Source organism: Nocardia terpenica, assembly GCF_013186535.1.
Classification (GTDB): domain Bacteria; phylum Actinomycetota; class Actinomycetes; order Mycobacteriales; family Mycobacteriaceae; genus Nocardia; species Nocardia terpenica.
Genome location: NZ_JABMCZ010000002.1, coordinates 1,648,801 through 1,705,649, shown reverse-complemented (window position 1 = coordinate 1,705,649; position 56,849 = coordinate 1,648,801). Strand labels below are relative to the sequence as shown.

49 protein-coding genes, 1 pseudogene and 1 riboswitch (2 of these 51 only partly in view) are annotated in these 56,849 nt (G+C 69.3%); of the genes and pseudogenes, 29 read left to right on the top strand and 21 right to left on the bottom strand.

What is annotated here, in order from left to right; genetic code table 11:
- Both HPY32_RS19690 and HPY32_RS19685 read right to left on the bottom strand, forming a co-directional pair.
- Positions 1–1,353, bottom strand: partial view of an alpha/beta fold hydrolase gene (locus HPY32_RS19690; RefSeq protein ID WP_067579166.1) — the 5' portion only. 120 nt of this gene lie to the left of the window's left edge; 1,353 of the gene's 1,473 nt are visible here — the first part of the coding sequence; its start codon is at positions 1,351–1,353; its stop codon lies off the left edge, out of view.
- 64 nt (positions 1,354–1,417) lie between these two features.
- Positions 1,418–1,951: an NUDIX domain-containing protein gene (locus HPY32_RS19685; RefSeq protein ID WP_067579168.1), complete on the bottom strand. Its 534-nt coding sequence runs from the start codon at positions 1,949–1,951 to the stop codon at positions 1,418–1,420.
- A gap of 62 nt (positions 1,952–2,013) precedes the next feature.
- Here HPY32_RS19685 and HPY32_RS19680 point away from each other — a divergent pair, with 62 nt between their 5' ends.
- Together HPY32_RS19680 and HPY32_RS19675 are read left to right on the top strand one after the other, a co-directional pair.
- The gene (locus tag HPY32_RS19680; RefSeq protein WP_067579170.1) at positions 2,014–2,658 is read left to right on the top strand and encodes a class I SAM-dependent methyltransferase; all 645 of its coding nucleotides are present in this window, start codon (positions 2,014–2,016) and stop codon (positions 2,656–2,658) included.
- Positions 2,659–2,694: 36 nt separating this feature from the next.
- Positions 2,695–4,224 carry a phytoene desaturase family protein gene (locus tag HPY32_RS19675; RefSeq protein ID WP_067579172.1) on the top strand — a complete coding sequence of 510 codons (1,530 nt, stop codon included), beginning with the start codon at positions 2,695–2,697 and terminating at the stop codon, positions 4,222–4,224.
- A 12-nt stretch (positions 4,225–4,236) separates the two neighbouring features.
- Here the strand turns inward: HPY32_RS19675 and HPY32_RS19670 are convergent, their stop codons facing one another.
- The 4 genes from HPY32_RS19670 to HPY32_RS19655 are packed head-to-tail and all read right to left on the bottom strand — an operon-like array spanning position 4,237 to position 6,746.
- Complete coding sequence (locus tag HPY32_RS19670; RefSeq protein ID WP_067579174.1) at positions 4,237–5,016, bottom strand: class I SAM-dependent methyltransferase; 780 nt, start codon at positions 5,014–5,016, stop codon at positions 4,237–4,239.
- Between the two features lie 9 nt (positions 5,017–5,025).
- A complete protein-coding gene (locus tag HPY32_RS19665) occupies positions 5,026–5,943 on the bottom strand; it encodes a LysR family transcriptional regulator (protein ID WP_067579176.1) in 918 nt (305 codons plus the stop codon).
- Between the two features lie 18 nt (positions 5,944–5,961).
- On the bottom strand, positions 5,962–6,588 hold the full coding sequence (locus HPY32_RS19660; RefSeq protein ID WP_067584694.1) for a GDSL-type esterase/lipase family protein: 627 nt from the start codon (positions 6,586–6,588) through the stop codon (positions 5,962–5,964).
- Positions 6,588–6,746 carry a hypothetical protein gene (locus HPY32_RS19655; RefSeq protein WP_156673942.1) on the bottom strand — a complete coding sequence of 53 codons (159 nt, stop codon included), beginning with the start codon at positions 6,744–6,746 and terminating at the stop codon, positions 6,588–6,590. Before HPY32_RS19655 ends, HPY32_RS19660 begins: the two co-directional genes overlap by 1 nt.
- Positions 6,747–6,809: 63 nt before the next feature.
- On the opposite strand from HPY32_RS19655, the gene HPY32_RS19650 reads away from it, so the two are divergent.
- The gene (locus tag HPY32_RS19650) at positions 6,810–9,185 is read left to right on the top strand and encodes a lysylphosphatidylglycerol synthase transmembrane domain-containing protein (protein WP_067579178.1); all 2,376 of its coding nucleotides are present in this window, start codon (positions 6,810–6,812) and stop codon (positions 9,183–9,185) included.
- A gap of 6 nt (positions 9,186–9,191) precedes the next feature.
- On the opposite strand, the gene HPY32_RS19645 is transcribed toward HPY32_RS19650, so the two are convergent.
- Both HPY32_RS19645 and fadD5 read right to left on the bottom strand, forming a co-directional pair.
- Positions 9,192–9,809: a cysteine hydrolase family protein gene (locus HPY32_RS19645; protein ID WP_067584696.1), complete on the bottom strand. Its 618-nt coding sequence runs from the start codon at positions 9,807–9,809 to the stop codon at positions 9,192–9,194.
- Positions 9,810–9,929: 120 nt separating this feature from the next.
- The gene (gene fadD5, locus HPY32_RS19640) at positions 9,930–11,501 is read right to left on the bottom strand and encodes a fatty-acid--CoA ligase FadD5 (protein ID WP_067579180.1); all 1,572 of its coding nucleotides are present in this window, start codon (positions 11,499–11,501) and stop codon (positions 9,930–9,932) included.
- A gap of 303 nt (positions 11,502–11,804) precedes the next feature.
- Between fadD5 and HPY32_RS19635 the strand changes: the two genes are divergently transcribed.
- Complete coding sequence (locus tag HPY32_RS19635) at positions 11,805–12,776, top strand: NAD(P)H-dependent flavin oxidoreductase (RefSeq protein WP_067579182.1); 972 nt, start codon at positions 11,805–11,807, stop codon at positions 12,774–12,776.
- A gap of 95 nt (positions 12,777–12,871) precedes the next feature.
- Here the strand turns inward: HPY32_RS19635 and HPY32_RS19630 are convergent, their stop codons facing one another.
- Positions 12,872–13,714, bottom strand: coding sequence for an EamA family transporter (locus HPY32_RS19630; RefSeq protein WP_067579184.1), 843 nt, complete (start codon positions 13,712–13,714; stop codon positions 12,872–12,874).
- Positions 13,715–14,100: 386 nt separating this feature from the next.
- Between HPY32_RS19630 and HPY32_RS43935 the strand changes: the two genes are divergently transcribed.
- The 4 genes and pseudogenes from HPY32_RS43935 (at position 14,101) to HPY32_RS19595 (ending at position 22,821) form a co-directional block, all read left to right on the top strand.
- Positions 14,101–19,473 carry a type I polyketide synthase gene (locus HPY32_RS43935; protein ID WP_216676151.1) on the top strand — a complete coding sequence of 1,791 codons (5,373 nt, stop codon included), beginning with the start codon at positions 14,101–14,103 and terminating at the stop codon, positions 19,471–19,473.
- Complete coding sequence (locus HPY32_RS19605) at positions 19,470–21,143, top strand: fatty acyl-AMP ligase (RefSeq protein WP_067579192.1); 1,674 nt, start codon at positions 19,470–19,472, stop codon at positions 21,141–21,143. Before HPY32_RS43935 ends, HPY32_RS19605 begins: the two co-directional genes overlap by 4 nt.
- A gap of 54 nt (positions 21,144–21,197) precedes the next feature.
- Positions 21,198–21,584, top strand: a pseudogene (locus HPY32_RS19600) (hypothetical protein); the annotation flags it as partial.
- Between the two features lie 70 nt (positions 21,585–21,654).
- Positions 21,655–22,821, top strand: coding sequence for a cation:proton antiporter (locus HPY32_RS19595; protein ID WP_067579196.1), 1,167 nt, complete (start codon positions 21,655–21,657; stop codon positions 22,819–22,821).
- Here the strand turns inward: HPY32_RS19595 and HPY32_RS19590 are convergent.
- The 3 genes from HPY32_RS19590 to HPY32_RS19580 form a co-directional block, all read right to left on the bottom strand.
- Complete coding sequence (locus HPY32_RS19590) at positions 22,798–23,178, bottom strand: RNA-binding S4 domain-containing protein (protein WP_067579198.1); 381 nt, start codon at positions 23,176–23,178, stop codon at positions 22,798–22,800. The two genes, HPY32_RS19595 and HPY32_RS19590, sit on opposite strands and share 24 nt — an antisense overlap.
- A 166-nt stretch (positions 23,179–23,344) precedes the next feature.
- Positions 23,345–24,034: a C40 family peptidase gene (locus HPY32_RS19585; protein ID WP_067579200.1), complete on the bottom strand. Its 690-nt coding sequence runs from the start codon at positions 24,032–24,034 to the stop codon at positions 23,345–23,347.
- A gap of 18 nt (positions 24,035–24,052) precedes the next feature.
- Positions 24,053–24,216, bottom strand: a riboswitch (cyclic di-AMP (ydaO/yuaA leader).
- Between the two features lie 224 nt (positions 24,217–24,440).
- Positions 24,441–24,704, bottom strand: a complete 264-nt coding sequence (locus HPY32_RS19580; protein WP_067579202.1) for a hypothetical protein — start codon at positions 24,702–24,704, stop codon at positions 24,441–24,443.
- A gap of 215 nt (positions 24,705–24,919) precedes the next feature.
- Between HPY32_RS19580 and HPY32_RS19575 the strand changes: the two genes are divergently transcribed.
- Both HPY32_RS19575 and HPY32_RS19570 read left to right on the top strand, forming a co-directional pair.
- On the top strand, positions 24,920–26,104 hold the full coding sequence (locus HPY32_RS19575; RefSeq protein WP_067579204.1) for an ATP-binding protein: 1,185 nt from the start codon (positions 24,920–24,922) through the stop codon (positions 26,102–26,104).
- A 211-nt stretch (positions 26,105–26,315) separates the two neighbouring features.
- On the top strand, positions 26,316–28,271 hold the full coding sequence (locus HPY32_RS19570; RefSeq protein ID WP_067584699.1) for an acyl-CoA dehydrogenase family protein: 1,956 nt from the start codon (positions 26,316–26,318) through the stop codon (positions 28,269–28,271).
- Positions 28,272–28,312: 41 nt separating this feature from the next.
- Here HPY32_RS19570 and HPY32_RS19565 read toward each other — a convergent pair whose 3' ends face one another.
- Positions 28,313–29,443 (bottom strand): epoxide hydrolase family protein, encoded by a 1,131-nt coding sequence (locus tag HPY32_RS19565; protein ID WP_067579206.1) that lies wholly within the window; start codon positions 29,441–29,443, stop codon positions 28,313–28,315.
- Positions 29,444–30,109: 666 nt separating this feature from the next.
- Here HPY32_RS19565 and HPY32_RS19560 point away from each other — a divergent pair.
- The 5 genes from HPY32_RS19560 to HPY32_RS19540 all read left to right on the top strand — a co-directional run bounded on the left by HPY32_RS19560 (position 30,110) and on the right by HPY32_RS19540 (position 35,880).
- Positions 30,110–31,060, top strand: a complete 951-nt coding sequence (locus HPY32_RS19560) for an alpha/beta fold hydrolase (protein ID WP_082870672.1) — start codon at positions 30,110–30,112, stop codon at positions 31,058–31,060.
- A 133-nt stretch (positions 31,061–31,193) separates the two neighbouring features.
- On the top strand, positions 31,194–31,484 hold the full coding sequence (locus HPY32_RS19555) for an Rv0250c family protein (RefSeq protein WP_098698160.1): 291 nt from the start codon (positions 31,194–31,196) through the stop codon (positions 31,482–31,484).
- Between the two features lie 827 nt (positions 31,485–32,311).
- Positions 32,312–33,142: a succinate dehydrogenase subunit SdhC gene (gene sdhC, locus HPY32_RS19550; RefSeq protein ID WP_067579208.1), complete on the top strand. Its 831-nt coding sequence runs from the start codon at positions 32,312–32,314 to the stop codon at positions 33,140–33,142.
- A 48-nt stretch (positions 33,143–33,190) separates the two neighbouring features.
- Entirely contained in the window at positions 33,191–35,131 is a 1,941-nt protein-coding gene (locus HPY32_RS19545; protein WP_067579210.1) for a fumarate reductase/succinate dehydrogenase flavoprotein subunit, read from the top strand.
- A 2-nt stretch (positions 35,132–35,133) separates the two neighbouring features.
- Positions 35,134–35,880 carry a succinate dehydrogenase/fumarate reductase iron-sulfur subunit gene (locus HPY32_RS19540; protein WP_067579212.1) on the top strand — a complete coding sequence of 249 codons (747 nt, stop codon included), beginning with the start codon at positions 35,134–35,136 and terminating at the stop codon, positions 35,878–35,880.
- 30 nt (positions 35,881–35,910) lie between these two features.
- On the opposite strand, the gene HPY32_RS19535 is transcribed toward HPY32_RS19540, so the two are convergent.
- Positions 35,911–36,108 carry a hypothetical protein gene (locus tag HPY32_RS19535; protein ID WP_067584704.1) on the bottom strand — a complete coding sequence of 66 codons (198 nt, stop codon included), beginning with the start codon at positions 36,106–36,108 and terminating at the stop codon, positions 35,911–35,913.
- A gap of 461 nt (positions 36,109–36,569) precedes the next feature.
- On the opposite strand from HPY32_RS19535, the gene HPY32_RS19530 reads away from it, so the two are divergent.
- The 5 genes from HPY32_RS19530 to fabG all read left to right on the top strand — a co-directional run bounded on the left by HPY32_RS19530 (position 36,570) and on the right by fabG (position 40,242).
- Positions 36,570–37,346 (top strand): DUF4190 domain-containing protein, encoded by a 777-nt coding sequence (locus HPY32_RS19530; protein ID WP_171982935.1) that lies wholly within the window; start codon positions 36,570–36,572, stop codon positions 37,344–37,346.
- Between the two features lie 418 nt (positions 37,347–37,764).
- Entirely contained in the window at positions 37,765–38,046 is a 282-nt protein-coding gene (locus HPY32_RS19525) for a hypothetical protein (protein ID WP_156673946.1), read from the top strand.
- 35 nt (positions 38,047–38,081) lie between these two features.
- Positions 38,082–38,594 carry a DUF6879 family protein gene (locus tag HPY32_RS19520; RefSeq protein WP_253949736.1) on the top strand — a complete coding sequence of 171 codons (513 nt, stop codon included), beginning with the start codon at positions 38,082–38,084 and terminating at the stop codon, positions 38,592–38,594.
- A gap of 65 nt (positions 38,595–38,659) precedes the next feature.
- Positions 38,660–39,430: a DUF5753 domain-containing protein gene (locus HPY32_RS19515; RefSeq protein WP_082871084.1), complete on the top strand. Its 771-nt coding sequence runs from the start codon at positions 38,660–38,662 to the stop codon at positions 39,428–39,430.
- Positions 39,431–39,489: 59 nt separating this feature from the next.
- Positions 39,490–40,242, top strand: a complete 753-nt coding sequence (gene fabG, locus HPY32_RS19510; protein WP_171982934.1) for a 3-oxoacyl-ACP reductase FabG — start codon at positions 39,490–39,492, stop codon at positions 40,240–40,242.
- A gap of 358 nt (positions 40,243–40,600) precedes the next feature.
- Here fabG and HPY32_RS19505 read toward each other — a convergent pair whose 3' ends face one another.
- Positions 40,601–40,768 carry a hypothetical protein gene (locus tag HPY32_RS19505; RefSeq protein WP_156673947.1) on the bottom strand — a complete coding sequence of 56 codons (168 nt, stop codon included), beginning with the start codon at positions 40,766–40,768 and terminating at the stop codon, positions 40,601–40,603.
- A 179-nt stretch (positions 40,769–40,947) separates the two neighbouring features.
- On the opposite strand from HPY32_RS19505, the gene HPY32_RS19500 reads away from it, so the two are divergent.
- The 5 genes from HPY32_RS19500 to HPY32_RS19480 all read left to right on the top strand — a co-directional run bounded on the left by HPY32_RS19500 (position 40,948) and on the right by HPY32_RS19480 (position 44,622).
- Entirely contained in the window at positions 40,948–41,160 is a 213-nt protein-coding gene (locus tag HPY32_RS19500) for a cold-shock protein (RefSeq protein WP_067579224.1), read from the top strand.
- A gap of 95 nt (positions 41,161–41,255) precedes the next feature.
- Positions 41,256–41,660 carry a DUF4440 domain-containing protein gene (locus HPY32_RS19495; protein ID WP_067584707.1) on the top strand — a complete coding sequence of 135 codons (405 nt, stop codon included), beginning with the start codon at positions 41,256–41,258 and terminating at the stop codon, positions 41,658–41,660.
- A 10-nt stretch (positions 41,661–41,670) separates the two neighbouring features.
- Positions 41,671–42,534, top strand: a complete 864-nt coding sequence (locus HPY32_RS19490) for a carbohydrate ABC transporter permease (RefSeq protein ID WP_067579226.1) — start codon at positions 41,671–41,673, stop codon at positions 42,532–42,534.
- Positions 42,524–43,354, top strand: a complete 831-nt coding sequence (locus tag HPY32_RS19485; protein WP_067579228.1) for a carbohydrate ABC transporter permease — start codon at positions 42,524–42,526, stop codon at positions 43,352–43,354. The genes HPY32_RS19490 and HPY32_RS19485 overlap by 11 nt, the downstream gene beginning before the upstream one ends.
- Positions 43,351–44,622, top strand: coding sequence for an ABC transporter substrate-binding protein (locus HPY32_RS19480; protein WP_067579230.1), 1,272 nt, complete (start codon positions 43,351–43,353; stop codon positions 44,620–44,622). The genes HPY32_RS19485 and HPY32_RS19480 overlap by 4 nt, the downstream gene beginning before the upstream one ends.
- 425 nt (positions 44,623–45,047) lie before the next feature.
- Here the strand turns inward: HPY32_RS19480 and HPY32_RS19475 are convergent, their stop codons facing one another.
- The gene (locus tag HPY32_RS19475) at positions 45,048–46,196 is read right to left on the bottom strand and encodes a helix-turn-helix domain-containing protein (protein WP_507236497.1); all 1,149 of its coding nucleotides are present in this window, start codon (positions 46,194–46,196) and stop codon (positions 45,048–45,050) included.
- A 418-nt stretch (positions 46,197–46,614) separates the two neighbouring features.
- On the opposite strand from HPY32_RS19475, the gene HPY32_RS19470 reads away from it, so the two are divergent.
- Entirely contained in the window at positions 46,615–46,827 is a 213-nt protein-coding gene (locus HPY32_RS19470; protein WP_156673949.1) for a hypothetical protein, read from the top strand.
- Positions 46,828–47,156: 329 nt separating this feature from the next.
- On the opposite strand, the gene HPY32_RS19465 is transcribed toward HPY32_RS19470, so the two are convergent.
- Both HPY32_RS19465 and HPY32_RS19460 read right to left on the bottom strand, forming a co-directional pair.
- On the bottom strand, positions 47,157–48,086 hold the full coding sequence (locus HPY32_RS19465) for a DNA-3-methyladenine glycosylase family protein (protein ID WP_067579235.1): 930 nt from the start codon (positions 48,084–48,086) through the stop codon (positions 47,157–47,159).
- A gap of 477 nt (positions 48,087–48,563) precedes the next feature.
- Entirely contained in the window at positions 48,564–51,347 is a 2,784-nt protein-coding gene (locus HPY32_RS19460; RefSeq protein WP_067579237.1) for an FAD-binding and (Fe-S)-binding domain-containing protein, read from the bottom strand.
- A 73-nt stretch (positions 51,348–51,420) separates the two neighbouring features.
- Here HPY32_RS19460 and HPY32_RS19455 point away from each other — a divergent pair, with 73 nt between their 5' ends.
- Positions 51,421–52,047, top strand: a complete 627-nt coding sequence (locus HPY32_RS19455; protein ID WP_067579239.1) for a class I SAM-dependent methyltransferase — start codon at positions 51,421–51,423, stop codon at positions 52,045–52,047.
- 100 nt (positions 52,048–52,147) lie between these two features.
- Here the strand turns inward: HPY32_RS19455 and HPY32_RS19450 are convergent, their stop codons facing one another.
- Entirely contained in the window at positions 52,148–53,047 is a 900-nt protein-coding gene (locus HPY32_RS19450; protein ID WP_171982933.1) for an NADP-dependent oxidoreductase, read from the bottom strand.
- A gap of 101 nt (positions 53,048–53,148) precedes the next feature.
- Between HPY32_RS19450 and HPY32_RS19445 the strand changes: the two genes are divergently transcribed.
- A complete protein-coding gene (locus HPY32_RS19445; protein WP_067579243.1) occupies positions 53,149–55,029 on the top strand; it encodes an ABC transporter ATP-binding protein in 1,881 nt (626 codons plus the stop codon).
- A 4-nt stretch (positions 55,030–55,033) separates the two neighbouring features.
- Here the strand turns inward: HPY32_RS19445 and HPY32_RS19440 are convergent, their stop codons facing one another.
- Positions 55,034–55,822 (bottom strand): AraC family transcriptional regulator, encoded by a 789-nt coding sequence (locus tag HPY32_RS19440; protein WP_067579245.1) that lies wholly within the window; start codon positions 55,820–55,822, stop codon positions 55,034–55,036.
- A 37-nt stretch (positions 55,823–55,859) separates the two neighbouring features.
- Here HPY32_RS19440 and HPY32_RS19435 point away from each other — a divergent pair, with 37 nt between their 5' ends.
- Positions 55,860–56,225, top strand: a complete 366-nt coding sequence (locus HPY32_RS19435; protein WP_231951358.1) for a DUF4345 family protein — start codon at positions 55,860–55,862, stop codon at positions 56,223–56,225.
- A gap of 77 nt (positions 56,226–56,302) precedes the next feature.
- Here HPY32_RS19435 and HPY32_RS19430 read toward each other — a convergent pair whose 3' ends face one another.
- Positions 56,303–56,849 carry the 3' portion of a cutinase family protein gene (locus tag HPY32_RS19430; RefSeq protein WP_171982932.1) on the bottom strand. It continues 1,121 nt past the right edge of the window, so 547 of the gene's 1,668 nt are visible here — the last part of the coding sequence; its start codon lies beyond the right edge, outside the window — the gene reads right to left on this strand; the stop codon is at positions 56,303–56,305.

Here is a 56,849-nt window from a genome sequence, read left to right as displayed (position 1 = left end):
GCCGGGGGTGTGGCCGGTGTTGGGGACGGTGACGAAGGTGGCGTGCGGGAAGCGGGCGGCGGCCAGCCTGCCGTTGGCCTCGGGGGTGACGGCGTCCAGGTCGCCGGTCAGGGCCAGCACGGGGACGTCGGGCAGGGCGTCGCCGGTGGCCTGGACGTGCGTCGCGGCGGGCCAGCGGATGCAGGCGTCGCCGCCGTCGCGCTGACCGGCGTCGAAACCCTCGGCGCTGAACGGGCCCAGATCGATTCCCGCCACCGCCCGGGCGTACTGCTGTTCCCGTTGCGGCACAGTGGCATTCGGTTGCCACAGCGTCGGATAGTCGTTGCACACCACCGCGATGTACAGGTCGATGTTCTCGTCGTCGGGCTCGGACAGTCCGGTCTCGGCGAAGGCCCGCAGCGGGCCGTCGTCGCCGCGCACCGACTCGTGCAGCGCCGCCGGGAGCGTGCCCAGCGGGACGAGCGCGTTCGGGTCGGCGCTCACATCGCTGGTGGCGGTCTCGAAGACCAGGTTGGCGAGTTCACCCTCGGTGAGCAGCACCGGTCGCGGATGCGCCACGGGGATCGGCCGGGTGCGCAGCCGGGTGGCCACCGCGTGCAGGTCGGCCACCGCGGTGTTGCCGTCACAGGCGTGGCTGCGATCGCAGATCCGTTGCAGGGCAAGCGATACCGCCTCGGCATTGGGCCGCTGCAGCAGGTCGAAGTCGAGCGGGTAGGCGCCCGCCAGCACGATCGACCGCACCCGGTCCGGATGGCGCCGGGCGAAGACGGGCATCAGGTAGGTGCCGTAGGAGCTGCCGTACAGCACCAGCTTGTCCACCCCGAGCCGGGCGCGGATCGCGTCGAAATCGTCGGCGGTCGCGGCCGAGGTGTATCCCGCCGCCCGCGGGCCCAGCTTGTCGGCGCAGGTCCCGACCATCTCGCGCTGCTCCTCGCGGGAGCCGAGGTTGTAGTCGACGGTGGACACGCCGCAGTTCACCGCGTCGGACACGCCGGTGCCGCGCGGGTCGATCAGCACCAGGTCGTACTCGTCGAGCAGACCCGCCACCCGCTGCACCGCGTCGTCGGAATTGGCGATGACCGGCACGCCCGGCCCGCCCGGATTGGGCACGATGGTGCCCGCGGCGGCTCCGGGGCGACCGTGCCGCACCACCGCGTAACCCACGTCGGTCGTGCCCAGATCGGGCCGGTTCGCGACCAGGGGCCGCGTCACGATGCCGCATTCCACCCGATGTCCCGGCACCGCCGGGCACCAGGCCCGGGCCGGAGACCGGTTCGCGCATCCCGTGATCCAGCCGACCAGCACCGTTGCCGCCAGGATGAGCACCGAGGATCGTATCCTGCTGCTGCGCATGCGGATTCCTTCCGGAAATCTCTCCAGTGGAAGTATCCGGACAACGACCCGCCCGCCGGTACCCCTATGCGGCGCGTTCGTGCAGGAGCAGCAGGGTGTAGGAGCCGACGGTCTCGGCGCAGGTGATCGCGCCGCCGCGGATCATGTCCTCCACCTCGGCACGGTCGAACCAGGCCGAATGCATGTCCTGCTCTTCGGGTTCGCGCTCGGGTTCGCCCTGGGTGAGGCCGGTGGCGAGGTAGACGCTGCCGCGCTGGTCGATGGTGCCGGGCGCGGGGGCGAGCACGCCGAGACGGGTCAATGTGGTGGCGCGCAGGCCGGTTTCCTCGCGCAGCTCGCGGTGGGCCAGGTCGACCGGATCGCCGTTCACCAGGCCGGGCAGGGTGCCCGCCGGGAACTCCCAGCCGCGCTCGCCCAGCGGATAGCGGAACTGCTCGACCAGGTGCAGCCGGTCACCGTCCATCGGAACGACCATGACGAAGTCCGGGCGGCGCACCACGCTGTAGATGCCGGTCGACCCGTCCATGCGGCGAATGGTGTCCTCGCGCAGTTCCATCCACCGATTGCTGTACACCGAGCGCGACCCGAGCGTCTCCATACCCGCCGATTCTGCCCCATGATCGCGAGGGAATGTCGGGGCCGATCCCTAGACTTCGGGCCGTGACGGAACCGGAAGACCTGCGGCACACGCGGGATGCCTACGACGGCGTGGCCGAGCTGTATGCCGCGATGTTCGAGAACGCGCTCGACGACAATCCGTACGACCGAGCCATGCTGGCGGTGTTCGCCGAGCGGGTGCGCGACGCGGGCAACGGGCTGGTCGGCGACCTCGGATGCGGCCCCGGCCGGATCACGCCGCACCTGGCCGCCCTGGGGCTCGACGCCTTCGGCATGGACCTGTCGCCGGAGATGATCCGCCTGGCCCGCGCCGCGCATCCGGCGCTGCGCTTCGAGGAGGGCTCGATGGAGCGGCTGCCGCTCGCCGACGGCGAGCTGGGCGGAATCCTGGCCTGGTACAGCCTCATTCACACCCCGCCGGAGCGGGTGCCGGGCATTCTGGGCGAATTCGGCCGGGTGCTCGCCGACGGCGGACCGCTGCTGCTCGGATTCCAGGCGGCCGACGAATCCCACGACATCCAGCCCTACGACCACAAGGTGGCCACGGCCTACCGCTGGTCGCTGCGCGGCATGGAGGAATTGCTGGACGCCGCCGGGTTCCGCACTCATGCGCGCATGCTGCGCGAACCGGACGAGACCGAGCGCACGCAGCACGGCTGTCTGCTGGCGACCAGATCGGCGGCATAGCCCCACGCCGCCCGGATTTTCTGATATCCAGGGCGGATGCGTTCCTCCTATGACGTGGTCGTCGTCGGTGGCGGCCACAACGGACTGGTGGCCGCCGCCTATCTGGCGCGGGCCGGGCGTTCGGTGCTGGTGCTGGAGCGGCTGCCGCACGTCGGCGGCGCGGCGGTGTCGGAGCGGGTGTTCGCGGGGCTGGATGCGCGGCTGTCGCGGTACTCGTATCTGGTGAGCCTGCTGCCGCGGCGGCTGGTGCGCGATCTGGGCCTGCGCTTCGAGACCCGGCGGCGGCGCATCTCGTCGTATACCCCGGTCGGGGATCACGGGCTGCTGGTGGACACCGGCGACACCGGGCGCACCCGGGCGAGCTTCGCCCGACTCACCGGCGGCGACTCGGATTTCCTTGCCTGGCAACGGTTCTACGATATGACCGGGCGCCTGGCGCGGCGCGTCTTCCCGACCCTCACCGAACCGCTGCCGACGCGCGCCGAACTCGAGCGCCTGGTCGACGACTCCGCCGCCTGGGAGGCGATCTTCGAACGGCCGCTGGGCGAGACGATCGAGGCCACCTTCGCCGACGACACGGTGCGCGGCGTGGTCCTCACCGACGCGCTGATCGGCACCTTCACCCACGCCCACGATCCGGCGCTGCGCCAGAACCGCTGCTTCCTCTATCACGTCGTCGGCGGCGGCACCGGCGACTGGGACGTGCCGATCGGCGGCATGGGCGCGCTCACCGACGCGCTGGCGGACGCGGCCCGCGCGGCCGGGGCGGAACTGATGACCGGCCGCGCGGTCACCGGCATCGACACCGACGGCGCCACCGCCGAGGTCCGCTTCGACGGGGGCGCGGTCGGCGCCCGGCACGTGCTGGTCAATGCCGCGCCCGACCAGCTCGCCCGCCTGCTCGGCACGCCCGCCGACCCGAAACCCGAAGGCGCGCAACTGAAGCTGAACATGCTGCTGCATCGGCTGCCGCGGCTGCGCGACCCGGTCGACCCGCGCGACGCCTTCGCCGGTACCTTCCACATCGCCGAGGGCTACGCCCAGCTCGAGCACGCCTACCGCGAGGCCGCCGCCGGACGCCTGCCGACCCGGCCGCCCGCCGAGATCTACTGCCACACCCTCACCGATCCGTCCATCCTCGGCCCGGACCTCGCGGGCCGCGGCATGCACACCCTGACCCTGTTCGGATTACACACTCCCGCACGCCTTTTCACCGATCCCGACGCGAAGCGCCGACTGGTCGACGCCACCCTCGCGCAACTGGATGCGGTGCTGGCCGAACCGATCCGGGACTGCCTGGCCACCGACGCCGACGGCCGCCCGTGCCTGGAGGCCAAGACCCCGCCCGAGCTCGAGGCCGAACTCGGCCTGCCCGGCGGGCACATCTTCCACCGCGACCTGGCCTTCCCGTTCCGCACCGACGACGATCCGGCCCCGGCCGCGCGCTGGGGCGTGCGCACCGGCCAGCCGAACGTTTTCCTGTGCGGGGCGGGCGCGGTCCGCGGCGGCGGCGTGAGCGGCCTCGGCGGGCACAATGCCGCGATGGCCGTCCTCGAGACCCACTGAGCCGCAACGGGTTCAGCGGGCGATGGCGCGAATCACCAAGGTCCGCAGGGGGAAATCGAACTCCCCGTGCGCGGTCTCCGGGCGGCCGCGCAGATAAGCCAGTATGTCGCCGAGCAGTTCGGCCCGCTGCTCCGGCGTGACGACCAGCGTGTGCGAGTGGGTTCCGAGGGTGGCGGTGAGGGATTCGGCGGTGCGCCGCTGCGTGTGCGGGAAGTAGGCGCGTTCGAACGCGGGGAACAGCGGATGCGTCGGCGCGGGGCGATCGTCGGTGGCCGGTTCCGGCTCGACGAGGCGGGCGACCCGATTCAGTTCGACGACCCAGTCCACGCCCGCGTCGTGGGTGTTCCACAGCGCCGCCAGCACCCCGCCCGGCCGCAGCACGCGCGCGATCTCCGGGTAGGCCCGCGCGCGGTCGAACCAGTGCAGCGCCTGCCCGACCAGCACGGCATCGACCGAATCGTCCGGCAGCGGAACGGCTTCCGCGCTCCCCGACAGCGCCGCGACCTCGGGATGGTGGCGGGCGAATTCGGCGCGCATGGCCGGGTCGGGCTCGACCGCGGTGACGTCGGCGCCGACCGCGAGCAGCCCGGAGGTCAGTTTGCCGGTGCCCGCGGCGAGATCGAGCACCGCGGGCGCCGGGTTTGCGCGCAGCGGCTCGAGGGCCCAGCGGATGCCCGCGAGCGGATAGTCGGGCCGGTGCTCGTCGTAGGAGGCCGCCTCGGGCCCGAACGACTGGGCGCGCGCCAGGCGGGCCTCGGTATCGGCCTCGTACCAACGATTCGGATTCCCCACCCGGCCATGCTAATCCCGCCGATCGCGGGCACCGCGCAGCGCGGTTCGGTCCACGCAGCACCGGACAAAGCTGCGCACCCGCGGATTCGCGTCCGACGCGGCGGGCCAGGCGACCGCCACCACGCTCGGCCCGATACCGCTCACCGGCCGGAACACGACGCCGGGCCGGGCGTAGTACCGCGCCGACGACTCGGGCGCGAAACCGATGCCGAAACCGTTGCCGATGGCGGTCAGCCACTCGTCGGTATTGCGGGCGACCGCGCCGACGACGACCGTGTCCCGCGGCCGCTGGTCGGCGCCGGTCCAGAAGTCGCGCCAGGCGCCGTTGTCCGCGGGCGCCGCCACGAACGGTTCCGGCCACAGCTCCTCGAAGGCGATCTCGGCGCGCGCGGCCAGCCGATGGTCCGCGGGCAGCGCGACCCAGCGCGGCTCGGTCACCAACTCCCGGCGCCGAAACGCCTCCTGCCCGGGGAACGGCACCCGCACCAGCGCCAGATCGACCGCGCCGTCGCCCAATCCGGCGGTCGGATCGGTCCAGCCGAACTGCCGCATATCGACCCGCCAGTCCGGATGCTCGGCCCGGAAGGCCGCGACGATGTCCGGGGTGTACTCGTTGGCGGCGCTGGCGACGAACCCGACCCGCAGCACCCGCTCGGCCCGCGCGGCGGCATCCTTGGCGGCCCGCAGCATCGCATCCCACTCCGCCAGCAGCGACGGCACCCGCTCGGCCAGCACCCGCCCCGCCTCGGTCGCCGCCATGCCGGTGTGCGACCGCTCGAACAGCCGGACCTCGAGCCGGGTCTCCAGCTGCCGGATCTGCTTGGTCAGCGCGGGCTGCGACACATACAGCCGCTGCGCCGCCCGCGTCAGATGCCCCTCCTCGACCACCGCAACGAAGTACCGCAACAGCCGCGTGTCGATATCCATGCCATCAGGTTATGGAGCTCAGCGGACGTCGGGCAGTCCGGAGCCGGGCTCGGTCAGCCACTGCAACCAGTGCGAGGCGATGAGTGCCGCGAGTTCGTCGTAGCCCGCCGCGCTCGGGTGGTAGCCGTCCCCGGCGGCGACCTCGCTCATCCAGATCGCGTTGTCCCGCAACGGCCGATGCACCCGCACGTACGGAACCTCCTCGGCCTCACAGACTTCCGCGAACCGGACGGCCAATTTCTCGGTGCGGGCATTGTGTTCGTCGTCGTTGACCGGCGGCGGCGCGACAACCAGTGTGGGCCAACCACGTTCGCGTGCGCCACTCAGGATCGCGGACAGGTTCGCGGCGGAGTCCTCGGACGCGACCCGGGTCCGGCCGTCCTCGAGCAGGGTGTCGTTTACGCCGAAGGACAGCACCACCCGGGCGTCGACCCCGGCCGGGAACCGGCTCTCGCACTCGGAGAACCAGCGCCGCGCGATCTCGGTCGAGGTCTGGCGCCGCACGCCTAGGTTGTAGTAGGTCACCGGTAGGCCCGCCCCGATCGCCCGCACCGCCAGTCGTCCCGCCCAGCCCAGGCACCGACGATCGCCCAGACCGGCCACCAGCGAATCCCCTACGAAGCAGATGCGCACATCCCTCATCATCACGTGATCGTTGCACGGCAGGGGCGGGCACCGTCGGCGAATTCATCGGATGAGGGGGCGTATGGGCCGAGTGCGACGACCGGCATGCGGCGCCCGGTATCGTTGCCCGGCCGGTAGCGCGGCGTGTTGATCTCCGGCACACCGAACGCCTCCTGCATACTCACACCCGAGCCGACCCTGGGACCGACGCCGCTCCCTCGATCCGAAAGTTCCGATACGACATGCGAGTCGACGGACGGGAGATCCCCGTCTCCGGCAGCCTGCTGCAACCGCGTATTCGGCGCACCAGCGACATCATTCGCGTGGTGCTGTCGGCTCTGCTGGTGGCGCTGGTGGTCGCGGGCTCGCTGATCACCCGGCCGCGGTGGGAGGCGCTGGAGCGCTCGGTCTCCGATATCGTCGGCATTCTCACGCCCGAGCAGTCGACGCTGGTGTATCTGCTCTACAGCATCGCCATCTGCGCGCTGCCGTTCGCGATCCTGGTCCGGCTGATCTTCCGCTGGCAGTGGAAGCTGCTCGCCGGTTATCTCACCGCGGGGCTGATCGCGGTGCTGCTGCTGTCCATCACCGGCACCGGGATCTCCGCGCCGAAATGGCATCTGGGCGAACCGAAGCAGCTCGACACGTTCCTGTCGCAGTTCCTCGACGATCCGCGCTGGATCGCCATGCTGGCGGCGGTGCTGACGGTGGCCAGCCCCTGGCTGCCGCTGTCGTGGCGGCGCTGGTGGTGGGCGCTGCTGCTGGCGTTCGTGCCGCTGCACCTGTTCGTGAGCCTCGTGGTGCCGTCGCGGGCGATGTTCGGGCTGGCGCTGGGCTGGCTGGTGGGCGCGGTGCTGGTGCTCGTGGTCGGCACCCCGGCGCTGGAGGTGCCGCTCGCCGCCGCGGTGCGGGTGCTGGCCGGGCGCGGCTACACCGTCACCGACGTGCGGGTGCTGCGCCCGGCGGGTCCGGGGCCGCTGCTGCTGGCCGCCTCGACCGGGCCCGAGCACCGGCTGACGATCGAGCTCTACGGCCAGAATCAGCGCAGCTGGGGCGCGCTGCGGCAGCTGCGCCGCTGGCTCACCTTCCGCAGCAGCGAGCGGACCCCGGCGTACGTGTCCATGCGGCGCGCGGTCGAGCATCGGGCACTGATGGGCATCGCGCTCGGCGATCTCGGCCTGGCCAGCAACAAACCGCTTACCGTCGCCGCGCTGGACCGCGGCTGGATGCTGTACGCGCACACCGTGCCTCGCGGCGCCGCGCTGTCGGCCGACGGTGGACAGGAGCTGCTGGCCTCGGTGTGGCGGGCGCTACAGCACATGCATCGCGCCCAGATCTCGCACGGCGACCTGCGGGCCGAGGAGATCCGCGTCGCCGACGGGCGGGTGCTGTTCGGCGGGTTCTCGGCGGCCGAATTCGGTTCGTATCAGGCACGATTCTCCTCCGACGTGGCGCAGCTGCTGCTGACCTCGGCGGGCCTGTTCGGCGCGGAGACCGCGGTGCGCACCGCGATCGAGGTGCTCGACGCCCAGGCGGTGCTGAATGCCTCACGGCGCCTGACGAAGTCGGCCATGCCCGCGCCGCTGCGCAATTCGGTGCCCGACGCCCCCGGGCTCATGAAGGCCGTGCGCGCGCAGGTGCAGCAGCAGACCGGCGAGGACCGCATCGAGGCGGCGCGGATCACCCGCTTCTCCCGCAACCAGCTCATCCAGCTGGTGCTGCTGATCGGCCTGGTCTACGTCGCCTACCCCTACATCAGCCAGGTGCCGACGTTCTTCACCGAACTGCGCACCGCCAACTGGTGGTGGGCGCTGCTGGGCCTGCTCATCTCCGCCTCGACGTATGTCGGTGCGGCCATGGCGCTGTGGGGCTGCGCGGGCGAGACGGTCAATCCCCGCCACCTGGTGCTGATGCAGGTGGCGAACACCTTCGCGGCGACCACCACACCGGCGGGCGTGGGCGGGCTCGCGCTGAGCGTGCGATTTTTGCAGCGCAGCGGGCTGGGCGCGGTGCGCGCGACCGCGGCGGTGGCGCTGAACCAGGCGGTCCAGATCGGCACGCACCTGGTGCTGCTGGTGATCTTCAGTGTGGCGGCGGGGGTTTCGGCCAATCTGTCGCACTTCGTGCCGAGCGCGACGGTGCTGTACCTGGTCGCGGGCGCGCTGCTGGGCCTGCTCGGCGCGGCCATGTTCGTGCCGAAGGTGCGGCACTGGGTGCGGGCCGAGGTGCGCCCGCAGCTGGCCGAGGTGGTGACCGAGCTGCGCACCCTGGGGCGCCACCCGACCCGGCTGGCGATGATCGTGCTCGGTTGTGCCACAACGACACTCGGCGCGGCCGGGGCGCTGTGGGCGAGCACCGAGGCGTTCGGGGGCCACACCACCTTCGTGACGGTGACGGTGGTGACCATGATCGGTGGCACGCTCGCCTCGGCGGCGCCCACGCCCGGCGGCGTCGGCGCGGTCGAGGCCGCGCTCATCGGTGGCCTGTCGGGCGCGTTCGGGGTGCCGACCACCATCGCGGTGCCCGCGGTGCTGCTCTACCGCGTGCTGACCTGCTGGCTGCCGGTGTTCTGCGGCTGGCCGATCATGCGCTGGCTGACCATCAGCGACCTGATCTGAACGGCGTCACGAACGCCGCACCCCCAGCTGTTCCAGCGCCTCGGCGGCGGAAAGGCAACCGGCCGTGGTCAGATCGAGGTGGGCCAGCGACGCCCGGTGGGTCTCCTCGGAGACCGCGGCGACGGCATCGGCGATCGGGTGCACGGTGAAGCCGAGTTCGGTGCCGTAGCGCGCGGTCTGCTCGACGGTGAGATTGGTGGCGACGCCGGTGATCAGCAGGGTGTCGACGCCGCGTTCCACCAGCCACTCCGGCAGGGCGCTCCCGGCCAGCCCGGACAGCTTCTGATTGTCGAACACCGTGCCGCGCGCGGCCTGCCCCGCCATCGCCGCAATGATCTGCGTCCCGGGCGAATCCGCGCGAAACTCGGTCTGCGCGGCGGCCACCGACCGCATGAACCCGGTATTGCGCACCAGCCCACCCTCGCCGACGGGAATGGTGAATCGCGTGAACACCAGCGGAATCCCGGCCCCCTGCGCGGCCTCGTGAAAGGCCACGGCGCGCCCCACCACCCCACTCGCCGCAACAGGCTCGGCGAGCATGGGCCCGAAGAACCCCTCGGGTTCGACAACATTGACCTGCCAGTGCAGGGCGAGAACGACTGTGCGCGTGGGCTCCAGAGACATGCTGCCCATACTGCCCCAACAGTCACACCCGTTTCATCCCCCCGATTCACCCGTCGCCCCGGCTTGCCCACCATCCCGGCATGCTTCCCTCCATTGATCCCGGCATGCTTTTGGCCGGGATCAGGCCGAATACTCCTTGCGCAGCTGGACTTTCACTACTTTTCCGCTGGCATTGCGGGGTAGCTCGGGCACGATGATCAGATCCCTGGGGTGCTTGTAGCGGGCCAGGTTCTCGTTCAGGAACGGTTCCAGGTCGGCGAGGGTGAGGGGGGCGTCCGGGTCGACCAGTGCCACCACGGCGATCGGCACCTCGCCCCACTTCTCGTGCGCGCGGCCGACTACGGCGGCCTCGTGGATCCGCGGGTGCGCGAACAGCACGTTCTCCACCTCGGCGCAGTAGATGTTCTCGCCGCCGGAGATGATCATGTCCTTCTTGCGGTCCACCACCCAGACGAAGCCCTCCTCGTCCCGGCGCACCAGGTCGCCGGAGTGGAACCAGCCGCCCGCGAACGCCTCCGCGGTGGCCTCGGGCTTGTTCCAGTAGCCCTGCATGAGGGTCGGTCCGCGATAGACGATCTCGCCGACCTCGCCGGGCGCGACATCGTTCATCTCGTCGTCGACGATGCGGGTCTGGATGGTCGGAATCGGCTTGCCGACCGAGCCGATCTTGCGCAGCGCGTCGCTGCCGTCCAGCACGCAGGTGATCGGCGACATCTCGGTCTGCCCGAATACCGCGACGTTCTGGGCGTTCGGGAAGCAGTCGGCCATCGCGCGCAGCACGGTGTCGGACGCGGGGGCCGCGCCCCAGCTGAGCACCTCGAGCGCGAGATCGCGCTGCTTGACCGTCGGCTCCTCGCAGATCAGCTGCCACTGCGCGGGCACGCAGAAGGCGGTGGTGGCCCGTTCGGCCTCGACGGCGTCGAGGAATTCGGTGGCGTCGAACGCGCCCAGCGGATGCAGCACGGTCCGGCTGCCGAGCAGGAAAGCCGGTGCGAGACTGCCCAATCCGGCGATGTGGAACAGCGGCGAGGTGCAGAAGCCGATCGTCTCCGGCCCCAGATTCAGGGCCCGGATGCAGGTGAGCGCCTGGGCATTCATATTGCCGTGCGACAGGATCGCGCCCTTGGGGCTGCCGGTGGTGCCGGAGGTGTACATGATCAGGCAGGGCGTGTCCTCCGGAATGTCCAGCGGCACATGGGGTTTGCCCGCCTCGGCCAGTGCGTCGTCGTAGCCGAGCACGCCGTCGCCGGTGGTCCCGCCGATCACCACGCAGGTCTCGAGGTCCGGCGCCCCGGCCATGACGCCGGTGGCGAGCGGCCGCAGCAGGGTATCGGTGACGACGGCCCGCGCCCCGGAGTCGGCGACGATGTAGGCCACCTCCGGCGGGGTCAGCCGGAAGTTCACCGGCACCGCGATCGCGCCCAGCGCGGTGATCCCGAAGACCGCCTCCAGATATTCGGGATGGTTCAGCGCCAGGATCAGCACCCGGTCGCCGAACCCGATCCCGCGCCGGGCGAGCGCGTCGGCGAACCGCTGCGAGCGCTCGTGCAGCTGCCGCCAGGTGGTGTCCGCACCCCGATACCGGATCGCCACCGCATCCGGCCGCATCCGCGCGTGCGTGGCGAGCTGGTTGTTCCAGTGATTGCGCCGGGACCGAACGGGCTCGTCGAGCGACTGGGAACCGGTGCTCATGGGCACAACCTTCTCTCTGACGGCGTCGATGGCTGATCGGGGTGAGAATAGCAACTAACTTTTTACCGTGACAAGGGTTACAGAGAGGAAGCGGTCGGATCTTTCTCAGCCGCTCATTCGGCAGCTCACCCTGCCTAAATATGTTGCCTTCGGTCAGCTATGACCGCATCGTTTCGAGCGCCGATCCCAGCTGATAAGCAAACTACGGCTCACATCACCGTTGAACTCCGGCAACCTGCATGCGACGATCGGCACCCTACGCACGCGGCACGGAGCGAGGCCGTCCAACACAGGAGGACAGAGATGTTGCGGACCAGGTTCACCGAGCTGTTCGGGGTCGAGCATCCGATCGTGCAGGGCGGCATGATGTGGGTCGGTCGGGCCGAACTTGTTGCGGCCGTGGCGAATGCGGGTGGCCTCGGCTTCATCACCGCGCTCACCCAGCCCACACCGGAGGATCTGCGGCGCGAGATCGAGCGCACCCGCGAGCTCACCGACAAGCCGTTCGGCGTGAATGTGACGATTCTGCCGTCGATCAATCCGCCGCCGTACGAGGAGTATGTGCGGGCGATCATCGAATCCGGCGTGAAGATCGTGGAGACGGCGGGCAGCAACCCGGAACCGTTCCTGCCGTACTACCGCGAGGCCGGTATCAAGGTGCTGCACAAGTGCACCAGTGTGCGGCACGCGCTCAAGGCGCAGCGGATCGGCGTCGACGGCGTGAGCATCGACGGGTTCGAATGCGCCGGGCATCCGGGCGAGGACGATGTGCCGGGCCTGATCCTGATCCCCGCCGCCGCGCAGGCGCTGGAGATTCCGATCGTCGCCTCCGGCGGCATCGCCGACGCCCGCGGCCTGGTGGCCGCGCTCGCGCTGGGCGCCGACGGCGTGAACATGGGCACCCGCTTCCTGTGCACCGAGGAGTCCCCCGTGCACCGGACGGTGAAGGAGCAGATCGTCGCCCACACCGAGCGCGACACCCAGCTCATCTTCCGCACCCTGCACAACACCGCGCGGGTGGCGAACAACGAGATCAGCCGCAAGGTCGTCGAGATCGAAAAGGCCGGTGGCACCTTCGACGACGTACGCGACCTGGTCGCCGGCGCCCGCGGCCGCCGGGTATTCGAAGACGGCGACCTGGACGCGGGCATCTGGTCGGCAGGCCAGGTACAGGGCCTCATCCACGACATCCCCACCTGCGCCGACCTGATCTCCCGCATCGTGAACGAGGCCGAGGCCCTGATCAATTCCCGCCTGGCATCGTTCGTCGCCTAGGTCGCCCATCGTCCCCGCACGCCTCCCTCGTCATCCCGGCACGCCCCCCATGATCCCGGCACGCCCCCATGATCCCGGCATGCTTTTGGCCGGGATCACACCAGATACATCGTGGCGATCCCCGCGGTGACCGCGCAGGTCGCGATTACCCGGGCGGGGCCGAAGCCCTCCTTGAAGTAGACCGCGCCGATGAGTGCGCCGACGATGATGCTCGATTCCCGTAGTGCCGCAACGTCGGCCAGTGCGCCGCGGGTCTGCGCCCACAGCACCAGGCCGTAGGCGGCGGCGCTCAGCGCGCCGCCGGTCAGGCCGATCCGCCACACCGGCCGCGCCTCGAGCACCAGCTTGCGGCCGCGGCGGGCGAACAGGTACGCGGGCAACGCGATTCCCTCGAGCAGCATCAGCCAGCCGATGTAGCCGAGCGTGCTGTGCGCGTGCCGCACCCCGACGCCGTCGACGGTGGTGTACGCGGCGATCATCAGGCCGGTCGCGATCGCGGCCCCGACGGCCGCCGGGCGGGCGGGATCGGTGCGGCGGCCCCAGAACACCAGGCAGCCCAGGCCCGCCGAGATCAGCAGCACCCCGCCGAGCTGGCCCGCGGTCGGCGTCTCGCCCAGCACCAGCACCGCCAGCAGCGTCACCACCAGCGGTGACGTGCCACGGGCCAGCGGGTAGGTCTGGCTCAGATCGCCGAGGCGATAGCTCGTCACGAGCAGGCCGTTGTAGAACACGTGCAGCACCGCCGACACACCGAGCAGGATCCAGGACTGCCGGTCGGGTGCGGGCGCGAGCAGCAGCATCGGGATTCCGCACAGCGCCCCACCGATATTCACCAGCGAGATGGACACCGTCTTGTCGGGGATCCAGTGCGCGATGGCATTCCAGGCCGCGTGCAGGCAGGCGGCAACAAGCGTGGCAATCAGGACATCGACACCCATGATCGAGGAGGCTCTTTCTCATGCGGCCCGTTTCCGGGCAGGCTGATGGGAGCCCTCGGGGCTTTTATCCCGTAAGGTGTCGACGCTTCCGGCCGGCTGCCGGACCGCCGTGGCGTAGCTCGGTCCAGTCCGCGCAGACCTGATTGTGTTGGCGTGCCGACGGTCTGCGCGCGGAACCCTATACGCAACCGCGTGCTGATTCCGACAGTACCGCGCGGGCGCGGGTCCCGCCGAGCGAAACCTCTTCTGCGTGCCGGAAGTTCTCGGCATAATCGCTGAGGTACCCGCGGGCCGAGGGTACCGCCGGACGCGGTGAGGGAGAACCTGATGACGCAGAGTTCGCTAACAGACGGCACGGGTGGCGCGCGTCCGCGAACCGGAACGCCATGACCGCGCCCGCGCCGGAACCACCGTCCGTATCGATCATCGGTATCGGATGCCGGGTGCCGGGTGCGGCGGGGGTGGAACAGTTCTGGGACGTATTGCTGGAGGGCCGCGATGCTCGCGCGGCGGTCGCCGACGGTGAGCGGGCGCGGCTGGAGCCGAATGGACTGCACGCGTTCGACAACGGCTTCTTCGGAATCTCCGATCGCGATGCCGCGGCCATGGACCCCCGCGAGCGAGTGTGCCTGGAGGTTGCGGTCGAGGCGCTGGACGATGCGGGGGTGGGCCATCGGGTGCGCGGGTCACGGACGGCGGTGATCGTCGCGGTGGGTGGCGAGCACCGCACCGCGACCGGGCAGGCGGGCGCGCCGGGCGGACTCGCCGAGCGGCTGTCCGCGGCCCTGGACCTGCGTGGTCCGCTGGCGATGCTGGACGGCGGCTGCTCGTCGTCGCTGGCGGCCGTCGCCGCCGCGGTGCGGGCGCTGGCGGCGGACGAGGCCGGGCTGGCGATCGTCGGCGGCGTGAATCTCGCACTGCCACCGCACTTTTCGATAGACGAACCGGCCTTCGATCCGCGTGCGGTCGAGACGGTCAACGCCTGCCATCGCGACGACGGCTGCGCGGTGCTGATCCTGCAGCGCACCGCGGACGCTCGCCACGAAGGCAATCGGATCTATGCCGAGATCGCCGGTGTCGCAGTCGGTTCCGCAGACCGCTCGAGCCTGTTGGCCTCGGACGGACAGCAGGTGGTCCGAACCGCCTGGGCGCGTGCCGGATTCGCGCCACGCGACGCGGGCCTGTTCGAATGTCACGGCAACGGAGCACTGTTCGCCGAACCCTCGATCGACGCGGTGGCCGCCGCGCTGGCGCGGGATCGCGATCCGGCGGACAAGACCTGGATCGGATCGGCGACCTCGGCGGTCGGGCGGCCGGGTGCGGCCGCCGCGATCACCGGAATCGCCAAGGCGGCCCTGTGCATTCGGCACGGAATCATCGCACCCACGGTCGGTTTCCCGGACCGGCGCCCCCGCCTGGGCGAATTCGGCCTGCACGTCCCCACCGAGCCCATCGGCTGGCAAGACGTGCCCCTCCCCGACCGCCGCGCCGGAATCGACTCCTCCGGCTGCGGCGCCGCCGCCCACATAGTGCTGCACGGCCCGACCCGAACCACCCCACCCCGAGCCACCGACCCACCGTTCCTGCTCCCACTCAGCGCCCGCGACGAAACCGAACTGCGCACCCGCGCCGCCCACTGGGCCACCCTCCTGTCCCAATCCCCGGCCACCCTCCGCGAATTCACCACCGCCGCAGCACGATTGCTCCCCCAGGAGGCCCGTTCCACAATCATCGCCCGGAACGTCCCCGACGCCATCACCCACCTCTGCTTTCTGGCCGCACCCCTTTCCCCCTGCACCACAGCCACCCCACCGGCCCCCGCCGCGCCAACCCTCGCCCCAACAAGGCCAAAGGAGTCGGGGGGTGGGGTGCTGTTCTTGTTCTCGGCGGAGGGTGGGGAGTATTCGCGGATGGGGCGGGGGCTGGCGGCGCGGTATCCGGTGTTTGCGCGGGGGGTGGCCGAGGGGGCCGATGCGGTGGTGCGGGCGGGTGGGCCGCGGGTGTGGACGCCGCGGCATGGGTTCGGGCATGGGCTGGACTGTGCCGAGGTGGTGCAGCCTGCATTGTTCGTTTATCAGGTGGCGCTGGCGGAACTGTTGGGGGCGTGGGGGATTCGGCCGGATGCGGTGGCGGGGTATGGGCTCGGTGAGGTTGCGGCGGCGGTGGCGAGCGGGGCGCTGTCGGTGGCGGAGGGAGCGCGGGTGGCGGTGGCGCGCGGTCGGGCGCTCGCGCGGATGGACGGTCCCGTCGCGACGGCCGTGCTGGCGGTGTCGCCGGAGCAGGCGTGGCGGCTGGTGGAGCCGATGCGGGCCGAGGTGAGCATCGCGGCGATCCACGGCGCGGAGTCCGTGGTGGTGGCGGGCGTGCCGAATTATGTGGAGACGGTGCTGAGGCGGGCGGGGCGGCGCGGGATGTCCTGGCATCGGGTGGTCGACGATCCCGCCGCGTACGGCCCCGAAGTTCGCGCGGTGCGAGACGAATTCGTTACGGTGCTAGGCGATCTCGATCCTCGGGCGGCCGAGCGTCGCTTGTATTCGACGACTCTCGGGCGGCCGCTCGATAACCGCGAGCGGGTCGACGCGGATTACTGGGCCGACAACCTCTGCGGCGCAGTCGATGTGGCATCCGCGCTGGATTCGGCTGCGGCGGATGGCATCTCGACGGTGATCGAGGTATCACCGCGGGCAGTGCTCGCCACACTGGTTCGACAGCACTCGTCCTTCCGCGCCTCCGCGCACGCACTGACCGGGGAGAACGAGGCCGTCTCGTTTCTCGATGTGGTGGCGGGACTGTACCTGGAGGGCCGCGCCATCGATTGGGCGGCACAGGGCGAGTTCACCGGCGTATCGGTCGAAAGACTGTGGCGGCGTTCAATTTTCCCGCAGATCGCCCCCGCCGAAGTACGGCGACGCGCGAAGCCGCGGCCGGTCGATATCGCCCTCCCGGACAGGTCGCCGGTACCCACGGCATTCTGGCTGCGGCGGCTCCTCTGGGTCGCGGCCGGGACGCGGCTGACCGACTTCACCGTCCACGGCCGGGTCGATGCCGCCGTGCTGCCCGATGTCGGGTTCCGCGCCGGAAGCCGGGTGCTCGCGGCCTTCGGGCAGGTGCCGCTGGCCTCGGGCCGCATTGCCGCCGCACCCACTCCGGCGGATATCGTCGCCTGGCTGCGCACCGTCGACGCCCACCGGAGCCACCGCGATCCCGAAAACCACAGTGCCATTGGGCTTTTCGGCTATATTCCGCTCGACACTGCAGCCGTCGACGCCTGCCTGCGCCTGATCGCCACCGCGGCCGCCGACCTGCTCCCGCCGGACCGGTGGCCGTTCCCGGTCGGCATCGCCTCCGCCTGGCTCGACGACACCGCCGGGCTCCTGCTCACCGAGGCCCACGCGTTCGTGCGCGCCGCGCACCCCGGCGAGCTGCTCAGCGATGTGATCGCCATCGACCAGCACGGCGCACCGGCCGTCGCCCTGCTCGGCGTGCGCAGCGCGCTGGACACCGCCGATCGGGAGCATGCTTCGCAGTCCGATATCGTCCAGCCGACCGGGATCGTCTACCGAATACGCGAGACGGCAACGGGTTACGCCTGGGACGCCGTCGATGCGCTGCCCGACGATCTGCTGCCGATCGGGGAGACGCCCCGAACGGAGGCGCGCCCACTGCTGCTGGCCGAAACCTGGACTCCGCTGGCGGTGCCCGCGGCCTCGGAGGCGCATTCCGATGCGCGGTTCCAGCGGGCCCTGGTGGTGGGCGCGTCCGAGGCGGCGGCCGCGCTCGGCGCCGAACTCGGCCGCCGATTGCCCACCGAGCGAATCGCGCGCGATCCGGCGGCGGCCGATTCGCTCATCGCATCGCTGCTCGCCGGGCGGCGAGAGCCGACGGCCGTGGTGCTGGTCTGGCCGGACGGGCGACCGGAGGGGCCGATCGTCGAGCAGGCCCGGCGCGCTCTCGCTGTGCTGCAACGCATTCGGGGCAGCGCGGCGACGGCGCTGACCGTGGTCCTGCCCGACCGCGACGCCATCGCCCAGCACGCCGTTGCCGGGCTGGTGCGCTCGCTGCGACGGGAGTCGCCGCACCCGACCCGGCTGATCTGGCTGACGGGGCACGATCCCGGACCGGCGCTCGATCTGGTCATGAATCCGGCCGGGCCGCAGGAGGTTCGGATCGCCGACGGCAGGGTGTCGGCGCGCCGGTTCGAACCGGTGGCGCCCGCCGAGAGCGCGATCGGCCTCAGCGCCAACGGGACCTACGTGGTGACCGGCGGTCTCGGCAGGCTCGGCGCGATCGCGGTGCGCTGGCTGCTCGACGCGGGCGCGCACGATGTGGTGGTGCTGACCCGCACGCCCCGCCCGCTGCCCGCGCTGCTGGCCGGTCTCGAGGACCGGATCGTGGTGGTGCGCTGCGATGTGACCGACCGGGCCGACCTGGCCAATGCGCTCGACGACGTGCGCGAATGCGGTTCCGTCATCCGCGGATTCGTGCACGCCGCCGGTATCCGGCGCGACGCCGACTTCGCCGCCACCACCCCGGACCTGCTCACCGCCCTCTTCCGGCCCACCCTCGTGGCCGCCGCCGCGCTGCTCGACCTCACCGCGACCGATCCGATCGATGTCGGCCTGCTGTTCTCCTCCACCCTCGGCGCCCTCGGCGGCCCCGGCCAGGCCGCCTACGCCGCCGCCCACGCGGCCCTCCAGGCCCTGGCCCGCACCCGAGGCCGCGGGACCATCTGCATCGGCTGGGGCAGAACCGAATCCACCCCGCCGGAAGCGGAACCCGGGTCATCGCTCGCCGCAGGCACGGTCGACCCCGCCCACGGCCGAGCGGTCCTGACCGAGATCCTCCGACACCGCGACCCACTCCTCCTCGCCCCCGATGACGACCCCACCCCCGCCCTCGACCCGCCCTGCCGCCCGTTCGGGTGCGACGGGTCGGCAGGATCCCGGCCGAAAGCATGCCGGGATCAAGGGGAACCACCCAGGCACGTGGGCAATGGAGAGCTGCACGCGGCCCAAGGAAAGCCGCACGTGCGCCTGGACCGAGGCGAGGCACACACGCACCCGGGTCAGGGGGAGCCGCACATGCACCTGGATCAAGGGGAAGCACACACGCATCCGGATCAAGGGGAGCCACGCACACATCGGAAGCAAGGGGAGCCGCACATGGACCCGAGTCAAGGGAGATCACAGACCCGCCTGGATCAGGCCGACTCTGGCCGCGGCGGTGCGGCACACGACTCGCTCCACAGCGGGCCAAGACACAACTCATTCCAAGGCGGCGCAACGCACAACTCACCCCACAGCGGCACAACACACAACCCACTCCACGGCGGCGCAACACACAACGCACCCCACGGCGGCGCAACACACAACGCACCCCACAGCGGCACAACACACAACGCACCCCACAGCGGCACAACACACAACTCGCTCCAGGGTGGAGGAGTGCATGGGTCAGGGCGGAGTGAGGCGGGTGGGGTTCGGGAGGGGGAGGTTGTGGTGGGGGCGGTGGGGCGGATTATTCGGGCGGCGTTGGCTGTGATGTTGGAGCGGCGGGTTGAATTGTTGGATCCGAGGGCCGATTTCGGGGCGCTGGGGGTGTCGCGGGCGCAGATGGGGGAGTTGCGGCGGACGCTCGAGGCGCGGTTGGGGCTGGTGCTGGGGGATTCCGATATTGGCGATCATTCGACCGTCGCGGCGCTCGGCGCCGAACTCAGCGCCCGGATGCGGGCCGCTCATCCGCTCGAGGAGTCGCCATGAACACCGTCGATATGCTGGCCGCAGCCGTCGCCCGCCGGGCACAGGACCGGCCCGACGATCCCGCCTTCACCGCGCTGTCGTACCCGGACGGCGACCCGGTGCCGAACACGCTGTCCTGCGGTCGATTACACACCGCCGCGGGTGCGCTGGCCGAGCGCATCCGCGGCGTCACCGTCCCCGGCGATCGCGTCGCGATCCTCTGCGAGCACGGCCTGGACTACGTGGTGGCCTTTCTGGCCTGCCTCTACAGCGCCCGGGTGGCGGTGCCGCTGTTCCCGGTCTCCGCGCGCCGCGGCCTCGGGCGGCTCGCGGCCGTGCTCGCCGATGCCGCGCCCGCACTCAGCCTGGTCAGCCCCGGCGCGGAAACCGTCACGGCGAGAGCCGGTCTCGCGGTCGGGCGGGTGCTGGCGACAGCGACGGAGCCGACCGCGCCCCCGGTGCTCGACCCGATTGGCGACGATCCGGCCTACCTGCTCTACACCGCCGATTCCGCGCTGCCCGAATCCGGTATCGCGGTCACCCACGCGAATCTGGCCGCCGCCCTGGAACAGCTGCGCACCGGCCTGCCCGCGACGGCCGCGAAGCCGATCGTGACCTGGCTGCCGTTCCACCACGATATGGGCCTGATACTGGCGCTGGCCCTGCCGCTGTACACCGGGGTCCCGGCGGTCACGCTCGCGCCCGCCGCCTTCGCCGTGCGCCCCGCCCGCTGGCTGCGCGCCTGCTCCGACTATCGCGCGGGCACCACCGTCAGCCCGAATTTCGGTCTCACCCTGGCGATCTCGGGCAGCACTGCGGCCGAGCGCGCCGGTCTCGACCTGTCCGCGCTGGACCTGCTGATCAACGGCGCCGAACCGATTCGCGCCGAGGCCCTGGCCGCCTTCACGAAGACGTTCTCGCCCTACGGCTTCCGCCACCGCGCCCACACCCCGGGCTACGGTTTCGCGGGCGCGACCCTGCCGGTCGCCTATCTCGCCCAGGACGAGGAGCCGACCGCCGTCGAATTCGACCGGGCCGCACTGGCCGCGGGCCGCGCGGTGGTCGCCGGGCACCCGCCGCAGGGCCTGGCGCTGGTCGGCTGCGGTGTGCCCGCCGGGCCCTCGGTGCGGGTGGTCGATCCGATCCATCGGGTGGAACTGGCTCCCGGCGAGATCGGCGAGATCTGGGTGGCGGGCCCGAATGTGTGCCCCGGATACTTCCGCCGCCCGCGCGCCACCGCCGCGTTCTTCGGCGCCGAATTGCCCGACAGCCCCGAGAAGTGGCTCCGCACCGGCGATCTCGGCTTCTTCCACGACGGCCAGCTCTACCTGTCGGGCAGGCTCGCGGACATGCTCGTGCTGGGCGGGCGGCGCCACTATCCCGCCGATGTCGAGGCGACGGCGGTCCAGGCCGTGCCCGAGCTGCGGCCCGACCGGATCGCCGCCTTCGTCGTGGAGTGCGACGAGCGCGAGACCCTGGTGCTGCTGGCCGAACTCGCCGACCGGTTCGCCGATCCGGGCGAGGTGGTCCGGCAGATTCGCACCGCCGTCACCACCACCCACGACATCGCAGCGGTCGAGGTCGTGCTGGTCGCCCCGGGCGCGATCCCGACCGACACCGCCGGGCGACCGGCCCGCGGCCGATGCCGGACCCGCTATCTCGCGGGCCTGGTCGCACCCGGCACGCGCTGAACCGATTTGGCGTGTCCGGCAGTGCGCGCGCCGCATCTGCCGCATCATGTCACGATGGCAAGCGCTCCCTATTCCGTGCAATGGCTCGACGAGCCGGAGGATCACGACTATCCGGCCGCGGGCGACTATCTGGCGCTGATCGCCGACGGGTCCACCGTCGACGCGATCGTCTCGCTCCTGCGCACCGCCCCCGTGGTGCACAAGAAGGCGAAGGACATTCTGCGGGCGGCCGCCCTGCCGCTGCTGCCGCCGGACAATCCGCACGTGCGCACCGATCTGGCGAAAATCCTGACGGGTAAATCGCTCTCGCCGATCCTGCTGGTGCAGGGCGATCTCGCCACCGGCTCGCCGCTGCAGATCGCCGACGGCTACCACCGCGTGTGCGCCTGCTACCACACCGACGAGAACATTCCGATCCCGACCAAGCTCGCGCCGATGCGGGACGGCAGGCCGCTGGTGCCCGCGAAGGCGAAGAAGGCGGCCGGTAGAGCGAAGCCGAAGAAGTAGGCCCGTGACGTTCTCGACTCTGGCCCTGGTGCTGATCCTCGGCCTGGTCGGACCACTGCTGTCGTGGCGGGCCGCCTGGCACGTGCCGGTGATCCTGGGCGAGCTGGTGGCCGGAATCCTGTTCGGCGCCACCGGCTTCGGGGTATTGCACGCGGGCGATCCGCTGTTCTCGTTCCTGGCCGACATGGGTTTCGCGCTGGTCATGTTCGTCGCGGGAACGCATGTGCCGGTGCGTGATCCGTCGGTGCACGCGGCGCTGGGCGTGGGTGCGGTGCGGGCGGTGCTGGTCGGGGTGTTCGCCGCCGCGGCCGGTTTCTTTCTCGCCGACTGGTTCGGCACCGGGCACGGCGCGATATATGCCGTGCTCATCGCGTCGTCGTCGGCGGCGCTGGTGCTGCCGATCATCGATTCCCAAGGGCTGCGGGGACGTTCGGTGCTGGAGCTGACCGCGCAGGTCGCGGTCGCCGATACCGCCTGCATCGTGGCGCTGCCGCTGGTGATCGATGTCGGCAATGCGGGGCGGGCGACCCTGGGCGCGCTCGCGGTCGCCGCGGCCGCGGCGGTGCTGTTCGTGCTGCTGCGCTATCTGGAGCGGTCCGGGCTGCGCAAGCGCGCGCACGAGGTGTCGGAGGACCGGAAGTTCGCGCTGGAGCTGCGGGTCAGCCTGGCGCTGCTGTTCGCGATGGCCGCCCTCGCCACCCGCACCCACGTGTCGATCATGTTGGCGGGCTTCGCGGCCGGGCTGGCCGTGGCCGGGGTGGGTGAGCCGCGGCGGGTGGCGCGGCAGCTGTTCGCGGTGACCGAGGGCTTTCTCGGTCCGCTGTTCTTCGTCTGGCTGGGCGCCCGGCTGAATCTGCGCGAATTCGGGGAGCAGCCGCGGCTGATCGCGCTCGGCCTGGCGCTGGGCGTGGCGGCGGTGCTGGCGCACGGGCTGATGCGACTGCTGGGTCAGCCGATCACCTTCGCGACCCTGGCGGCGGCACAGATCGGGGTGCCGGTGGCGGCGGTGACGGTGGGCACCCAGCTGCATGTGCTGGTGCGCGGCGAGGCGTCGGCGATGATGCTGGGCGCGCTGGTGACGATCGCCGCGGCGGCGGTCGGGTCGGCGCTGGCCGCCCGCCGGGGCTCGGCGGCGGACGGCGACGGCTCAGGAGGAGGGTCGGCCGAGTAGCCGATCCGTTTCGCGCCGTTCGCGTTTGGTGGGCCGACCGGAGCCGCGATCGCGCCGGGGCAGGGACGCGAGGATCTCCGGGGCGGGTGGCGGCGGACTCTTGTCGATCAGGCACTGGGCGGCGATCGCCGCACCCACGCGCTTGGCGATGACCCGCTCCACGACGACGATGCGCTCCAGGCCGTTGACCCGCACCCGCACCTCGTCGCCGGGCTTGATCTGGTGGGCAGGTTTGACCGCCACCCCATTGACACGCACGTGCCCGCCGCGACACGCGGTCGCGGCGGCAGACCGTGTCTTCATCAAACGCACAGCCCAAATCCAGGAGTCGACCCTGCTCACCCGCCTCTCCGCGATTCTTGGCCATACAGGTAAGAGCCGCGAGACTTGGTCACAGGTCCTGCGTCGACTGCCCCGTGAGCTTTGGGCGTACCCGACGAGTTACCCATGTGCTCACGAGACCAGTCGTCACGTGGGCCGAAATCCTTCACGTGTACCAGGTTACGGGCTCGCGAAGCAGGGCTCAGGCGGCGACGCGGCGCGCGGTGACGATGGAGTCCGGGTTCAGCGAGGCGTAGCTGACGGTCTCGCCCGACTGCGGGGCCTGCAGGATCTTGCCGTCGCCGGCGTACATGGCCACGTGGCCGCCGCCGTTCTGGATGACCAGGTCGCCCGGCCGCAGCGACTCGAAGGCGACCGGCTTGCCGACGTGCGACATCTCGAAGCTGGTGCGCGGCAGCTGGATTCCGGCCTGCTTGTAGGCCCACTGCACGAGGCCGGAGCAGTCGAAGGACGACGGGCCGGACGCGCCCCACACGTAATCGGAGCCGATCTTCGTGCGGGCGGCGTCGAGCGCGACATCGCCGGCGGTGTTGTGCTGCTGCTGGAACATGCCCGGCATCGGCGGCGCGAAGTTGGGCAGCCCCGGGGCGGCCTGACCCGGCCCGGCCATGGACTGCGGCGCCAGCACGTGCTGGGCTTCCTTGATCTGGTCGGCGTGGTCGGCGAGCGCCTGGTTGACCTGGCCGACCTGCTGGTCGAACTGCGGGCCGACCGGCACGTCGAAGTTACCGACGCCGGGGATGTTGATGGTCGCGGCCATGGCCGGAATCGCGGGCATGGCACCGGTTGTGGCGGCGACGGCGCCGAAAACTAGGGCGCCCTTCACGGAATTCGGGAGTCGCGACTCCCGTTGCAGACTGTGTTTACCCACCGAGCTGAGTCTCCTGTTTCTTCCTGCCCACTCCGCCGACCGGGTTAGCTGTCGGGTTCGGGTCGGGAAGATCGGCCCTACCCCGACGGCCTTGCGGCCGAAGGGGATTCACCCCGTGTAACTGGTTCCCCGGCTCGGTGATCGGGCTGCCCACCCGACCCTCGATTAGGCGGCTGCCTAGCGGGCCGCCCCTGGGGTGAGCGACATACTCCGCTAAGTCACGAAGAGATTACGGCTACGCGCGGGTGTTGTCCACCCCACAGCGCGCGTGTCGATACGACACCGACGAAGTCCCAGGACAGACCCCAGTTCTGCGGTCCCGGGCAGTAGGTCACGGCGCGATATCGATTCGGGCACAGGCGTTATCGAACCGAGAATCGCGCGCGTTACAAATTCGGACACCCGCTCAGTGCGCGCCGCCGTTACCTGGGGAGACGGTCCGTTCGAGGTCCTCGATGCGGCGGCGGGCGTCGGCGAGCTCGACCTCCAACTGCCCGAGCGCCATCACCAGCGGGCCCACCGCGAGGTCGGCGACCAACTGCGGATCGTCGTAGCCGCGCTCGATGGCCACCAGTATGTTGCTGCGGATGCGCGCGGCGACCGGTGCGTCGGCCGGTACGTTCCACGACTCGACCACCTCCGCGACGGTGGGAACGGACTCCTCGGACATGGCCCCTCCCTGCAACTGGGGATCAGGTTCGCGAACAGACACCAGCGTAGAAGGGCCCGGGGCCGCGGGGGACCACCTCCGCGCAATAGGGCGAGCGCAATCCGCACCTTCCGACCATTCGGATTCCTACGGCGCCACGACCCTTCGATATCCGTCTCTACGGCATTCGATAGATACGGCGAGAAAGCGGAAGGCACGCGCTACGGTGTACGGGCATGGACCCCGTGCGGAATCCGTATGCCCCCGGCGCCGGCCAGCGGCCGCCCGAACTCGCGGGCCGGGACAAGCAGCTCGACGCCTTCGACATCGTGCTGGAGCGCGTCTCGCGCGGGCGGCCCGAGCGCAGCGTGATGCTCACCGGACTGCGCGGGGTCGGAAAGACCGTGCTGCTCAACCAGCTTCGCTCGGCCGCGCGCACGCGCGGCTGGGGCACGGGCAAATTGGAGGCGCGACCCGATCAGGAGCTGCGCCGGCCGCTGGCCTCGGCGCTGCACATGGCGGTGCGGCAGATCGCGGTGGCGCACCGCAATCCGGAGCTGGTCGACGACTTCCTCGGCATCCTCAAGGCTTTCGCGCTGCGCGCCACCGCGGACAAGGGCATGCGCGAGCGCTGGCAGCCCGGCATCGACGTGCCCGCGGTGACCGGCCGGGCCGATTCCGGCGATATCGAGATCGACCTGGTGGAACTGCTGATGGAGGCCGCGCAGGTGGCCCGCGACGGCGGCGTGGGCATCGCGGTGTTCATCGACGAGATGCAGGATCTGGGACCGGCCGACGTCTCCGCCGTCTGCGGCGCGTGCCACGAATTGAGCCAGGAGGCAGCGCCGTTGATCGTGGTGGGCGCGGGCTTGCCGCACCTGCCCGCGGTGCTGTCGGCGTCCAAGAGCTACTCCGAGCGACTGTTCGGCTACCACCGCATCGACCGGCTCGACCGCGAATCGGCGGACCTGGCGCTCATCGCGCCCGCCGAGCGCGAGCAGGTGAAGTTCACCGAGGGCGCGCTGGATGCGCTGTACCGCAAGGCCGACGGCTATCCGTACTTCGTGCAGGCGTACGGCAAGGCCACCTGGGACGTGGCCACGCAGAGCCCGATCGGCGCGGAGGACGTGGAGCTGGCCGCACCCACGGCCGAGGAGGAGCTGGCGGTCGGCTTCTTCGGCTCCCGCTACGAGCGGGCGACCCCGGCGGAGCGAGAGTACATGCGCGCCATGGCCGATCTGTCCGGCGACGACGGTCCGGTGGCGACCGCGGCGGTGGCGGCCGAGCTCGGGCGCAAGCCCGCGTCGCTGTCTCCGGCGCGGGATGGGTTGATCAAGAAGGGGCTCATTTATTCGGCGGAGCGGGGGACTATTGGGTTTACTGTGCCGCATTTCGGGCGGTATCTGCGGAGTGTGAGCTGAGTTCCCGGCCAAAAGCATGCCGGGAACAACGTGGGGGGCGGGCCGGGAACAACGTGGGCGCGGGCCGGGAACGCGTGGGTGGTAGCCGCGTATTCGCTTGTATTCCAAGATCATTAGAGACGGTTAGATTTCACAGAAGCCAACCCCTACCGGTGAGTAACAAACGCTCCTACACTCGAATGTGATTCTGATCACGTCCGAGGAGGACAGCATGGCGACCACCGCGAAAGTCGACGCCACCGAGGAACAGGCCCGGGCGCTCGTCGAGGAATCCCGCGAAACGACCTGGGCCAAGCCGTCGTTCGCGAAGGAGATGTTTCTCGGTCGCTTCCGGCTCGACCTGATCCACCCGTACCCGCGGCCCTCGGCGGAGGACTCCGCCAAGACCGAGGCGTACCTGACCCGACTGCGCGCCTTCTGCGAGATCATCGACGGCGAGGCGATCGAGGCGGAGTCGAAGATTCCCGCCGAGTACGTCCAGGGGCTGGCCGAGCACGGCTGCTTCGGCCTGAAGATCCCGGAAGAGTACGGCGGACAGGGACTTTCGCAGGTCGGCTACAACCGGGCGCTGATGCTCGTCGGCTCGGCGCATCCCAGCCTCGGCGTGCTGCTGTCGGCGCACCAGTCCATCGGCGTGCCGGAACCGCTGAAGCTGGCCGGGACACCCGAGCAGAAGCGAGAGTTCCTGCCGCGCTGCGCGAAAGGAGCGGTCAGCGCCTTTCTGCTCACCGAGCCCGACGTCGGCTCCGACCCGGCGCGGATGGCCTCCACCGCCACGCCGACCGCGGATGGCGAGGCGTACGAGCTCAGCGGCGTGAAGCTGTGGACCACCAACGGCGTGGTCGCCGAGTTGCTGGTGGTGATGGCACGGGTGCCCCGCAGCGAGGGCCATCGCGGCGGCATCTCCGCGTTCGTGGTGGAGGCCGACTCGCCGGGCATCACCGTGGAGCGCCGCAATGCCTTCATGGGCCTGCGCGGCATCGAGAACGGCGTCACCCGCATGGACAAGGTGCGGGTGCCCGCGCGCAATCTCATCGGCCGCGAGGGCGACGGCCTGAAGATCGCGTTGACGACCCTCAACGCCGGGCGGCTCGCCATTCCGGCGCTGTGCACGGCGGCGGCCAAGTGGTCGCTCAAGATCGGCCGGGAATGGTCGGCCGCGCGGGTGCAGTGGGGGCGGCCGGTCGGCGAGCATGCCGCGGTGGGCGCGAAGCTGTCCTTCATCGCCGCAACGACTTTCGCGCTGGAGGCCGCGCTGGACCTGTCCGGCGCCATGTGCGACGAGGACCGCAACGACATTCGCATCGAGGCGGCGCTGGCCAAGCTGTGGGCCTCGGAGATGAGCTGCCGCATCGCCGACGAGCTGGTCCAGATCCGCGGCGGCCGCGGCTACGAGACGGCCGCCTCGCTGCGGGCGCGCGGCGAACGCGCGGTCGCCGCCGAGCAGTTGGTCCGCGATCTGCGCATCAACCGGATCTTCGAGGGCTCCAGCGAGATCATGCGGCTGCTGATCGCCCGCGAGATGGCCGACGCGCACATGGCCGCCGCCGGGGCACTGGTCGACCGCAATGCCGAGTTCAAGGACAAGGCCAAGGCGGCGGTGGGCGCGAGCGGTTTCTACGCCAGGTGGTTCCCGCAGTTGGCCGTCGGCGCGGGCACCGTGCCCGCCACCTACGCCGAATTCGGGCCGCTGGCACGGCATCTGCGCTTCGTCGAGCGCTCCGCGCGCAAGCAGGCGCGCTCGCTGATGTACGCGATGGCGCGCTGGCAGGCGAAACTCGAGTACCGCCAGGGCTTCCTGGGCCGCATCGTCGACATCGGCGCGGAGCTGTTCGCGATGTCGGCGGCCTGCGTGCGGGCCCAGGCGCTGCGGGCCGAGGACAGCCCCGAGGCCCCGGCCGCCGAACAGCTGGCCGACGCTTTCTGCAAGCAGGCCCGAATCCGCGTGCACCAGCTGTTCGCCGCCCTGTGGGACAACACCGACGACACCGACACCACCGTGACCCGCGCCCTCCTGGACGGCCGCTTCCGCTGGCTCGAGGGCGGCGTGCTCGACCCCAGCGAGGGAACGGGGCCGTGGATCGCCGAATGGCAGTTCGGCCCATCCACGGAACAGAACCTGCTCTCGCCATTCCTCCCCTCGACCCGCACCGGCGCGACGACATAGGCCGGAGCCCAAGAAGCACAACGTGACTCCGGCGGACCGAACTAGCCGAGCGTGGCGAAGAATTCGCGGAGGTCGGCGGCGTAGGCGGTGGACTGGTCCATGGCGATGAAGTGATGCCCGGACGGGTTGTGCTCGGGCCAGTGCACGATCTTCGCCGTGCGTTCGGCGAGGCGGCGGATGCCCGGTGTGCTGCTGTAAACGCCGGTCGGGACCTGGGCCGAGCCGGTGGGCCAGGCGAATCCGGTGCTGTCGTAGTAGGGCCAGGCCGAGGTCGCGAAGGTGGCGGTGAACCAGTAGAGGGCGACGGTGGTGAGGACCTCGTCGCGGGCTATCGCGTCGTCGAGTGCCGCGGCGCTGGAGAATTCCTGGAACTTCTGCAGCATCCAGGCCAGCGCCGCTGCCGGGGAGTCGGTCCAGCCGAGCGCGAACGTCTGTGGGGCCGAACGCAACAGCGCGTGATGGTCGACGCCGGTCGTCCAGTCCGCCGACATCATCGCCTCGTACCCGGCGCGCTCGGCGTCGGTCAGATCGGGCACGTCGGCGGGCGTCGGGATGCCCAGCCCGGCGGTGATGTACAGGCCCAGTACCCGATCCGGCGCCGCCTCGGCCATGGCGGTGGCGACGTAGGACCCGAAATCGCCGCCCTGCACGCCGAAGCGGCGGTAGCCGAGCCGGTCCATCAGCACCAGCCACATCCGCGCGACCCGCTCGGCGGTCCAGCCGGTATCGCCCGGCGCGGCGGAGAACGCGAAGCCGGGCACCGACGGCACCACCACGTGGAAGGCCCGCGCCGGATCGCCGCCGTGCGCGCGGGGATCGGTCAGCGGGCCGATCAGCTCCGCGAATTCGGCGAAGGTATTGGGCCAGCCGTGGTTGAGCACCAGCGGCACGGCATCCGGCTCGGGCGAGCGCACGTGCACGAAATGCACGTCCAGGCCGTCGATCTCGGTCAGATACTGCGGAAACTCGTTGAGCCGCCGCTCCTGTGCCCGCCAGTCGTATTCGGTGCGCCAGTACCGGGCCCACTCCCGCACCTCCGCCACCGGCACGCCGCGCTCGCGGCCGGTACCGGGCAGCTGTCCGGCCCACCGGGTGTCGGCGAGGCGGCGATGCAGGTCGTCGAGGTCGGACTGGGGGATGTCGATGCGGAAGGGGCGGATCTCTGTGCTCATGGGAAGAACGGTAGAGGGGATGTAGGACAGCTCTGGTCCTAGATCTGACTGGAGATTATCGGCCTATCTAGTGGTTGCCCTAGATATGGCTAGATAGAGCTATCGCGCCTCGACCTTGTGATTCCGGCACGCTTTTGGCCGGAATCTACCGACAGCCGTCGGGCCCTGTGGGTCCCGGCCAAAAGCATGCCGGGACCTTGCGAGAACGTGCCGGGACCTTGCGAGAACGTGCCGGGACCTCGCGAGAACGTGCCGGGGCCTCGCGAGAACGTGCCGGGGCCTCGCGAGAACGTGCCGGGGCCTCGCGAGAACGTGCCGGGGCCTCGCGAGAACGTGCCGGGGCCTCGCGAGAACGTGCCGGGGCCTCGCGAGAACGTGCCGGGGCCTCGCGAGAACGTGCCGGGGCCTCGCGAGAACGTGCCGGGGCCTCGCGAGAACGTGCCGGGGCCTCGCGAGGACCTACGCATGGGAGGACAGGAAGATCTAGCGATCTCTAGTCGACTCGATAGATAGGCATATCGACTATGAGACAACGAGTTTCAGCCGATCCGTCGTCTACCGACAGCGGCGATTGCACAACGTGTCCATAACACCGGGTTCCGGTGGCCGACGCGCCGGAAATCCCACTCGACAACCGGGCAAGAGCGGACTGTTCAGGAGCACGTCATGTCCCCGATCGCCCTTCGCGCCGATCACCGCCTCACCGTCAGCGCCGACGATGGCACACCGCTCGCCGTGCGTACCCTCGGCGCGGCCGACGCCCCGCTCACCGTGGTCTTCGTGCACGGCCACTGCCTGCGGGCCGAATCCTGGTCCTTCCTGCGCGACCAGTTGCTGCGGCAGTGGGGGAGCGACACCCGCATGGTGTTCTACGACCACCGCGGCCACGGCGAATCCGGGGCGGCGGACCCGGCCAGCTACACCGTCGAACAGCTCGGCCTGGATCTGGACGCGGTGCTGCGTGCGGTCGTGCCGACCGGACCGGTGGTGCTGATCGGGCATTCGATGGGCGCGATGGTGGTGCTCGCCTACGCCCGGCTGTTCCCGGAGGCGATCGGCGCGCGCGTGATCGGCGTCGGGCTGCTCGCGGCCACGGCCGGGGGGCTCACCACGGTGGGCCTGGCCCGCGTCCTGAATCGGCGCACGGTGACCTCGCTGCGGGTGGCGGTGCGGCGGGCGCCGCGGGTCCTGCAGGCGTCGAAACGGTTGAGCCGCCGCGTCTTCGAGCCCATCATGCGCGAGGCGAGCTTCGGTACCCGACGGGTGAATCCGCGGGTGGTCGCCGTCGCCACCGCGATGCTCAACGACACGCCGCTGCTCACCATGGCCTGCTTCCTGGATTCGCTGATCCGCTTCGACGAGACCGCGACGCTGCGGCTGCTGGCCGATCTCCCGGCCCTGGTGCTGGGCGGGTCGGCCGACCTGATGATTCCCTTCGCGCATTCGGCGGTGCTGGCGTCGCAACTCACCGGGGCCGAACTGGTCCGCCTCGACGGAGCCGGGCACAGCGTGATCATGGAGCGCGCCGAGGAGGTGGCGGTGGCGATCGTGGCCCTGGTGGAACGCGCGGCGCGGACCGCGGGCGGCCACGCGCCCGCCTTCGCCGTCGCGGGGTGAAAGTCTAGGGAAAACCCACCGATTCCTGACGTGATCAGCAATGTTCGAAATCCCGACGAGCCAGATCGCCGAAGATCACGTACTGTGTTGTAGATCACCGTGTGTGGTCAATCACAGGCTAGAGGAGGTTTCGATGACACGCAGCGAGATCGCGGAGCTCCGCTTCGCCGTCGGCCAGCTCCGGCAGTCCATCGGCGCACTGCGCACCCATTACGGAGAGGCCAAATCGGTACGGCGCCTGGAGAACGACCTCGAACGGCTCGCCATCGACGCCGACGAGTTCGAGCAGTCACCGCCGCCCGAGGTCGCGCGGCAGCGCGAACAGGAGGTCATCTACGTCCCGGACAGCAAGTCCGACGAGGCCGCCTGGATGGGCGCCCAGGACGAGGGCCTCGGCTTCCACTCCCGCCCCCGCACCAAATAATTCGCCCACCCGCCGCGAGCCGATGCCCCACCCGGCTCGCGGCCCGGCCATGCCCGCCCCCGGCCGCCTCCCCCACCCACACCGGGTAGCCAGTTTGTCGCCCATCCCCCTCACACGCCCGATCCCCACTCCCGCTGCGCCACAACGCCCGCAAACCCGACACGGTTCGGAGCCTCCGGTGAGATCCCGGCCAAAAGCACGCCGGGATCAGACGAGTAATCAGCCCGCCGAGATCGAGAGAGCACACAGCACGCCGGGATCAAGAGAGCACACAGCACGCCGGGATCAAGAGAGCACACAGCACGCCGGGATCAAGAGAGCACACAGCACGCCGGGATCAAGAGAGCAATCAGCCGCGGATCAAGACACCTCAACCTCGGCGATACTGCCAAGTCCCCCAATCGCGGCAGCGCCAAGTCCCCAATCCCGGCAGCACCACCAAGACGCCCAGTCGCGGCAGAGCTGCCAAGTCGCCCCAACCCGGGCGGCGTGCCAAGACCCCTGATCCCGGCGTGCTTTTGGCCGGGATCTTGCTGGGGATTCCGGAGGAAAGCGTGTCGGAAACGGGGGTGGGGGTGTGGTGGGCGAAAAGTGGTGTGCGCCAATCTAGTTCGGTGAGGATTGCCGGTCGTTCGCCACTGTGGCTTGGTGGGGGGAATTCTCAGACAATGTGGCGCAAATCATATGGGGGCGGATGGGGGCATATTCTCGGGACCCGTGACAGGCCATAGCTCGGGTGTCGTATCGTGCTCAGCATCACATTCGATGCCGGAGGTAACGATGACGTTCCACGGGTTCCATGGCGTAGATCAGCGAGGCATCCAGCAGTGAGCGCCGCACCTACACGCGCGCCCGAATCGGGCACAGGAGTTTTCGGCACCGGTCGGGCGGCCATCGCCGCCCGGACCCTGCGCACCGACCGATGGTGGGTTCCGCCGCTGGCGACGGTGCTCGGGCTGGCCGCGTTCATCATCTATGCGACAGTCAGAGCCTTTGTGCGGACGGCATATTGGGTGCCGGACTACCACTACCTGACGCCGTTCTACTCGCCGTGCGTGAGTACCTCGTGCGTCGAGGGCTCCAGTCACTTCGGACACTGGGTCGGCGCGCTGCCGTCCTGGATTCCGCTCGGCTTCCTGGTGCTGCCGTTCCTGTTGCTGTTCCGGCTCACCTGCTACTACTACCGCAAGGCCTACTATCGCGCGGTGTGGTTCTCGCCCCCGGCCTGCGCGGTCTCGGAGCCGCACGCGAAATACACCGGGGAGACCCGGCTTCCGCTGATCATCCAGAACGCGCACCGCTACTTCTTCTATATCGCGGGCATCGTCGCGGTGATCAACACCTACGACGCGATCATCGCCTTCCACGGCAAATCCGGCGGTTTCGGATTCGGCCTGGGCAACATCATCATCGTCGTCAATGCCGCGCTGCTGTGGGCGTACACGCTGTCGTGCCACTCCTGCCGGCACATCGCGGGCGGGCGGCTCAAGCACTTCTCCGCACATCCGACGCGCTACTGGTTCTGGACCCAGGTGTCGAAGCTGAACACCCGGCACATGCTGCTGGCCTGGGTCACGCTCGGCACGCTGATGCTCACCGACTTCTACATCATGCTCGTCGCCAGCGGCACGATATCGGACCTGCGATTCGTCAACTGACGCCTATCGCCATGAAATCACCCTCACAGCTCAGGAGAATTCGGTTCCATGCCTGAAGTCGAGCGGCACAAGTACGACGTCGTCGTGATCGGTGCCGGTGGCGCCGGATTGCGCGCGGTCATCGAGGCCCGCGAGCACGGCCTGTCGGTCGCGGTGGTGTGCAAATCGCTGTTCGGCAAGGCGCACACCGTGATGGCCGAGGGCGGCTGCGCCGCCTCGATGGGCAACGCGAACGAGAAGGACAGCTGGCAAACGCATTTCCGGGACACCATGCGGGGCGGCAAGTTCCTCAACAACTGGCGCATGGCCGAACTGCACGCCCAGGAGGCGCCCGACCGGGTGTGGGAGCTGGAAACCTATGGCGCGCTGTTCGATCGGACGCCGGACGGGCGGATCAGCCAGCGCAACTTCGGCGGCCACACCTATCCGCGGCTGGCGCACGTCGGCGACCGCACCGGGCTCGAGATCATCCGCACCATGCAGCAGAAGATCGTGTCGCTGCAGCAGGAGGACTTCGCGGCCACCGGCGACTACGAGTCGCGCATCAAGGTGTTCGCCGAGTGCACGATCACCGATCTGCTCAAGGACGGCGACCGCATCGCCGGGGCGTTCGGTTACTGGCGGGAATCGGGCCGGTTCGTCCTCTTCGAGACGCCCGCGGTGGTGCTGGCCACCGGCGGAATCGGCAAGTCCTACAAGGTGACCTCCAATTCCTGGGAGTACACCGGCGACGGTCACGCGCTGGCGCTGCGGGCGGGGGCGACGCTGATCAACATGGAGTTCCTGCAGTTCCATCCGACCGGCATGGTCTGGCCGCCGAGTGTGAAGGGCATCCTGGTCACCGAGGGCGTGCGCGGCGACGGCGGGGTGCTGAAGAACACCGACGGCAAGCGGTTCATGTTCGACTACATCCCCGCGGTGTTCAAGGGCCAGTACGCCGAGACCGAGGCCGAGGCCGATCAGTGGCTGCGCGACAACGACTCCGCGCGCCGCACCCCCGACCTGCTGCCCCGCGACGAGGTGGCGCGCGCCATCAACGAGGAGGTCAAGGCCGGTCGCGGCACCCCGCACGGCGGCGTCTACCTCGACATCGCCTCCCGGCTGCCCGCCGAGGAGATCATGCGGCGGCTGCCGTCCATGCACCACCAGTTCAAAGAGCTTGCGGACGTGGACATCACGAAGGAGGCGATGGAGGTCGGCCCGACCTGCCACTACGTGATGGGCGGCATCGAGGTCGACCCCGACACCGGCGCGGCCACCGTGCCCGGGCTGTTCGCGGCCGGTGAGTGCGCGGGCGGCATGCACGGCTCCAACCGGCTCGGCGGCAACTCGCTGTCGGACCTGCTGGTGTTCGGCCGCCGCGCGGGCCTGGGCGCGGCCACCTATGTGGAGCAGCTGGGCGAGCGTCCCACCATCTCCGACGACGACATCACCGAGGCGTCCAAAACCGCTGTGGCGCCGTTCGATCCGCCGACCTCCGGGAGCGGCGAGAATCCCTACACCCTGCACACCGACCTGCAGCAGACGATGAACGACCTGGTCGGCATCATCCGCAAGGAACACGAGCTGGAGCAGGCCATCGAACGGCTCGGCGAGCTGCGCGAGCGGTTCGATCAGGTGACCGTCGAGGGCCATCGGCAGTTCAACCCGGGCTGGCACCTCGCGCTGGATCTGCGAAACATGCTGCTGGTCAGCGAGTGTGTGGCGCAGGCGGCGCTGCTGCGGACCGAGAGCCGCGGCGGGCACACCCGCGACGACCATCCGCAGATGGATCCGAACTGGCGCGGCAAGCTGCTGGTATGCCGGGTCGATCCGGACGATCTCGGCCAGACGGTGCCCGCGGTGACCGTGCACCCCGCCGACCAGGTGCCGATGCGCGACGAGCTGCTGGCCCTGTTCGAGCTTTCCGAACTCGAGAAGTACTACACGCCGACCGAACTCGCCGGGCATCCGGCGGCGGCCGACGCTTCCGCGAAAGGGGATGCGTAGCAATGGGTTACGACGCCCGGTTCCGAGTATGGCGCGGCGACAGCGACGGTGGCGCGCTGGTGGACTTCACGGTCGAGGTGAACGAGGGCGAGGTCGTGCTCGACATCATCCACCGCCTGCAGGCCACCCAGGCGCCGGACCTGGCGGTGCGGTGGAACTGCAAGGCGGGCAAGTGCGGCTCGTGTTCGGCGGAGGTGAACGGTCGGCCGCGGCTGATGTGCATGACGCGGATGTCGACGTTCGATCCCGCCGAGGTGGTGACGGTGACGCCGATGCGCACCTTCCCGGTCGTCCGCGATCTGGTGACCGACGTGTCGTTCAACTACGAGAAGGCGCGCCAGATCCCGTCTTTCACCCCGCCCGCGGACCTGAAGCCGGGCGAGTATCGGATGAAGCAGGTCGATGTCGAGCGCTCGCAGGAGTTCCGCAAGTGCATCGAATGCTTCCTGTGCCAGGACACCTGCCACGTGGTGCGTGATCACGAGGACAACAAGCAGTCGTTCGCCGGGCCGCGCTATCTCATGCGGGTGGCCGAGCTGGAAATGCATCCGCTCGATGTCGCCGATCGCCGCGAAATGGCGCAGGAGGAATTCGGGCTCGGGTACTGCAATATCACCAAGTGCTGCACGGAGGTCTGCCCCGAGCACATCAAGATCACCGATAATGCATTGATCCCCATGAAGGAGCGCGTCGTCGATCGGAAATACGATCCGATCGTCTGGTTGGGCAACAAACTGTTCCGGAGGTAGCCGACTGTTGCGGCGGTAGCCGATTCGGCGTCACAGGAGGGTGACGACACCGACGGCGACCGCCGCGACCAGGAGGCCGACCATCAGCGCCGTCATCACAGCGCCTGTCAGCACAAATATGCCCACGGTTGATACCGCGAACAGTAAACCGACGATGAGCCTTTCGATCCAGTCGCCGGGAAGCAGTTTGCGGTACCGCGTCGAAGTGTTTCTGATCCCACGGTCCACGACTTCCGAGTACCCATCATTAGCAGGCGCAAACATAGCTTCGTTGTCGAACGGGTGCCGAGTCGTGATCATTCGGGTCGACCGGTCGGAGCGCGGCCGCAGGGGGCACTACCACCGGTGATGGCGCGATGCGCGCCACGAGGCCGCTCGCGGGTTCCCGCCATCTGAGATCTGTTCTCGCAGAATGGAATTCAAGACCGTACAGTCGGTGCAACGGAGATCGAATCGTTAATCTCTGAGAATTATGCGCATCGGATTCGTTGGAGCAGGAATTTCTGACATGAAGTTTCGCGCTTCGGAGGCCCGCTCGCGTCGCGTGTCGAACGGTAATCAAGATCATCATGAGGCCGCCTCGAGGCGAACGGGGTTGCGGGTCCGGCGGGGGCACATATCCTTTCTCCGTATCGGGGCGGGTCCGTTGTCCTAGGGTTCCTGCACGAGCACGAGGTGAAAGGGACCGTATGCCCGGCAGGAAGCAGTACTCGGAAGCCGACCGCTGGCCGGAGACTTCCGAGGACGACCGCTGGCCGGTCGCCGAGACCGACGAGGACCGCTGGGAGGCCGCCCAGCGCCGTCGCACGGCGAGCGAGGTCGGTGAGGACCGCTACGACAGCGGCCCCACCCGCCGCCGCACCGGCAGACTGCGGGTGGAGGTGCCGCCCATCGTCAATCCGTATGCGATCGTGGCGCTGGTGGCGGCGCTGCTGGGCCTGTTCCCGGTGGCGATCGTCTTCGGCTTCATCTCCTTCACCCATCCCCGCGGCCGCGGAATGGCATTGAGCGCACTCATGCTCGGCGTCGCCGAGGTGGTAGTCCTGGCGGGCGCCCTGGTCCTGTCCGGAGCCACCCTCCCGCACATGACCTTCCGCACCCAGGCCGCCCCCACCGAAACCGCCGCAACCATAGTCTCGGTCGCCCCACCCCAGCCCACAGCAACGACAACCGTCCCCACCCCACCCGCAACCACCACATCCACCGCCTCCGCCCCACCCACCGTCACCAAGGGCGAGGTCTGCACCGAATCCCAAGCCGCCCTCATCGGCACCACCCCCGACGGCAGCACCCTGTTGTGCCTCAAGGGGACAGGCGGCTACCGCTGGACGGGGCCCTATACCGTGTCCACGGCGGTCTACGACGGGGGAGCCAAATGCAATGCGGCCTCGGACAAGACGGCTCGGACGGCGGATGGGCATGCGTTGGTTTGTGAGCGGAATACGTGGTCGCTGTGGGTGGAGTGAAGGGTCGTCCAAGGTAACGAGCGGGGTGAGGTAGGTGTAGGTGATCAGGGCGCTGCGGGTGGCGCGGCGACGCCGCTACGGTCGTACAACTCCAGCCACACGTGCGGAGCACCGTCATCGTCCGAATCACCTTCGTAGGCGGCCATTTCAAATACTCCACCTTCGAAACAGAACAGCCTTCTACGCCGCTCCATGTGAGGTCCCTTTTCGTCGTCAGGTAGGTGGGTCGAGACGGCACTGTGCTACTGGCCGAAGCGAGTCGGCGATCGTCGTCTCAGCGCTGCCTACGACGGTAGGAGCCAGCGAAGATCCCGATCTACCACTTTGCGCTACTTTGCGCGCGAGATTGCGGTCTTGATGCCGGAAGCGGACGATTTGACAGTCGGATATTCTCGCTTCGCGCAAAGGATGTCTTTCCATGAAACTGCATCTTCTAGGCTCTGATTCCGGCCATGGCACCTGCCCCGCGGTGTATGCCACCGATACCGGTGAACTTGTCGTCCAGGGCGATCGCACCGCCCGCGATGCCGTCATCGTCCCGTACAGGCTTCTGGGGTGGCTCGAGCCCGGTATGCGGCTGGCGGTGGAAGCCGGTGACGAACCCGGCACGATCCTGGTGGCTGGTGAGCTGGTGACAGATCCGACGGTGCTGTCGCAACTCAGGCTTGCCGACCAGGAAACGGCCGTGGTGGTTCGTTGATGCTCCATGTTGTCGGAGACGACTGTTTCACCCCGTTGTTTCGCGAGACCTTTTCCAGCGCATTTCATTTGGAGGTACGGGACAACTACGCCGTGGCCGATGAGGCCGAGGCGCTGCGTCGCTGGGCGGCGGGCGAGCCGTACGAACGAGAGGAGCAGCCCGATTCCTGGCGAGCGTGGGACGAGCTGATGATCGAGACCGCCGGACGGGGCGTTGTGCTGGAGAGGTTGCGAGTAGTGACCGTGCCCCACTCCGAGTACACCCGCTGGCTGATCGAGAACACAGCCGACAACATCGCTACCGGTGAACAAGTACGGTGGCTACCGCGCCACCTCACCGCGCCGGACACCGTTCCGCGAGACGACTACTGGTTGTTCGATCGGAACAAGGTTGCCTTCACGACCTTCGCCGAAGATGGTGCGTTCATGGGATTGTCGATCACGACCGACCCGCGCATCGTCGGCTGGTGCGTTGAGGCACGCGATACCCTCTGGTCCAAGGGAATCGACCACGCTCGATACGTCGAAAGCGAATACGTTCGGGCGTGACCGGCGTCGAACAGGCACGAGCGGCACTCGGCGCGCGCCTACGGGAGCTGCGCCGAGATGTTCGCATGTCCGGAGTCGCGCTCGCTGCGGTCTGCGAATGGCATTCATCCAAGGTGTCGCGGATCGAACTCGGCAAGCAGTCGCCCACCGAAGATGACCTCGCCAAGTGGTGTGAAGCAGTCGGCAATCCAGCGGTACTCGATGATCTTGTGGCGTCGCTGCGAAACCTGCGCGCCATGTACCTGGAGTGGCAGCGCACGGTCGCCGCGGGACACGCACACCGGCAACGGCAGTCCATCGAGCTGGAGGCTCGAACCAGGTTCACTCGCTGGTGGGAGCCGGAACTCATTCCCGGCCTTCTGCAGACCGAGGCATACGCGCGAGCAATCCTCGCAGCTTGTATCGCTATCACCGGGGGCCGCGATGATCTCGATGACGCTGTGACAGCACGGATGCAGCGGCAGCGCGTCCTCGACCATGGAAACCATCGGTTCCACATGGTCATCGGCGAATGGGCGCTCCATCGCACCGTCGGCGATCACCGTGTGATGGTCGAGCAACTACAGCGGCTACTCGATCGTATGACCGATCCCCGAATCGTTCTCGGCGTTCTCCCGCTGGACGCCGAATTTCGGGTACCTGCAACCAATTTCGTGATATACGACAGGACGCAGGTACTCACCGAGACGGTCAGTGCCGAACTCACCATCACCAGGCCGTCCGAAATCGCGCTCCACGAGCGCACATTTCGGATTCTGGCCGGGCAAGCCGCATACGGTGACGCGGCGCGGTGCATCATCGCGGCGGCGGTCGCGTGTCGGAATCTGATCTCGTGACGGCCGGGGCGGTTACTCTCGAACGGCGGACCACATTCGAGGGCAGGAGAGGACAGTCCATGGCTGACAGGGTTGCGGTTGTTTCTGGGGCGGCGCGGGGGATTGGGGCTGCTATTGCTAAGCGGTTGGGTTCGGATGGGCTTCGGGTGGGGGTGTTGGATCTTGATGCGGGGAACTGTGCGGAGACCGTCGGGGCGATCACCGGGGCGGGTGGGCGGGCCGTTGCGCTGGGGGCGGATGTCTCGGACGAGGAGTCGGTGGCTCGGGCTGTGCAGCAGCTCGAAAGCGAGCTGGGTGCGCCGACCGTGGTGGTCAACAATGCGGGCGTGCTGCGCGACAATCTGCTGTTCAAGATGAGCGTGGACGATTGGGACACGGTCATGAATGTGCACCTGCGCGGCGCGTTCCTGCTCACCCGGGCGGTGCAGAAGTACATGGTCGAGCAGAAGTGGGGGCGCATCGTGAACATGTCGAGCACCTCGGCGCTCGGTAATCGGGGGCAGGTCAACTATTCGGCCGCCAAGGCGGGCATGCAGGGCTTCACCAAAACCCTTGCCCTGGAGCTGGGCAAGTTCGGCGTCACCGCCAATGCCATCGCTCCCGGTTTCATCGTCACCGACATGACCGCCGCCACCGCCGCCCGCGTCGGCGTCCCCTTTGACGAATTCCAAAAAGCCGCCGCCACACAGATTCCCGTCCAACGCGTCGGGCGACCCGAGGACATCGCCCACACCGCCTCGTTCCTCGTCAGCGAAGGCGCTGGCTTCGTGTCGGGCCAGGTCATCTACGTGGCAGGCGGTCCCAAGGACTGACCACCCTCGGCGAGCCGCGAGGGTGGGCATCGGTACGCATGCTGTCACTTCTCAGCTGGAGCTGCTTCGAAATAATATGATCGGAACTTGAGCTTTGGCCTGACTTTGCTGTGGGGGAAGCGTTCTTCCGTCTTACCGTCTTCGTCCTTGTAGAAAGTTCCGGAGGGGTCAGGCGGGCATCGTGACAAGGAGGGCGAGGGCGCCGAAAGTGGCGCCGACGGGATATCGGCCGACGGTCAGCCATCCGTCAGTGACACATTTCGGGCAGCTTCCCGAAAAGGTCTTCGTCGCGACGCCCCTTCCGGATGGGACCGATACGTGCCGCCAGACGGATTCCCGTACAGCGCGTAGGGGCCGTCTATGTGGCGGGCGGCTCCGGGGACTGTCTTTCTTCGGCAGACGGCGAGTCGGCGCTGCTGAATACCGGGTGGCTCACCGCGGCGTCGCCGGTGGCTGCCGGGGAGGTGGGGACGGGGACGTCGCGATGGCTGAACAGGTTCGGGGACGGCGGAGGCTTACCACTCATTCCCGCATCCTCCTCCACGGTGCGGATCGCAGCGAATCGAGTCGGCATTGCGGACCGGTCGGATCGCGGCGCACCGCGCCGGAAACCCGCCGCGGGAGGCCGAGCAAGGGATGATCAGTAGCGTGACGGACACCTGACCCTCACGGCTCGACCACCTCAGATGAAATGGGTATATGGCAATGGCCGACAGGCAGAGCGGGACTGTGAAGTTTTTCAACGACGACAAGGGGTTCGGCTTCATCGCCCCCGATGGCGGCGGGGACGACCTGTTCGTGCACTTCAAGGCGATCGAGAGCGACGGTTTCCGGTCGCTGAAGGAGGGGCAGCGGGTGTCGTTCGTGCCCGAGCGGGGTCAGAAGGGCATGCAGGCCGCGCAGGTCCGATCGGAGTAATCGGACCCGCCGTCACGGCGACGTAGGGGCCCGGGGCCATACGCCCCGGCGTCCCTTCCGACGCATTCGCCGGTCGGATGGGTAACGTCGCGATCATGATCGATCACGACGCGCTCGTCGCCGAGATCCGCACGCTGCACGACGACCTGGCTCGCTGGCTGGGACGGCCGGATTCGGCCGACGGGCTGGAGCGTTTCGAGGCGCAGACGCACGACGAGTTCTCCATGGTCGTCCTGCAGGGCTCGGTCGTGACGCGGGAGCAGTTGTTCGCGGGACTGCGGGGTGCGGGGAATTCCGTGCCCGGCCTCACCATCGACATCCTCGATATCGAGGTGCTGCATCGGTCGGCGGAGTGTGCGGTGGCGCGATTCCGGGAGGTGCATCATCGCCCGGAAGGGGCCGCGGCGCGGCTGACCACCGCCCTCCTGGTGCCGGATGCGCAGGGGCGTAACGGGTTGCGGTGGCGCAGTGTTCATGAGACCGCGGCGGGAAGCAGGTAGCGTCGCAGGAATGGACCGACGGGTTCGTCGCGCGCTGACGAGTTACGCGCTGCTGCTGCCCAGCCTGGTCGGGGTGGGGGTGTTTCTGGCGCTGCCCGTGGTCGTGGTGGCGTGGCTCAGCCTGCACAGCTGGGACCTGTTGGGGCCCATGGCGTTCGCGGGGCTGCGGAATTGGCGGGCGGTGCTGGGGGATCGGGAGTTCGGGCATTCGCTGGTGGTGACGCTGGCGCTGACGGGGATCGTGGTGCCGGTGCAGACCGTGCTGGGGTTCGCGGCGGCGGCGCTGCTGGCGCGGCGGCGGGGTGGCTCGGCGCTGCGGGTGGTGTACGCGCTGCCGTGGATGTGCGCGCCGGTGGCGGTGGGCGTGGTGTGGCAGTGGCTGTTCGCGCCGACCGGCGGGGCGATCGATGCGCTGCTCGGGCGGCACATCGAGTGGCTGACCGATCCGGCGCTGGCACTGCCCTCGGTCGCGGCGGTGAGCATCTGGGCCAATGTCGGTTATGTGGCGCTGTTCTTCGTCGCCGGGATCCGCGCGATTCCGCGCGAGCTGCTGGACGCGGGCGCGCTGGACGGGGCCACCGGCTGGCGGCGCATCCGCTGGCTGATCCTGCCGCTGCTGCGGCCCACCATGTTCTTCGTCCTGGTCACCGGCGTGCTCACCGCCTTCCAGACCTTCGACACGGTGTACGCGCTGACGAAGGGGGGTCCGGGCGATCGCACGGAAGTGGTTGCGATGCGGATCTTCTCCGAGGCGTTCGTCGCGGCGCGGCCGGGCCGGGCGGCGGTGATGGCGATCGTGGTGTGCGTGGTGATGGTCGCCATCACCCTGGTGCAGCACCGCTACTTCCGGAATCGGACCACCTATGAGTACTGACCGCACGCGGATGTTCCGCTCCGTGGCCGCCTATGCGGTGCTGATCGCGGGCGCGCTGCTCACCGTCGCGCCGCTGGTGCTCAGCGCGCTGACCGCGGTGAAGACGCCCGCCCGGTTCGCGGTGGAATCGCCGCTGGCGCTGCCGAATCCGGTGACCGCCGACAACTTCCGCATCGTGCTGGATCAGGGCCTGGGCCGGGCGGTGCTGGTGACCGCGCTGATGACGGTGTTCATCACCGGCGGGCAGCTGATCACCTCGACGCTGGCCGCCTACGCCTTCGCGCGCACCGAATTCCCGGGCCGCGAGGCGCTGTTCTGGGCGTACCTGGTCACCATGATGATCCCGCCGGTGGTGACGCTCATCCCGCTGTATCTGATGTTCGCGAAACTCGGTGCGCTCAATACCTTCTGGGCGCTGGTGCTGCCGTTCGTCTTCGGCTCGCCGTACGCGATCTTCCTGCTGCGGCAGTACTTCCGGGCGATCCCGGGGGAGCTGATCGGGGCGGCGCGGCTGGACGGCGCCAGCACCCTCGATGTGATCGTGCACGTGGTGGTGCCGATGAGCCGCCCGGTGCTGGCGACGCTGACGCTGATCACGATCGTCTCGCAGTGGAACAACTTCCTGTGGCCGCTGGTCGCCAGCAGCGGCCGCACCTGGCAGGTATTGACGGTGGCTACCGCGAATTTACAGACCCAGTACAACGCGCAGTGGACGCTGGTGATGGCGGCGACGACGCTGGCCATCGTCCCACTCGTGGTGCTGTTCCTGGTTTTCCAGCGCCAGGTGCTGCGGTCGATCGCGTGGTCGGGGGTGAAATGAAGACCTCGACGCGGGCGGTGCTGGGTGTCGTCCTCGCGGCGGCGCTGCTGATCGCGGCCGCGCTGTGGCTCGGCCGCACCGGCGACGGCTCGGGTCGCACGGTGGTGCGGCTGCGGATCTGGGACGAGAACTTCGTGCCCGCCTACCGGGCGTCGCTGGACGCGTTCGAGCGCGCGAATCCCGATGTCGCGGTGCGGATCACGGTGGTGCCGTGGTCGTCGTATCAGCAGAAGCTGCGGCTGGACGTGGCGGGCGGCACCGCCGACGACCTGTTCTGGACCAACCTCTACGAGGACTACGCCGATGCCGGGCGGCTGCTGGACATCGGCGCGGCGCTGGGCCCGGATGCGGCCCGGGCGTGGGATCCGTCCGCGGTGGCGCAGTACAGCCGCCACGGAAAGCTGTGGGCGGTACCGCAATTCGTCGACGGCGGGACGGCGGTGTACTACAACCGCGATCTGCTCGCGGCCGCGGGCATCGACCCGGCGGAGCTGAACACGCTGCGCTGGGGCGGCCCCGACGACACCCTCCGCCCGCTGCTGCGCCGACTGGCCGCGGTGGCGCCCTGGCCCTACAACGCGGCGCACGACTTCCAGTCCATCGACCTGCCGTTCCTCGGTTCGGCCGGGGGGCGATTCCAGGACGCGGCCGGGCATTTCGTCTTCGACGGCCCGCAGGGCGTGACGGCCTACGAGTACCTGGTGCGGCTGGTCGCCGACCGCCTCGCCCCGTCGGCGGCCGATACCGACACCAATCGCGACTTCACGAAAAACGCGTTCCTGCAAGGCAAACTGGCGCTGCTGCAATCGGGCACCTACAACCTCGCCCAGATCGCGCAGCAGGCGCGCTTCCCGTGGGGCGTCGCCCTGCTGCCCGCCGGACCGGCCGGACGGGTGAGCACCGACAATGCCATCGGCGTAGCCGGAAACGCCGCGACCCCCCACCCGGACGCCGTCCGGCGGGTACTGGCATGGCTGGGGAGCGCCGCGGGCAATCGGTACCTGGGGCTGGACGGTTCCAGCATTCCCGCGGTGGTGGCGGATCAGCAGGTGTATCGAGACTACTGGGCGCACAAGGGCATCGACGTGTCCCCGTTCTTCGATGTGCTGGCCGGGCCCCGCATCTCCTCGGGCGGCGGCTCCGGCTTCCCGGTCGCCCTGGAGGCAATCGACCAGATCCTCGGCGAAATGTTCCTGGGCCGAATCCCGGTGCCGGAGGCCCTGTCCCGCGCCTGCGCGGCGGCCGACGCCGCAGTCGCGGGGCGGTAGGTTCCGGCTGACTCGGTGATCCTGGCAGGCTTGCCGATTCGATGGTCCCGGCGTGCTCGCCAACTCGATGGTCCGGGGCGTGCTCGCCAACTCAATGAACCGGGCGTGCTCGCCAACTCGATGACCCCGACGCGCTTGCCAACTCGATGGTCCGGGCGTGCTCGCCAACTCAATGAACCCGACGCGCTTGCCAACTCGATGGTCCGGGCGTGCTCGCCAACTCAATGAACCGGGCATGCTCGCCAACTCAATGAACCCGACGCGCTCGCCAACTCAATGAACCCGGCACACTCGCCAACTCAATGAACCCGGCACACTCGCCAACTCAATGAACCCGGCACACTCGCCAACTCAATGAACCCGGCATGCTCGCCAACTCAATGAATGATCCCGGCGTGCTTTTGGCCGGGATCTACCGGCACACGTCAGTTCGACAGCACCTCTTCGGCGACAATGTCGAGTTCGTGCAATGCGCGACTGCCGTCCCATGGCGACAGGAGCTGGCGAGTTTGCCGGTAGTCCTCCCACAATCGCGGTGAGGTGTTTTTTCGGGCCAGCTGGACAGCTTGTTTGGCGGCGTCGGCGGCTCTATCGAGATCCTGCGGTGCGGTGAGCCGGACCAATCGGAGAAGCGTCGTAGCCTGCTCGCGCACTCTGTACGGCGAGATAAGGGGCAGCGACTTTTCCAGCGCTTCGGCCGCGCCCTGGCGGTCTCCGGTCACTTCCAGTACGGAACTGGTGATGGAGAAAGCAAACCATGGAGCCACCAGATACGCGTACGACTGATCGGGCGTTGTCGGGGGCCTGAGATCTCCCGACACGGCGTCCAGCTGTGTGCGGGCATCCTTTCGCCGGTTGGCGTATGCGTAGGCTCGCGCGGCGCACAGTGCCCGGAGATCGGCCATGCGAGGGTCGTGCACACGGATGGCCAGTGCACCGTCGGCGTAGTCGGAGGCATCGGCGTACCGGTGAGTCCCCACAGCGAGATGATTGCGGTCCACCAGAATGCCCGCCTGCATGTCGGTGTCGCCCGAATTCTCGGCATGCTCGTATGCCTGCCTGAACAGTCTGTCCGCCAGTTTGGGATCTTTCTGGTCCCATGCCGCATAGGCGCTGGAGGCGACCGCTTCGGCAGTCACTCGCGACAGCTCGGGCTTCAACAGTTCCGGACAGTAACGCAATAGCGACGTGCAGGTACGGGTCATAGTGTCGATGAGTGGTTTGGCGGTGGTCGATCCGACCGAGTCCTCCAGCAGTATCAACGAGTGGACGGTTTGTCGCAGACGGTCGATCGACATCGGCGTGACGGTCGGGGCCGACAATCCCACCGTGCCCGCTAGAGCGGCTGTCTTCAGAAAGCTTCTCCGGTCCACGTCGTCCTCCTCGGCGAGCACTTCGAAACGTGCCAGCGCCATAGGATCCAGTGTCGCGTAAACCTCGTCCAGAGCAAGCTGGGCGGTTGTATTGATACCGTATTGCCCTCTCTCCCAACCGCTTACGGTCCTCTGGCTGTAACCGACCTGCTGAGCGAATTTTGTTTGATTCATTCGCAGCGCTATCCGGAGTGCCTTCACCGCCGGGGCCGTCCACCGGGTGATCACGTCGCCTCGCTAAGAGTTGCTATTTCCGTCGTAGTCCTTCCCTGTAAACGCGATCCTTGCAGGTCCACCCTTGTCCAGTACCTGAAACCGAAGAGGTTGCCCGGTCCGAGCCGAAGGGAATCGCAATGGGCGGGAGCTGGATACATGAATGGTGGGGTGTCCTGGCGGCCGTCGCGCCGTCGGTCGTCGTCTTTCTGGGGTGCGTCCGCAGCATCCATCGCGATTCTCGGTCCCGCCCAATCTCCCGTCCGCGCCGGATGATTCGCTCTGCGGCGCGGACGGGGCACCACGGACGACACGAAGCGCGATGAGGGCTGCATCGAGCAGAAAGGCGCGAACAGTGGAAGCATATGTGCACGGCCGAATGGCTGGCAGTACCCGGAGTTTCACCTTGCCGGACGACCGTGCGGCACTGGACGAATGGGTGGCGCGGTGCCGGGAATCGGCCGCCGACCGAGCGGAGTTCGATACCCGGCACAGGATCGTCGACAGCTACCTCGCCAGCGCCCCGGAAGCCAACGCCGCGGGCACATTCCCGTCGATCACGTGGACCGAGGGCACTCCGTCGATCACGGTGAGTTACCAGCTGCTTCCGGCAACGTGACGGGGGATCCCGGCCAAAAGCACGCCGGGATCAGGAGGACGGCTGCGCCGGAATGACGGGACGGCCGCGCCGGAATGACGGGACGACTGCCCGGGATGACGGGGCGACTGCGCCGGAACGACGGGACGACTGCGCCGGAACGACGGGACGACTGCCCGGGATGACGGGACGACTGCGCCGGAACGACGGGACGACTGCGCCGGAACGACGGGACGACCACGCCGGGACCGCGAGGACGACCACGCCGGGATCATGAGGACAGCCAGGTGGGGACACGGGAATGGTTGGGGCGGGGTGGGTATGGGCGGACGCCGGAGGGGTGGGGTCGCTTAGATGCGGCTGTGGTCTACCAGGGGGGTGCGGGGGGCGAATTTGGTTTTGTGGGCCTGGCCGGAGATTTCGAGGAGGCGGACGGCTCGGTAGCGGTGGGGGCGTAGGGGTTCCAGGTATTCGATCATGGTGTCGTCGTCGATGGGGTGGCCCAGGAGGGTCCAGCCGATGATCGAGGACAGGTGGTAGTCGCCGATGGAGAGGGCGTCGGGGTCGCCCAGGGCGCGCTGGGCGATTTCGGCGGCGGTCCAGATGCCGATGCCCGGGACGGTGCGCAGCAGGTGGGCGGCGGCCGCGTGGTCCAGGGTGGCGGCCTGCTCCAGTTTGGCGGCCATGCGGGCGGCCAGCACGATCGTGCGGGAGCGGCGCGGGTCGACATTGGCGCGGTGGTAGCTCCAGGACGGGATGTGCCGCCAGGTGTCGGCGTCCGGCGGCAGCCGCAGCGGTAGCGGGCCGGGCGCGGGTTCGCCGAACCGCCACACCAGCTTTCGCCACGACGCCCGCGCCGAGACGAGGTGCACCCGCTGCTCCAGCACGGTCGGGACCAGCGTCTCGAACACCAGGCCGGTGCGCAGCATCCGCAGCCCCGGGAAACGGCGGTGCGCCTCGGCGATCTTCGGATGGGCGGGGGCGAATCCGGAGACGTCCTCGTCCAGGCACAGCATGTGCGGCAGCCGGTCGAGGAATTCCGCGGCGCCCGGACCCCACGCCTGCGCCGCCACCGCGCACGGCCCGGCCTGGGCCAGGCGATAGGTCACCGCGCCGGAGGGCATCCGCGAGGCGTGCCAGTGCGCGCCGTCCGGCGTCACCCGATGGCAGGGGTCGCCGGACCCGCGCCGCAGCGGGGCGACGGTGTGCGCGAGATCGATCGTTCGGTCGGCGGTCACCGTGCGCGCCGCGCCGCCGATCGTCGTAGTCACCCGGCACATTGTGCCCGGTGCCGCACGCCGGTCCACACTCTGCCCCGGATCCCGGAAGTGAGCTACGCCACAGCGGTTTTCGTGAGAAGAACAACGGAAGCTGTCGTCTATTCATGGTGACCAGTAGCTTGTAACGGGACAATCACACTCGGCGATTCCGATACCGATGGGTTAAACCGGCAATCGGTCGGCATACGCTGCGACGGAGGATTTTCATGCTTACCAATGTGCTGAATTGGCTGCTCAACGCGTGGGGTGGCGTCTTCGCGGGCAGCTCGGGCTACCAGATCCCTCCGGGCACCTTGCCGTTCGGCAGCTGAGGAGGCCCCGGCCAAAAGCACGCCGGGGACAAGGGGTTCCGCACGCCGGGGACAAGGTTCAGCACGCCTGGGACAGGTTTCAGCATGCCGGGGACAGGTTTCAGCGGGCCGGGGACAGGTCTCAGCGGGCCGGAGACAGGTTTCAGCGGGACGGGGGCCAGGGGGCTCAGCGTTCCCGCAGGAATTGGGCGAGGTGGTGGCCGGTGTGGGTGCCGAGTTGTTCGGCTTGGGTGCGGCAGGAGAAGCCGTCGGCTATGAAGTGGGTTCCGGTGGCGGCGCTGCGGAGGGCGGGTAATAGCCCGTTTTCTGCTACGGCAACCGAAATGTCGTAATGGCCGGATTGCATGCCGAAATTGCCAGCAAGTCCACAGCATCCGGTGATTTCGGTCACGTGGGCGCCGGTGGCGGAGAGGATGCGGCGGTCGGCGTCGAATCCGAGTACGGCGTGGTGATGGCAGTGCGGTTGCACCAGTACGGTGTCGGCCGATCGGTCGGGTGGGCGCCAGGCGGGATCTCGCTCGAGGAATTCCGCCAGGGTGCGTACCGCCGCGGCGGTGGCCGCCGACCTCGGGTCGTCGGGGAGCAGTTCCGCCAGATCCGACCGCAGTACCGCGGTGCACGAGGGCTCCAGCCCGACCACGATTCCTCCCGCCCGCACGTGCTCGTCGAGTGCATCGAGCGTGGCGCGCAATCGTTTTCGCGCACCGTCCAGCTGCCCGGTGCTGATCCAGGTCAGCCCGCAGCACACCCGGCGCGCCGGAATGGTGACGGCGTGCCCTAGCGATTCGATCAATTCGACTGCGGTCCAAGCGATCTCCGGGGCGAACACGTCGGTGAAGCTGTCGATCCACAGCATGACATCGGCATTGCGCGGCCTCGGGGCATCTGATGTCGACTCGATACGGCGCTTCCATTGTGCGCGAAAGCTCTTGGGCGCCAAGGCAGGAACCTCGCGGCGGGGGTCCATACCGGCGGCGCGCAGGCCCAGGCGGCGTAGTGGGGACAGCGTGGTCAGGGAGTTGAACAGGCGGGGGGCGCGGGTGGCGAGCGCCAGCCAGCGGGGCAGCTGCCCCAGGGCGTAGTGATCGCGGGGGCGGAGACGGTGGCGGTAGCGCCGGTGCAGGGTTTCGGATTTGTAGGTGGCCATGTCCACGCCTGCGGGACAGTCGGAGCCGCAAGCCTTGCAGGACAGGCACAGGTCCAGGGAGTCGGCGACGGCGTCGGAGCGCCAGTCGAGCGCGCCGCGGACCACCTCCTGGAGGACGCGGGCGCGGCCGCGGGTGCTGTCCTTCTCGTCGGCGGTCGCCAGATAGGACGGGCACATGAAGCCGCCCGTGGCGCGGGTGTCGGCGCGGCACTTGCCGATTCCGACGCAGCGATGCACGGCCGCGCCGAGATCGCGGTCGTGCGGCAGGGCGAATCCGCCCGCCGACGGCACCGGGCGCAGTCCGGCCAGGCGCAGGTTCTCGTCGATCCGCTTGGGCCGCACCAGGATTCCCGGATTCAGCACGTCGTCCGGATCGAACAGGGCCTTGAACTCGGCGAAGGCGTCCAGCGCCGCCGGAGAGTACATGCGCGCCAACAGTTCCGAGCGGGCGTGGCCGTCGCCGTGCTCGCCGGACAGCGAACCGCCGTGGCGGACCACCAGATCGGTGGCGTCCTCGAGGAAGGCGCGGAAGCGCTGCGGCGCGTCGGCGATCGGCAGGTCCAGCCGGACGTGGATGCAGCCGTCGCCGATATGCCCGTACAGCAGCCCGTCGACGCCGTGCGCGCGCATGAGCGCCTCGAAATCGCGCAGGTACGCACCGAGATTCGCGGGCGGGACGGCCGCGTCCTCCCAGCCCGGCCAGGCCGGATGCCCGTCCGGGGTGCGGCCCGCCAGGCCCGCGCCGTCCGCGCGGATGCGCCACAGCGCGGCCGCGGCGGCCGGATCGGTGACGATGCGGGTGTCCAGCGCGCCGGTGGCCCGGCACAGCGCGGCGGCTTGGTCGTACGCCTCGGCGGGGGTCGCACCGGCCAGTTCGACGAACAGCCAGCCGCCGCCCCGGGGCAGGTCGGGGGCGCGGCCGCGGTGGGCGCGCACCACGTCGACCAGCCGGGCGTCGATGCCCTCGACCGCGATCGGGCCACCGGCCATGACCGCGGCGACATCGTCTGCGGCCGTGGGCATATCGGGATAGCCGAGCACCACCAGCGCCGTGGCGCCCGGCAGCGGCACCAGGTCGACGGTCGCCTCCAGCAGCAGGCCGCAGGTGCCCTCGGTGCCGACGAATGCCCGCACCGCCGACGAACCGCGTTCCGGCAGCAGGTGTTCCAGCGCGTAGCCCGACGCCTGCCGGTCGAAGCGGCCGAGTTCGGTGCGGATGAGCGCCAGATTGCGCCGGGTGAAATCGGCGAGGCCGGGCACCGAGGCCACCTCGGCGCCGAGTGCGCGCTCGGTGCCGATGCCGTCGAGTATTCGCAGCTCCCGCGCGGTGTCGGAGGTGCGGCCCCAGGCCACCGCGCGTGGTCCGCAGGCATTGTTGCCGATCATGCCGCCGAGCGTGCAGCGATTCTGGGTGGAGGGGTCGGGGCCCAGGCGCAGCCCGTGCCGACCGGCGGCCTTCTGGAGACTCGCCAGCACCAGACCCGGTTGCACTCGCGCCCAATGGTTTTCGGGATCGATCTCGAGAACCGAGTTCATGTGCCGACTGAAGTCGAGCACGAGTCCGGACCCGATCGCATTGCCCGCCACCGATGTTCCGGCGCCGCGCGCGGTCACCGCCAGCCCCTCGTTGCGCGCGAACGCCAGCGCCGCGGCGACATCCCCGTCGCCGCGCGGGAACACCACCGCCGCGGGCAGAACTCGATAGTTCGAGGCATCGGACGAGTACTCCGCGCACCGCCGCGCGGACGCGTCGACCTCACCGTCGATCCTGTCGCGCAGCGCACGCACCCACGAATCGGTCATACCGCCAGACTATTCCGCTCGGCAGCGCCGTGCGGACCTGCCCGATCGCGCGGCGTGCGGTAAGAAGGTCGGCATGGGGGTTCCCGATCACGACCGGTGGAATATCAATATCCACTATCACCGCCTGCTGGCCGATGCCGTCGCCGACGCCGATACGGTGCTCGACATCGGATGCGGGGAGGGCATGCTGGCGCGGCGGCTGCGGCGACGGGCGTCGCGGGTGACCGGAATCGACCTGCACGAGCCGAGTATCGAGCTGGCGCGGGCGCAGTCGCCGGACGGCGACATCACCTATATCCACGGCGATGCGCTCGAATACCCGTTCGCCCCAGCCTCGTTCGACGGCATCGTCTCCGTCGCCACCCTGCATCACATGGACGCGGAGGCCGGGCTGACCCGGATGCGGGAGCTGCTGCGGCCGGGCGGGACGCTCGCCGTGGTCGGATTCGCGCAGAGCACCCTGCCGCGCGAGTTGCCCATGACGGCCGCGTCGGTGCTGGCGTATGCCGGGGTGCGGCTGGTGCGACGGAAGCAATGGGCCCATCCGTCGCCGATCGTGTGGCCGCCGCCGGAAACCTATGCGGGCATGCGCCGACTCGCGGAACGGGTCCTGCCCGGCGCACGCTTCCGGCGGCACCTGCTGCTGCGGTACTCGATCGTGTGGACCGATCCCGGCCAAAAGCGCGCCGGGAAAAAATAAGGGGAGCGCGCCGGGAATGACGAGGGAGCTCGCCGGAATGAGGAGGGAGCTCACCGGAACAACAAGAGAGCTCACCGGAACGACGAGGGGATAGTGGGCGTCAGCCGGTGGTGAGGACGATTTTGCCGAGGCCGTGGCCGATTTCGCTTTCCAGTTGGGCTTCGGCGGCTTCGGAGAGGGGGAACAGGCGGGCGGGGGCGGGGAGGTGGAAGGCGCCGGAGGCCACCAGTTGCGCGGCTCGCTCGACGGCCTCCAGGACCGAAGCGCCGCCGCCGCTGGAGAAGACCACGCCCTTCTCGGCGGCGGCGGGGTCGACGAAGGTGACGATGCGGTCGGTGCCGCCGCGCAGCGCGATGGCCGCGTCGAGGAAATCGTGGCCCGCGCAGTCGAGGACCGCGTCGATGCCGTTAGGCGCGAGCGCGCGGACCCGGTCGACCACTCCGTCGCCGTAGGTGGTCGGGGTCGCGCCCAGGCCCGCGACGACCTCCTGATTGGCCGCGGACGCCGTGCCGATCACGATGACCCCGGCCGCCCGGGCCAGTTGCGCGGCCATCGAGCCGACCGCGCCGGAAGCGCCGTGGATCAGCAGGGTCTCGTCGGCCTTCAGCTCCAGCAGGCGCAGTCCGCGCTCGGCGGTTCCGGCGGCGACCGGAATCGCGGCGGCGTCCGGGAACGACAGCTGTCCGGGCTTGGCCACCAGCCGGGTGCCGACCGCGAACTCGGCGTAGCCGCCGGAATCGGCCCAGCCCAGCACCTCGTCGCCCACCCGCCAGGGCGATTCGGGCCCGACCGCGTCCACCACGCCCGCGATCTCGAAACCGGCCTGCGCGGGGAACTCCACCGGGCCGAACTGGCCCTTGCGACGCTTGAAGTCCGCCGGATTGACCCCGGCGGCGCGCACCGCGATCCGCGCCTGCGCTCCGGTCGGCTTCGGGACGGGAACCTCGGCCAGCTCCAACACCTCGGGTCCGCCGAAACGTTCGTACTGAATCGCCTTCATCCCACCGACTCTAGAGGCCGGACCGCTTGCTCTCAACCATTGTTGAGGTCTTAGTGTCGGTGGGCCGGGGTTGAATTACCCCGCAGCGGAAGGAGTGGCGGATGAGCATCGAATCGGTGGCGTGGAGCCAGCTGTACCGGGCGTCGCACGCGCCGCAGGAACGGCGCGCGCTCAGCCGGGCGACGGCCGGTCGCATCCTGCGGTTCGCGCGCCCGCATCGGCTCGCGCTGATCGGGTTCCTGACCTTCAGCGTGGCGTCGGCGCTGCTGGAGGTGGCCAATCCGGTGCTGGCCGGGCGGGTGGTCAACGACATCGTGGGGCATGCCGCGCCCCGGTCGGTGGTCACCCTGGCGATCGTCATCGGCCTGATCGCCGTCCTCGACGCCGGGCTCGGCATCGTCATCCGCTGGCTGTCCTCGCGCATCGGTGAGGGCCTGATCCTGGACCTGCGCACCGCGGTGTTCGACCACGTGCAGAAGATGCCGATCGCCTTCTTCACCCGCACCCGCACCGGCGCGCTGGTGAGCCGCCTCAACAACGACGTGATCGGCGCGCAGCGCGCCTTCAGCACCACGCTGTCCGGGGTGGTCACCAATATCGTCACGCTGGTGCTCACCCTCGCGGTCATGGTGCGGCTGTCCTGGCAGATCACGCTGCTGGCCCTGATTCTGCTGCCGCTGTTCATGCTTCCCGCCCGCCGCATGGGCGTTCGGGTGGCGGGCATCCAGCGGGAGGCGGCGCAGCTCAATGCCGCCATGAGCACCCAGATGACCGAGCGCTTCTCCGCGCCCGGCGCCACCCTGGTGAAGCTGTTCGGGCGGCCGCGGCAGGAGTCCGCGGAATTCGCGCTGCGGGCCGGGCGGGTGCGCGATATCGGCGTGCGCACCACCATGCTGCAAACCCTGTTCGTCACCGCGCTGACGCTGGTGTCGGCGCTGGCGGTGGCGCTGGTCTACGGGCTCGGCGGCTGGTACGCGCTGCGCGGCCAGCTCGACGCGGGCGCGGTGGTGTCGCTGTCGCTGCTGCTCACCCGGCTCTACGCCCCGCTCACCGCGCTCGCGAGCGCCCGGGTGGATGTCATGTCGGCGCTGGTGAGCTTCGAGCGGGTCTTCGAGATCCTCGACCTGAAGCCGCTGATCGAGGACGCGCCGGACGCCAAACCCGTTCCGGAAGGCCCGGTTTCGGTGGAGTTCGACCGGGTGCACTTCGGCTACCCGGCCGCCGACAAGGTCTCGCTGGCCTCGCTGGAGGACGTCGCCACGCTCGACACCCGCGGCGGAGTCGAAGTGCTGCACGGCATTTCGCTGCGCGCCGAACCGGGGCAGATGGTGGCGCTGGTCGGTTCCTCCGGCGCCGGGAAATCGACCATCGCGCAGCTGGTTTCGCGACTGTACGACGTGGACGACGGTGTGGTGCGGCTCAACGGCGTCGACGTGCGCGAGCTGACCGGGCGGTCGATTCAGGACGCGGTCGGGCTCGTCACCCAGGACGGGCATCTGTTCCACGACTCCATTCGCGGCAATCTGCTGCTGGCCCGGCCGGAGGCCAACGAGTCGGAGCTGTGGGACGCCCTGCAACGGGCCCGGTTGCTCGATCTGGTGGCATCGCTGCCGGATGGTCTCGACACCATCGTCGGCGAACGGGGTTACCGGCTGTCCGGCGGCGAACGCCAACGCCTGACCATCGCCCGCCTGCTGCTCAAGCAACCGCGGGTGGTCATCCTCGACGAGGCCACCGCGTCGCTCGACTCCACTTCCGAAGCGGCCGTTCAGGAAGCGCTCAACGAAGCGCTCGACGGCCGCACCGCCCTGGTCATCGCGCACCGCCTGTCGACGGTCCGGGGCGCGGACAAGATCCTCGTCATCGAGGACGGCCGCATCGTCGAGCAGGGCACCCATACCGAACTGCTCGACGCGGGTGGACGCTACACGGAGCTGTACCGCACCCAGTTCGCCGACGACACCGAAACCGCTGCGGCGTAATCACTTACGGGTCCGCGCGTGGCCGGATGTCGGCACCGGTGTGCAGCAATGCGGTGACCGACAGGCCGAATGTGCTGCGGAACCGGTCGGCGAGATGGGAGGGGGTCGCGAATCCGGCCTCGGCGGCAGCGGCGGTGATCGTGTGCCCGCGGTGGTACGCCGCGACCGCGTGTTCGAGCCTGGCCCACAGCCGGAAACGGCGCAGGCTGGTGCCGATGTGCTCCCGAAACAGGTGCAGCAGCCGTGATTCCGACAGCCCGACCGCCTCGGCCAGCTCCCGGGCGGGCGTCGCCGCGGCAGGGTCTCGGCGGATCCGCCGGGTCACCTCGGCGATCCTCGGGTCGATATGCCGTTGCTCGGGTCGCGCGGCCAGGTCCAGCCAGTCCTGGGCGAGCGAGTCGTCCGCGTCGGTGAGCACGGTGGCGGCGAGCCGGACGAGTCGCCGTTCGTCGGCGTGGCCGATACCGACCTCATCGATCCACCGGGTCATCGCGGGCCGACAGCTCGACGCCCGCGCGGAGGCCGGGTCGAAGTAGGCGAACATCATTCGGCTGCCGTGACAGCGCAGCCGGTGGATCAGGCGCGGCGGTATCAGGGCGCTGCGCGCGGTGATCGGGTCTCGCTCGTTCACCTCGATCGTGATCGGATTGTCGATCCCGACGGCGAGACACCAGACGGCTCCCGAGTGGGGCGCCAATTCCAGTGCGCGACCGCAGTACAGCGCCGTGCCGGGCCACAGCCACACCACCGGATAGCAGGTTCGTGGAAGCGCGCGGCCGACATCGGCGGTCATCCTGATGCTCCTGGTAGAGATCGACTCGGAGGTGAGAGTGGCTGTCGCCGTCATTATTGTTGCCGCCACCGCATTCCTCGGAATGGGCGTCTATGCGCTGTGGGCGCCCGATGCGCTCGTTCGCCCGTTCGGGATTCGCCTGGGCGGGGCCACGGGCAGGTATGAGGTGCGCGCGGTCTATGGGGGTTTCGGGATCGCGATGGCGGCGATCCTCGCGGTGGCCGCCTGCCACCCGGGATCATGGCGCAGCGGGATCGTGGTCACCGTCGCCGCCGCGCTGGGTGGCATGGCGGTCGGCCGGATCGCCTCGGCCGCACTCGACGACCGAACCGCGCTGTACCCCAACTGGTTCTACTGCATCGTGGAGGCGGCGGCGGCCGCGGCACTGCTGGCCACGGCGTGAGATGCCGGGCTACGGGACCAGCAGGCCGATGACCAGATCCAGCAATCCGCCCACGAGGGCTCCGACGAGTCTGATGATCATTCGTGCTCCTTGGATCGATCGGGACGGGAGTGTTGTCCCGCGCGGCGGGGGCGGCTGGCGGTGTAGGCGATGGCGGCGAGCCCGGCCACGATGAAGATCCACGCGAATTCGCGGTCGAATCGGTGAGTGGCAGCGGTCAGGCGCGAGTCGTCCCGGGCAGCGGCGGGCTGATGACTCGCCGATGCCGGTGCGGGAGTAGGACGCGGCGGTGTGTCGGCCGATGAGATCGCGGGCGGCAGGGGCGACGGCGCGCTCTGCGGTGCGGGTGGAAGCGGCGCGGGCACCGGTGGAGCGGGCGGCGGCGGTGGGATGCGGTGGGCGGCAAGGTCGCTGGCGAGGGCGGTGAACCAGTCGGTTATGAATTCGGTGGCGGGTTGGCCGCTGGTGGTGAAGGCGGTATCCAGGTAGGCGCCGTGCTGGCGGACGGTGTCGAAGTACTTCGTCCAGACGCCGAGGTCCAGTAGTTGGCCGGTGTCGTCGCACAATTGGGCCAGCGCGTCGAAGAGATCGGTGACCAGGTGGAACACCGCCCCGCGCGGTATG

What these genes read in the sequence shown, in the direction of transcription:
- HPY32_RS19685 (WP_067579168.1), bottom strand. Translation starts at nt 1,951, where the DNA reads ATGGAGACGCTCGGGTCGCGCTCGGTGTACAGCAATCGGTGGATGGAA.
- HPY32_RS19675 (WP_067579172.1), top strand. Translation starts at nt 2,695, where the DNA reads ATGCGTTCCTCCTATGACGTGGTCGTCGTCGGTGGCGGCCACAACGGA.
- HPY32_RS19665 (WP_067579176.1), bottom strand. Translation starts at nt 5,943, where the DNA reads ATGGATATCGACACGCGGCTGTTGCGGTACTTCGTTGCGGTGGTCGAG.
- HPY32_RS19660 (WP_067584694.1), bottom strand. Translation starts at nt 6,588, where the DNA reads ATGATGAGGGATGTGCGCATCTGCTTCGTAGGGGATTCGCTGGTGGCC.
- HPY32_RS19655 (WP_156673942.1), bottom strand. Translation starts at nt 6,746, where the DNA reads ATGCAGGAGGCGTTCGGTGTGCCGGAGATCAACACGCCGCGCTACCGG.
- HPY32_RS19650 (WP_067579178.1), top strand. Translation starts at nt 6,810, where the DNA reads ATGCGAGTCGACGGACGGGAGATCCCCGTCTCCGGCAGCCTGCTGCAA.
- HPY32_RS19645 (WP_067584696.1), bottom strand. Translation starts at nt 9,809, where the DNA reads ATGTCTCTGGAGCCCACGCGCACAGTCGTTCTCGCCCTGCACTGGCAG.
- fadD5 (WP_067579180.1), bottom strand. Translation starts at nt 11,501, where the DNA reads ATGAGCACCGGTTCCCAGTCGCTCGACGAGCCCGTTCGGTCCCGGCGC.
- HPY32_RS19635 (WP_067579182.1), top strand. Translation starts at nt 11,805, where the DNA reads ATGTTGCGGACCAGGTTCACCGAGCTGTTCGGGGTCGAGCATCCGATC.
- HPY32_RS19630 (WP_067579184.1), bottom strand. Translation starts at nt 13,714, where the DNA reads ATGGGTGTCGATGTCCTGATTGCCACGCTTGTTGCCGCCTGCCTGCAC.
- HPY32_RS43935 (WP_216676151.1), top strand. Translation starts at nt 14,101, where the DNA reads ATGACCGCGCCCGCGCCGGAACCACCGTCCGTATCGATCATCGGTATC.
- HPY32_RS19605 (WP_067579192.1), top strand. Translation starts at nt 19,470, where the DNA reads ATGAACACCGTCGATATGCTGGCCGCAGCCGTCGCCCGCCGGGCACAG.
- HPY32_RS19580 (WP_067579202.1), bottom strand. Translation starts at nt 24,704, where the DNA reads ATGTCCGAGGAGTCCGTTCCCACCGTCGCGGAGGTGGTCGAGTCGTGG.
- HPY32_RS19575 (WP_067579204.1), top strand. Translation starts at nt 24,920, where the DNA reads ATGGACCCCGTGCGGAATCCGTATGCCCCCGGCGCCGGCCAGCGGCCG.
- HPY32_RS19570 (WP_067584699.1), top strand. Translation starts at nt 26,316, where the DNA reads ATGGCGACCACCGCGAAAGTCGACGCCACCGAGGAACAGGCCCGGGCG.
- HPY32_RS19565 (WP_067579206.1), bottom strand. Translation starts at nt 29,443, where the DNA reads ATGAGCACAGAGATCCGCCCCTTCCGCATCGACATCCCCCAGTCCGAC.
- HPY32_RS19560 (WP_082870672.1), top strand. Translation starts at nt 30,110, where the DNA reads ATGTCCCCGATCGCCCTTCGCGCCGATCACCGCCTCACCGTCAGCGCC.
- HPY32_RS19555 (WP_098698160.1), top strand. Translation starts at nt 31,194, where the DNA reads ATGACACGCAGCGAGATCGCGGAGCTCCGCTTCGCCGTCGGCCAGCTC.
- HPY32_RS19545 (WP_067579210.1), top strand. Translation starts at nt 33,191, where the DNA reads ATGCCTGAAGTCGAGCGGCACAAGTACGACGTCGTCGTGATCGGTGCC.
- HPY32_RS19540 (WP_067579212.1), top strand. Translation starts at nt 35,134, where the DNA reads ATGGGTTACGACGCCCGGTTCCGAGTATGGCGCGGCGACAGCGACGGT.
- HPY32_RS19530 (WP_171982935.1), top strand. Translation starts at nt 36,570, where the DNA reads ATGCCCGGCAGGAAGCAGTACTCGGAAGCCGACCGCTGGCCGGAGACT.
- HPY32_RS19525 (WP_156673946.1), top strand. Translation starts at nt 37,765, where the DNA reads ATGAAACTGCATCTTCTAGGCTCTGATTCCGGCCATGGCACCTGCCCC.
- HPY32_RS19515 (WP_082871084.1), top strand. Translation starts at nt 38,660, where the DNA reads ATGTCCGGAGTCGCGCTCGCTGCGGTCTGCGAATGGCATTCATCCAAG.
- fabG (WP_171982934.1), top strand. Translation starts at nt 39,490, where the DNA reads ATGGCTGACAGGGTTGCGGTTGTTTCTGGGGCGGCGCGGGGGATTGGG.
- HPY32_RS19505 (WP_156673947.1), bottom strand. Translation starts at nt 40,768, where the DNA reads ATGAGTGGTAAGCCTCCGCCGTCCCCGAACCTGTTCAGCCATCGCGAC.
- HPY32_RS19500 (WP_067579224.1), top strand. Translation starts at nt 40,948, where the DNA reads ATGGCCGACAGGCAGAGCGGGACTGTGAAGTTTTTCAACGACGACAAG.
- HPY32_RS19495 (WP_067584707.1), top strand. Translation starts at nt 41,256, where the DNA reads ATGATCGATCACGACGCGCTCGTCGCCGAGATCCGCACGCTGCACGAC.
- HPY32_RS19490 (WP_067579226.1), top strand. Translation starts at nt 41,671, where the DNA reads ATGGACCGACGGGTTCGTCGCGCGCTGACGAGTTACGCGCTGCTGCTG.
- HPY32_RS19485 (WP_067579228.1), top strand. Translation starts at nt 42,524, where the DNA reads ATGAGTACTGACCGCACGCGGATGTTCCGCTCCGTGGCCGCCTATGCG.
- HPY32_RS19480 (WP_067579230.1), top strand. Translation starts at nt 43,351, where the DNA reads ATGAAGACCTCGACGCGGGCGGTGCTGGGTGTCGTCCTCGCGGCGGCG.
- HPY32_RS19465 (WP_067579235.1), bottom strand. Translation starts at nt 48,086, where the DNA reads ATGTGCCGGGTGACTACGACGATCGGCGGCGCGGCGCGCACGGTGACC.
- HPY32_RS19460 (WP_067579237.1), bottom strand. Translation starts at nt 51,347, where the DNA reads ATGACCGATTCGTGGGTGCGTGCGCTGCGCGACAGGATCGACGGTGAG.
- HPY32_RS19455 (WP_067579239.1), top strand. Translation starts at nt 51,421, where the DNA reads ATGGGGGTTCCCGATCACGACCGGTGGAATATCAATATCCACTATCAC.
- HPY32_RS19450 (WP_171982933.1), bottom strand. Translation starts at nt 53,047, where the DNA reads ATGAAGGCGATTCAGTACGAACGTTTCGGCGGACCCGAGGTGTTGGAG.
- HPY32_RS19445 (WP_067579243.1), top strand. Translation starts at nt 53,149, where the DNA reads ATGAGCATCGAATCGGTGGCGTGGAGCCAGCTGTACCGGGCGTCGCAC.
- HPY32_RS19440 (WP_067579245.1), bottom strand. Translation starts at nt 55,822, where the DNA reads ATGACCGCCGATGTCGGCCGCGCGCTTCCACGAACCTGCTATCCGGTG.